The organism is Phenylobacterium sp., from assembly GCF_016124325.1.
In the GTDB taxonomy this organism is placed as follows: domain Bacteria; phylum Pseudomonadota; class Alphaproteobacteria; order Caulobacterales; family Caulobacteraceae; genus Phenylobacterium.
Window position 1 is genome coordinate 1 of the sequence record NZ_WGNY01000046.1, and the last position, 47,827, is coordinate 47,827.

43 protein-coding genes, 1 tRNA gene and 2 pseudogenes are annotated in these 47,827 nt (G+C 69.6%); 26 read left to right on the top strand and 20 right to left on the bottom strand.

The genetic code is table 11. The features are described 5' to 3' along the window. Positions 1-96: 96 nt before the first annotated feature. Positions 97-173, bottom strand: a tRNA-Arg gene (locus GC203_RS22000). Between the two features lie 154 nt (positions 174-327). Here GC203_RS22000 and GC203_RS22005 point away from each other — a divergent pair. After that, the gene (locus GC203_RS22005) at positions 328-2,253 is read left to right on the top strand and encodes a PQQ-binding-like beta-propeller repeat protein (RefSeq protein WP_293458906.1); all 1,926 of its coding nucleotides are present in this window, start codon (positions 328-330) and stop codon (positions 2,251-2,253) included. A gap of 53 nt (positions 2,254-2,306) precedes the next feature. Here the strand turns inward: GC203_RS22005 and dnaJ are convergent, their stop codons facing one another. Both dnaJ and dnaK read right to left on the bottom strand, forming a co-directional pair. Beyond that, positions 2,307-3,464: a molecular chaperone DnaJ gene (gene dnaJ, locus GC203_RS22010; RefSeq protein WP_293458908.1), complete on the bottom strand. Its 1,158-nt coding sequence runs from the start codon at positions 3,462-3,464 to the stop codon at positions 2,307-2,309. A 171-nt stretch (positions 3,465-3,635) separates the two neighbouring features. Beyond that, complete coding sequence (dnaK, locus tag GC203_RS22015; RefSeq protein WP_293458910.1) at positions 3,636-5,546, bottom strand: molecular chaperone DnaK; 1,911 nt, start codon at positions 5,544-5,546, stop codon at positions 3,636-3,638. Positions 5,547-5,840: 294 nt separating this feature from the next. On the opposite strand from dnaK, the gene GC203_RS22020 reads away from it, so the two are divergent. Next, positions 5,841-6,704, top strand: coding sequence for a dienelactone hydrolase family protein (locus GC203_RS22020; protein WP_293458912.1), 864 nt, complete (start codon positions 5,841-5,843; stop codon positions 6,702-6,704). 64 nt (positions 6,705-6,768) lie between these two features. On the opposite strand, the gene GC203_RS22025 is transcribed toward GC203_RS22020, so the two are convergent. Continuing rightward, a complete protein-coding gene (locus GC203_RS22025; protein ID WP_293458913.1) occupies positions 6,769-7,182 on the bottom strand; it encodes a hypothetical protein in 414 nt (137 codons plus the stop codon). Positions 7,183-7,325: 143 nt separating this feature from the next. Between GC203_RS22025 and GC203_RS22030 the strand changes: the two genes are divergently transcribed. Continuing rightward, positions 7,326-9,656 carry a DNA translocase FtsK gene (locus GC203_RS22030; RefSeq protein ID WP_293458915.1) on the top strand — a complete coding sequence of 777 codons (2,331 nt, stop codon included), beginning with the start codon at positions 7,326-7,328 and terminating at the stop codon, positions 9,654-9,656. A 199-nt stretch (positions 9,657-9,855) separates the two neighbouring features. After that, entirely contained in the window at positions 9,856-10,911 is a 1,056-nt protein-coding gene (ada, locus tag GC203_RS22035) for a bifunctional DNA-binding transcriptional regulator/O6-methylguanine-DNA methyltransferase Ada (protein ID WP_293458916.1), read from the top strand. Between the two features lie 2 nt (positions 10,912-10,913). Here the strand turns inward: ada and GC203_RS22040 are convergent, their stop codons facing one another. Beyond that, positions 10,914-11,825 (bottom strand): thioesterase family protein, encoded by a 912-nt coding sequence (locus tag GC203_RS22040; protein ID WP_293458917.1) that lies wholly within the window; start codon positions 11,823-11,825, stop codon positions 10,914-10,916. 267 nt (positions 11,826-12,092) lie between these two features. Here GC203_RS22040 and GC203_RS22045 point away from each other — a divergent pair, with 267 nt between their 5' ends. Then, the gene (locus tag GC203_RS22045; RefSeq protein ID WP_293458919.1) at positions 12,093-12,926 is read left to right on the top strand and encodes a cytochrome b/b6 domain-containing protein; all 834 of its coding nucleotides are present in this window, start codon (positions 12,093-12,095) and stop codon (positions 12,924-12,926) included. Beyond that, complete coding sequence (locus GC203_RS22050) at positions 12,923-13,702, top strand: molybdopterin-binding protein (protein WP_293458921.1); 780 nt, start codon at positions 12,923-12,925, stop codon at positions 13,700-13,702. The genes GC203_RS22045 and GC203_RS22050 overlap by 4 nt, the downstream gene beginning before the upstream one ends. A 7-nt stretch (positions 13,703-13,709) precedes the next feature. On the opposite strand, the gene GC203_RS22055 is transcribed toward GC203_RS22050, so the two are convergent. Further along, positions 13,710-14,474: a phosphatase PAP2 family protein gene (locus tag GC203_RS22055; RefSeq protein ID WP_293458923.1), complete on the bottom strand. Its 765-nt coding sequence runs from the start codon at positions 14,472-14,474 to the stop codon at positions 13,710-13,712. A 123-nt stretch (positions 14,475-14,597) separates the two neighbouring features. On the opposite strand from GC203_RS22055, the gene GC203_RS22060 reads away from it, so the two are divergent. From GC203_RS22060 to GC203_RS22070, 3 genes are read left to right on the top strand one after another with little or no spacing between them, the layout of a single operon-like run. Further along, positions 14,598-14,978, top strand: a complete 381-nt coding sequence (locus GC203_RS22060) for a DUF2089 domain-containing protein (RefSeq protein ID WP_293458925.1) — start codon at positions 14,598-14,600, stop codon at positions 14,976-14,978. Further along, positions 14,975-15,298, top strand: a complete 324-nt coding sequence (locus GC203_RS22065) for a hypothetical protein (RefSeq protein ID WP_293458927.1) — start codon at positions 14,975-14,977, stop codon at positions 15,296-15,298. The genes GC203_RS22060 and GC203_RS22065 overlap by 4 nt, the downstream gene beginning before the upstream one ends. Before the next feature lie 11 nt (positions 15,299-15,309). Beyond that, positions 15,310-15,750, top strand: a complete 441-nt coding sequence (locus tag GC203_RS22070; protein ID WP_293458929.1) for a hypothetical protein — start codon at positions 15,310-15,312, stop codon at positions 15,748-15,750. A 138-nt stretch (positions 15,751-15,888) separates the two neighbouring features. Here GC203_RS22070 and GC203_RS22075 read toward each other — a convergent pair whose 3' ends face one another. Beyond that, positions 15,889-16,656: a crotonase/enoyl-CoA hydratase family protein gene (locus GC203_RS22075; protein WP_293458930.1), complete on the bottom strand. Its 768-nt coding sequence runs from the start codon at positions 16,654-16,656 to the stop codon at positions 15,889-15,891. Positions 16,657-16,753: 97 nt separating this feature from the next. On the opposite strand from GC203_RS22075, the gene GC203_RS22080 reads away from it, so the two are divergent. Next, entirely contained in the window at positions 16,754-17,980 is a 1,227-nt protein-coding gene (locus GC203_RS22080) for a serine hydrolase domain-containing protein (protein ID WP_293458931.1), read from the top strand. A 12-nt stretch (positions 17,981-17,992) separates the two neighbouring features. Here the strand turns inward: GC203_RS22080 and GC203_RS22085 are convergent, their stop codons facing one another. Further along, positions 17,993-19,525, bottom strand: coding sequence for an MATE family efflux transporter (locus tag GC203_RS22085; RefSeq protein WP_293458932.1), 1,533 nt, complete (start codon positions 19,523-19,525; stop codon positions 17,993-17,995). Positions 19,526-19,641: 116 nt separating this feature from the next. Next, positions 19,642-19,824, bottom strand: a complete 183-nt coding sequence (locus GC203_RS22090) for a hypothetical protein (protein WP_293458934.1) — start codon at positions 19,822-19,824, stop codon at positions 19,642-19,644. 99 nt (positions 19,825-19,923) lie between these two features. On the opposite strand from GC203_RS22090, the gene rfbD reads away from it, so the two are divergent. Beyond that, positions 19,924-20,805, top strand: a complete 882-nt coding sequence (rfbD, locus tag GC203_RS22095; protein WP_293458936.1) for a dTDP-4-dehydrorhamnose reductase — start codon at positions 19,924-19,926, stop codon at positions 20,803-20,805. 2 nt (positions 20,806-20,807) lie between these two features. On the opposite strand, the gene GC203_RS22100 is transcribed toward rfbD, so the two are convergent. Further along, positions 20,808-22,193, bottom strand: coding sequence for an amino acid permease (locus GC203_RS22100; RefSeq protein WP_293458938.1), 1,386 nt, complete (start codon positions 22,191-22,193; stop codon positions 20,808-20,810). 112 nt (positions 22,194-22,305) lie between these two features. Here GC203_RS22100 and GC203_RS22105 point away from each other — a divergent pair, with 112 nt between their 5' ends. The 4 genes from GC203_RS22105 (at position 22,306) to GC203_RS22120 (ending at position 28,006) form a co-directional block, all read left to right on the top strand. Then, the gene (locus GC203_RS22105; RefSeq protein WP_293458940.1) at positions 22,306-24,051 is read left to right on the top strand and encodes a DUF885 family protein; all 1,746 of its coding nucleotides are present in this window, start codon (positions 22,306-22,308) and stop codon (positions 24,049-24,051) included. Positions 24,052-24,290: 239 nt separating this feature from the next. Further along, positions 24,291-24,719, top strand: a complete 429-nt coding sequence (locus GC203_RS22110; RefSeq protein WP_293458942.1) for a hypothetical protein — start codon at positions 24,291-24,293, stop codon at positions 24,717-24,719. Positions 24,720-24,858: 139 nt separating this feature from the next. Then, a complete protein-coding gene (locus tag GC203_RS22115) occupies positions 24,859-26,946 on the top strand; it encodes a redoxin family protein (RefSeq protein ID WP_293458944.1) in 2,088 nt (695 codons plus the stop codon). 61 nt (positions 26,947-27,007) lie between these two features. Continuing rightward, a complete protein-coding gene (locus GC203_RS22120; protein ID WP_293458945.1) occupies positions 27,008-28,006 on the top strand; it encodes a D-2-hydroxyacid dehydrogenase in 999 nt (332 codons plus the stop codon). A 26-nt stretch (positions 28,007-28,032) separates the two neighbouring features. On the opposite strand, the gene GC203_RS22125 is transcribed toward GC203_RS22120, so the two are convergent. Continuing rightward, positions 28,033-28,671, bottom strand: coding sequence for a TetR/AcrR family transcriptional regulator (locus GC203_RS22125; protein WP_293458947.1), 639 nt, complete (start codon positions 28,669-28,671; stop codon positions 28,033-28,035). Between the two features lie 221 nt (positions 28,672-28,892). Here GC203_RS22125 and GC203_RS22130 point away from each other — a divergent pair. The 3 genes and pseudogenes from GC203_RS22130 to GC203_RS22140 form a co-directional block, all read left to right on the top strand. Continuing rightward, positions 28,893-29,063: pseudogene (locus tag GC203_RS22130) on the top strand (helix-turn-helix domain-containing protein); the annotation flags it as partial. Between the two features lie 129 nt (positions 29,064-29,192). Then, complete coding sequence (locus GC203_RS22135) at positions 29,193-30,290, top strand: glycosyltransferase family 1 protein (RefSeq protein ID WP_293458979.1); 1,098 nt, start codon at positions 29,193-29,195, stop codon at positions 30,288-30,290. A 127-nt stretch (positions 30,291-30,417) separates the two neighbouring features. Further along, on the top strand, positions 30,418-30,906 hold the full coding sequence (locus GC203_RS22140; RefSeq protein WP_293458949.1) for an NUDIX hydrolase: 489 nt from the start codon (positions 30,418-30,420) through the stop codon (positions 30,904-30,906). 10 nt (positions 30,907-30,916) lie between these two features. Here the strand turns inward: GC203_RS22140 and phnE are convergent, their stop codons facing one another. From phnE to phnC, 3 genes are read right to left on the bottom strand one after another with little or no spacing between them, the layout of a single operon-like run. Continuing rightward, positions 30,917-31,720 carry a phosphonate ABC transporter, permease protein PhnE gene (gene phnE, locus GC203_RS22145; protein ID WP_293458951.1) on the bottom strand — a complete coding sequence of 268 codons (804 nt, stop codon included), beginning with the start codon at positions 31,718-31,720 and terminating at the stop codon, positions 30,917-30,919. Continuing rightward, positions 31,717-32,736, bottom strand: a complete 1,020-nt coding sequence (gene phnD / locus GC203_RS22150; RefSeq protein WP_293458953.1) for a phosphate/phosphite/phosphonate ABC transporter substrate-binding protein — start codon at positions 32,734-32,736, stop codon at positions 31,717-31,719. Before phnD ends, phnE begins: the two co-directional genes overlap by 4 nt. Continuing rightward, entirely contained in the window at positions 32,733-33,527 is a 795-nt protein-coding gene (gene phnC, locus GC203_RS22155; protein ID WP_293458954.1) for a phosphonate ABC transporter ATP-binding protein, read from the bottom strand. Before phnC ends, phnD begins: the two co-directional genes overlap by 4 nt. Positions 33,528-33,733: 206 nt before the next feature. On the opposite strand from phnC, the gene GC203_RS22160 reads away from it, so the two are divergent. Both GC203_RS22160 and GC203_RS22165 read left to right on the top strand, forming a co-directional pair. Further along, positions 33,734-35,002 (top strand): type III PLP-dependent enzyme, encoded by a 1,269-nt coding sequence (locus GC203_RS22160; protein ID WP_293458956.1) that lies wholly within the window; start codon positions 33,734-33,736, stop codon positions 35,000-35,002. A gap of 101 nt (positions 35,003-35,103) precedes the next feature. Continuing rightward, positions 35,104-36,159, top strand: coding sequence for a deoxyhypusine synthase (locus tag GC203_RS22165; RefSeq protein WP_293458958.1), 1,056 nt, complete (start codon positions 35,104-35,106; stop codon positions 36,157-36,159). On the opposite strand, the gene ubiB is transcribed toward GC203_RS22165, so the two are convergent. Continuing rightward, a complete protein-coding gene (gene ubiB / locus GC203_RS22170) occupies positions 36,156-37,652 on the bottom strand; it encodes a 2-polyprenylphenol 6-hydroxylase (protein ID WP_293458959.1) in 1,497 nt (498 codons plus the stop codon). The genes GC203_RS22165 and ubiB overlap by 4 nt on opposite strands. Before the next feature lie 5 nt (positions 37,653-37,657). Further along, positions 37,658-38,416 carry a class I SAM-dependent methyltransferase gene (locus GC203_RS22175; RefSeq protein ID WP_293458961.1) on the bottom strand — a complete coding sequence of 253 codons (759 nt, stop codon included), beginning with the start codon at positions 38,414-38,416 and terminating at the stop codon, positions 37,658-37,660. Positions 38,417-38,463: 47 nt separating this feature from the next. Here GC203_RS22175 and mutM point away from each other — a divergent pair, with 47 nt between their 5' ends. From mutM to dnaA, 5 genes are all read left to right on the top strand, one after another. Then, positions 38,464-39,327: a bifunctional DNA-formamidopyrimidine glycosylase/DNA-(apurinic or apyrimidinic site) lyase gene (gene mutM, locus GC203_RS22180; RefSeq protein WP_293458963.1), complete on the top strand. Its 864-nt coding sequence runs from the start codon at positions 38,464-38,466 to the stop codon at positions 39,325-39,327. Further along, positions 39,324-40,184: a TraB/GumN family protein gene (locus tag GC203_RS22185; RefSeq protein WP_293458965.1), complete on the top strand. Its 861-nt coding sequence runs from the start codon at positions 39,324-39,326 to the stop codon at positions 40,182-40,184. The genes mutM and GC203_RS22185 overlap by 4 nt, the downstream gene beginning before the upstream one ends. 28 nt (positions 40,185-40,212) lie before the next feature. Beyond that, a complete protein-coding gene (locus tag GC203_RS22190) occupies positions 40,213-40,992 on the top strand; it encodes an enoyl-CoA hydratase (RefSeq protein ID WP_293458967.1) in 780 nt (259 codons plus the stop codon). A gap of 108 nt (positions 40,993-41,100) precedes the next feature. Further along, positions 41,101-41,370 (top strand): 30S ribosomal protein S20, encoded by a 270-nt coding sequence (gene rpsT, locus GC203_RS22195; RefSeq protein WP_293458969.1) that lies wholly within the window; start codon positions 41,101-41,103, stop codon positions 41,368-41,370. A 397-nt stretch (positions 41,371-41,767) separates the two neighbouring features. Continuing rightward, entirely contained in the window at positions 41,768-43,225 is a 1,458-nt protein-coding gene (dnaA, locus tag GC203_RS22200; RefSeq protein ID WP_293458971.1) for a chromosomal replication initiator protein DnaA, read from the top strand. A 62-nt stretch (positions 43,226-43,287) separates the two neighbouring features. On the opposite strand, the gene GC203_RS22205 is transcribed toward dnaA, so the two are convergent. Continuing rightward, the gene (locus tag GC203_RS22205) at positions 43,288-43,797 is read right to left on the bottom strand and encodes a hypothetical protein (RefSeq protein WP_293458973.1); all 510 of its coding nucleotides are present in this window, start codon (positions 43,795-43,797) and stop codon (positions 43,288-43,290) included. A gap of 210 nt (positions 43,798-44,007) precedes the next feature. Here GC203_RS22205 and GC203_RS22210 point away from each other — a divergent pair, with 210 nt between their 5' ends. Then, positions 44,008-44,820: an SDR family oxidoreductase gene (locus tag GC203_RS22210; RefSeq protein WP_293458974.1), complete on the top strand. Its 813-nt coding sequence runs from the start codon at positions 44,008-44,010 to the stop codon at positions 44,818-44,820. 66 nt (positions 44,821-44,886) lie between these two features. Here GC203_RS22210 and pnp read toward each other — a convergent pair whose 3' ends face one another. The 3 genes and pseudogenes from pnp to GC203_RS22225 form a co-directional block, all read right to left on the bottom strand. Then, on the bottom strand, positions 44,887-47,031 hold the full coding sequence (gene pnp / locus GC203_RS22215; protein ID WP_293458975.1) for a polyribonucleotide nucleotidyltransferase: 2,145 nt from the start codon (positions 47,029-47,031) through the stop codon (positions 44,887-44,889). Between the two features lie 242 nt (positions 47,032-47,273). Beyond that, positions 47,274-47,543, bottom strand: a complete 270-nt coding sequence (gene rpsO, locus GC203_RS22220) for a 30S ribosomal protein S15 (RefSeq protein WP_293458977.1) — start codon at positions 47,541-47,543, stop codon at positions 47,274-47,276. Between the two features lie 16 nt (positions 47,544-47,559). Next, positions 47,560-47,827, bottom strand: a pseudogene (locus tag GC203_RS22225) (tRNA pseudouridine(55) synthase TruB); the annotation flags it as partial.

The following is a 47,827-nucleotide window of genomic DNA, read 5'->3' on the forward strand; positions in this document are numbered from 1 at the left end:
GTGCGCCGCTCCCCATCGGGCGCAGGTGGTAGCGCGCTTCCGAGCGCCCGACCAGTGGGCGGACGCGCACGGACCTAGCGAGGGGAGGGATCAGCCTGGCGCACCCGACACGATTCGAACGTGTGACCTTTGCCTTCGGAGGGCAACGCTCTATCCAGCTGAGCTACGGGTGCGGGCCGAGCGGAGCGTGTCTCTAGCCGAAAGGGCGCGTCGCCGCAAACCTCGGGCGCGGATTTCAGGCGGGCAATCGTGCGGGAGCGCGCTGGAGCTAGCTTCCGCCGCAACGCGGGCCGTCGAAGGCCCGGTATGATCGGAGCAGGGGGAAGCATGGGCGTCTGGAAGCGGTTCGGTGGTTTCGCCGCCCTGGCCGGGGCGGCCGCGATCGTCGGCGCCGGGCTGGCCGGCGCAGGGATGCGGGCCGAGGCCCAGGCCACCGACGAGGCGCCGCCGCCCGGAAAGCTGGTCTACGATCAGCACTGCGCCGCCTGCCACAACGCGCCGGAGGCCGGCAGCCGGACGCCGCCTGTGGCGGCTCTGCGCAAGATGAGCGCCGAGACGATCTCCACGGCGCTCACCACGGGCGTGATGAAGCCCATCGGCGACGGCCTCGATCGCCGCCAGCTCCGCGACCTCGTCGCCTATCTCGCCGCGCCCGAGGGACCGGCCGGGACCGAGTGGATCGACCAGGCCATGTGCCCGGCCGGCCAGCGCGAGGTCGACCTGTCGGGCAAGGCCGCCCAGGCGGGCTACGGCGTCGACACCGACAATTCCCGCCGCATGAGCGCCGCCCAGGCCGGCCTGACCGGCAAGGCGGCGGCCGATCTGGAAGTGGCCTGGACCTTCGCCTTCCCGCGCACCTCGGGCCTGCGCGGCCAGGGCGTGGTGGTGGGCTCTACCCTGTTCTATCCGGCGGGCCAGGCAGGCTATCTGCTGGCGCTGGACACCCGAAGCGGCTGCGTGAAATGGGCGGTCAAGACGCCGTCCCAGCTGCGCGCCAGCCTGGCCTACGGTCGCCTGGGCCCGAACGGGCCGATGGGGCTCGTCGGCGGCGACATGGCCGGCCAGCTCACCGCCTTCGACGCGAAGACGGGCGCGGTCGCCTGGCGCGCCGACCCGCGCCACGACAAGACCGTGCCGCTGTCGGGCACGCCGATCTTCGCGGGCGACCGGATCGTGGTCCCGATCTCGGCCATCGACGTCGGCAACGCCATGCGCCCGACCTTCGAGTGCTGCAAGGCGCATGGCGCGCTGGCGGCGGTGGACGCGGCGAACGGCAAGGTGCTGTGGACCTGGCACACCATGGCCGACGCAACGCCGCTCGGGCGGAAGAACTCGCAAGGGGTTGAGATGTACGGCCCCTCCGGCGCGCCGATCTGGTCGAGCCCCTCGGTCGATCTGAAGGCAGGCGTCGCCTACACCGCCACAGGCGAGAACACCTCGCCCCCGGCCACGAACACCAGCGATTCCCTGGTCGCGGTCGACCTCGCCACGGGCAAGGAGAAGTGGGTGTTCCAGGCGCTCGCCAACGACGTGTGGAACATGTCGTGCCCGGTGGGCTCGCCCACCGGCGGCCGCAAGCCGGGCCCCAACTGCTTCTTCGCCGATGAAGGCAGCGTGCTGCGCGACCACGACTTCGGCGGCGGCCCGGTGATCTGGCGCGGGAAGGGCCGGACCCTGATCCTCGGTGGGCAGAAGTCGGGCGACGTCTGGGCGCTCGACGCCAGGACGGGCAAGCCGGTCTGGCATCACCAGTTCGGCAAGGGCACGCCGCTGGGCGGGGTGCATTGGGGCGTCGCCACCGACGGCGTGCGGCTGTTCGCACCGATCGCCGATCCCGGCGTGCCGCCGGCCGACAACGCCGCGGGCCTCTACGCCATCGACATCGCCAGCGGCAAGGTCGCCTGGTCGTGGAAGGCCACGCCTGACTGCGAGGGCGACCGCAAGGCCCGCGTTCCCACCTGCGGCGTTCGCTTCGGCCTCTCGGCGCCGCCGCTGGTCGTGGATGGCGCGGTGATCGCCGGCGGGTTGGACGGGCGGCTCTATGTGTTCGACGCCAAGAGCGGCAAGCTGCTCGCCACGCACGACACGGCCATGACCTATGCGCCGCGGAACGGCATCAAGGGCGCGGGCGGCTCGATCGACGCCGCCGGGCCCTTCGCCGGCGACGGCATGGTCTTCGTCAGCTCGGGCTACGGCAGCTTCGGCCAGCAGGCCGGCAATGTGCTGGTGGCGTTCCGGCCGAAGTCAAAATGACCTGTCACCCCGGCCCAGGCCTGCGATAGCAGGCCGCCGAGCCGGGACCGATCCTAGGCCTGGCCGGTCACGTTCTCCCAGAACCGCTTGGCCTTGCCGGTGAAGCCGGCGGCCTTGGGGTGCTGCTGCTCGCCGCAGGTCTCGGCCAGTTCGCGCAGCAGTTCCTTCTGGCGGGCGGTGAGCCCGGTGGGCGTTTCCACGAACAGCTCCACCACCAGATCGCCGCGCTGGCGCGAGCGGAGCGAGGGCATGCCGCGTCCCTTCACGCGCACGGTGCGGCCGGTCTGGGCGCCTTCGGGCACCTGGACGGTGATCTTGCAATTGCCGTCGCAGTTGTCGCCGCCCAGCAGGCAGGGGGCCTCGATCTCGCCGCCCAGGGCCGCGACGCACATGGGCACCGGCACGGTGCAGAGCAGGTCCAGGCCGTCGCGCTCGAACAGGTCGTGCGGCCGCACCGAGACGAAGATGTAGAGATCGCCGCGCGGACCGCTGCGCAGGCCCGCGTCGCCTTCGCCGGCGAGGCGGATGCGCGCGCCGTCGTCCACGCCCGGCGGGATGCGTACGGCCAGCTTGCGATGCTTCCGAACCAGTCCGTGGCCGTGGCATTCGAGGCAGGGGTCCATGACCATCTGGCCCGAGCCGCCGCAGCGGGGGCAGGTGCGCTCGATGGAGAAGAAGCCCTGGCTGGCGCGGACGCGGCCGGCGCCCTGGCAGGTCGTGCAGGTGGTGGGGCTGGTGCCGGGCTTGGCGCCGGTGCCTTCGCAGGCCTCGCAGCTCAGCGTCGCGGGCGCCTCGACCTCGACCTCGGCGCCGGCGTAGGCCTGCTCCAGGGTGATCTCCAGGTCGTAGCGCAGGTCGGCGCCGCGCGCCGGCCCGCTGCGCTGGCGCTGGCCACGGCCGCCGAACATGTCGCCGAAGACATCGCCGAACACCTCGTTGAAGATGTCGTGGACGTCGTGGAACTGGGCGCCTCCGCCCATGCCGCCCTGGCCGTTGACGCCGGCGTGGCCGAAGCGGTCGTAGGCCGCCCGCTTCTGCGGGTCGGACAGGACCGAATAGGCCTCGTTGACTTCCTTGAACCGGCCGGCGGCTTCCTCGCAGCCGCCGTTGCGGTCGGGGTGATGTTCCATGGCGAGCTTGCGGAAGGCCGCTTTGAGCGCGGCCTCGTCGCAACCGCGGTTCACGCCCAGGATCTCGTAATAGTCCCGCATGAAAACGTCAGGTGCTCAGAATCTGGTGGAATGAAAGGTGAGCGGCCCCCCGCCCGGCTGCAAGGCTCGTGGCCGCGCGGGCGGGGGAACCGGTTACCGCGAAGACGGCGGCGACGTCCCCATGGTCCCCTTCATCGCACTGTTGGCGTTGGGGGGCCATGGGACGCCTCGTCACGCCGACTTCTTCTCGTCGCCGTCGACTTCCTCGAACTCCGCGTCGACCACGTCGTCCGAAGAGCCGCCAGGAGCTTCGGCGGCGCCTTCGCCCGCCTCGCCCTGCTGGGCCTTGTACATGGCCTCGCCCAGCTTCATGGACGCCTGGATCAGCGTCTGGGTCTTGGCCGAGATCGCTTCGGCGTCGCCGCCCTCAAGCGAGCCCTTCAGGTCGTCGAGGGCCGTCTGGATCGCGCCGCGCTCGGCTTCGCTCACCTTGTCGCCGTGCTCGGCCAGCGCCTTCTCGGTCGAGTGGATGACCGCGTCGGCCTGGTTCTTGGCCTCGACGGCCGCCTTGCGCTTCTCGTCGTCGGCCTTGTGGCTCTCGGCGTCCTTGACCATGGCGTCGATGTCCGAGTCCGAGAGGCCGCCGTTGGCCTGGATGCGGATCGACTGCTCCTTGCTGGTCGCCTTGTCGCGAGCCGACACGTTGACGATGCCGTTGGCGTCGATGTCGAAGGTGACCTCGACCTGCGGCACGCCGCGCGGCGCCGGCGGGATGCCGACCAGGTCGAACTGGCCCAGCATCTTGTTGTCGGCCGCCATCGGACGTTCGCCCTGGAAGACCCGGATCGTCACGGCCGACTGGTTGTCGTCGGCGGTCGAGAAGGTCTGCGACCGCTTGGTCGGGATCGTCGTGTTGCGCTCGATCAGCGGGGTGAACACGCCGCCCAGGGTCTCGATGCCCAGGGTCAGCGGGGTGACGTCCAGCAGCAGCACGTCCTTGACGTCGCCCTGCAGCACCCCGGCCTGGACCGCGGCGCCCAGCGCCACGACCTCGTCCGGGTTCACGCCCTTGTGCGGTTCGCGCCCGAAGAACTCCTTCACGGTCTCGACGACCTTGGGCATGCGGGTCATGCCGCCGACCAGGATCACCTCGTCGATGTCGGACTTCTTGAGGCCCGCGTCCTTCAGGGCGTTCTCGCACGGGCCGATGGTCTTCTGGATCAGGTCCTCGACCAGGGCCTCCAGCTTGGCGCGCGACAGCTTGATGTTCAGGTGCAGCGGGCCCGACGCGTTCATCGAGATGAAGGGCAGGTTCACCTCGTACTGGGTGACGCTGGAGAGCTCCTTCTTGGCCTTCTCGGCCTCTTCCTTGAGGCGCTGGAGGGCCAGCTTGTCCTTCCGCAGGTCGACGCCCTGCTCCTTCTTGAACTCGTCGGCCAGGTAGTCGACGAGGCGCAGGTCGAAGTCCTCGCCGCCCAGGAAGGTGTCGCCGTTGGTCGACTTCACCTCGAACACGCCGTCCCCGATCTCGAGGATGGAGACGTCGAAGGTGCCGCCGCCCAGGTCGTAGACGGCGATCTTCTTGCCGTCGTTCTTCTCGAGGCCGTAGGCCAGCGCCGCAGCGGTGGGTTCGTTGATGATCCGCAGGACCTCGAGGCCGGCGATCTTGCCGGCGTCCTTGGTCGCCTGACGCTGGGCGTCGTTGAAATAGGCCGGGACGGTGATGACCGCCTTCTCGACCTTCTCGCCGAGGTGCTGCTCAGCGGCTTCCTTCATCTTCTGCAGGATGAAGGCCGAGACCTGCTGGGGTGAATAGTCCTTGTCGTGGGCCTTCACCCACGCGTCGCCGTTCGGACCCTTCACGATCTCATAGGGCACCATGCCCTTGTCCTTCTCGACCATCGGGTCGGAGAAGTTGCGGCCGATCAGGCGCTTGATCGCGAAGAGGGTGTTGGCGGGGTTGGTCACCGCCTGGCGTTTGGCGGGCTGACCGACGAGGCGCTCGCCGTCGTCCATGAAGGCCACCACCGAAGGGGTCGTCCGCGCGCCTTCGGCGTTCTCGATCACTTTCGGGGCCTTCCCGTCCATGATGGCCACACACGAGTTGGTCGTGCCGAGGTCGATGCCGATAATCTTGCTCATAGCCTAGGTCTTGCTCGCTCCTTGTTGGCGGACGTCGCGGGTGGGCCTTCTAATGAAGCGCCCGAGGAAAAGCGACGGCCCCGGTTCGAATAAGTGCTCCACCGCCTCCGCTTTCCCTAAACGGAACCCGGCGTCGACTGCGATATGGGGAACAACGGGGACCCTGCAAGGGCGAATGTCCCTAAACTTTGCATGGATATCGCGCCCTGGCGGCCCGTCTGGACTCGTCGCCTGGCCCCGCGCAGGATCGCGCCGGGTTCAATCGCCGCGTCCCACCGCGGCTTCGAGGCGGACATGGTCACACTCACGCGTCCCGAGGGCAACTGGGCGGGGGATCTCGATCTCACGAGGCGCTCGATCGCGCTGGCGCTGGCCGGCGGCTACGCGGTCGCCGCGTTCTCCGCGGAGGCCGAGCCGATCCATACCGACGAAACGGGTCTCGTGACCGCCACGGTGGAGATCGCCGCCGCCGACCGGGCGATCCCCGGCTACCTCGCCCGGCCTGCGACGGAAGGCCGCTCCCCCGTCGTCTTCGTCTACAGCGAGATCTTCGGCGTCCACGAGTGGGTGAAGGACATCTGCCGCCGCCTGGCCAAGGCGGGCTACGTGGCGCTCGCGCCCGACTTCTTCGTCCGCGCGGGCGATCCGTCGACGCTCACCGACTTCCCGGCGATCATGAAGATCGTGGGCCAGGCGTCCGACGCCCAGGTCACCTCCGACACCGCCGCCGCGCTCAAGTTCCTGAAGGCCCAGCCGTGGGCCGACACGGGCCGCATGGGCGTGACCGGCTTCTGCTGGGGCGGCGGCAAGACGTGGCTGGCGGTCGAGCGCTTCGCCGAGTTCAGGGCCGGCGTCGCCTGGTACGGGCCGCTGAAGCCCAATCCCTACCCGCAGACGCCGCCGATCGAGCTGGCGGCCGACCTGCATGCGCCCGTGCTTGGCCTCTACGGCGGCAAGGACAGGGGCATTCCCGCAGAGGATATCGAGGCGATGCGCGCGGCGCTCAAAGCCGCTGGCAAGACCGACAGCGAGATCGTCGTCTACCCCGACGCCCAGCACGGGTTCCTGGCCGACTATCGCCAGAGCTACGACCCGGCCGCGGCGGCCGACGGCTGGGCGACGATGCTGGCCTTCTTCAAGGCCCACGGGGTCGAATAGGCCCAGAGCCTTCCCGCAGCCCGTCCGGGCGGGTGAGCCGGCGTCGATTTCACCCTGAGGGGCCCTAGAACGGCGGTTCCTCGATCCTCGGCGCAGGCTTGGGCGTCGGCGCCTTGGGCTGGGCCTTTTCGGCGGGCTCCGCGGCCTTCTCCGTTGGGGGCTGGGCGCCGCCAGCCGTCGCGGCCTGCTCGGCCTCGGCCTTGGCGCGCGCCGCTTCCTCCTTCGCCGCCTTCTCGGCCTCGATCCGTTCGCGCTCTTCCTCGGTGAGCGGCGGCGGGGCGGGCGGACCCTCGATCCGCTCCTCAACCAGGGGCTGGGCCTCCTGGGCTTCGATCACCGGCGTCGCCGCGCCCGAAGCCGACGCCTTCTCGCCCGGCAGGCGCGCCGGCGGCTGGGCCGTCACCACGCCCACGGCGAACGACGCCAGGCATGCGCCGCCCAGCGCCAGGGCGACGATCTGCAGAATCGGACGCGGCATCGACCAGTTCATGGGCCGCGACCCTAGTCTGCTCGCCAGCGTCGCGGAAGGCCCGCCGCGCGGGGCGGCGATCACGGTAAACGCGCGATTAACGGTCCGTGCCGCAAACAGGGCGGAATCCTGCTTCTGGAGGCGATTTGGGGATGGCGCGGGCGGCGCGAAGGACCGGCGGGGAGCTGATGCTCCACATCGCGAAGCTCGCCTGGACGCACCCGGCGACAGCGCGCCTGCGCGGCGGAATCACCGCGGCCTTCGGCGTGGCGCTGGCCGCCGCCTTCGCCACCTACGACGCCGCCGACCCGAGCCTCAACGCCGCCAGCGGCCATGCGCCAACGAACGCGCTGGGCGGGTCGGGCGCGGTGCTGGCCGACATCGGCGTCCAGTCGCTGGGCGCGGCCGCCGGCCTGGCCGCGCTCCTGATGGTCACCCTGGGGCTGTCGCGGGTCGCCGATCCGGATCCCGATTCGAGCCGGCTTCGCCTGCGGCTGCGCGCGGCGCTGGGCGGCCTGGGGGTGGCGGGGCTCGCCGGCGCCCTGGCGCTGGCCCCGACGCCTGCGGCATGGCCGCTGGCCAAGGGCCTCGGCGGCTTCTGGGGCGACGCCCTGCTGGACGGCTTCGCCGGCCTCATCGAATACGCGCGCCTGCCGATGGGCGCGCCGATCGCCTGCGCGGTGCTGGCCGTGGCGGGCGTGGTGGCGCTCGGCTACGGCCTCGGCCTCTCGCGGGTCGACGTGGGCCGCCTGGCCGCCGCCCTGGCCCCCAAACCGGGCCTGAAGGCCGCCAAGCCGCCCGAGCGGCCGGCGCGCGTGGCGCGCAAACCTGTTCTGGAGAGCGTGACGCCTGGCGAGGCCCCCGACGCGGCGCCCGAGCCCGCCGTGTCGGACGGGCCGACGCTGAAGGTGAAGGCGCCCAAGGCCGCGCCCAAGGAGAGCGTGCGCGAGCAGAAGGAGGCTCAGGCCACCTTCGCCTTCGCGCAGGACGGCGGCTTCCAGCTTCCCGAGCTCTCCATGCTGGCCAAGGCCAAGCCGCGCGCGGCCCAGTTCGACGAAGGCGCCCTGCGCCAGAACGCCCAGCTCCTGGAGAGCGTGCTCGCCGAGTTCGGCGTGCGGGGCCAGGTGGACCAGATCCGCCCGGGTCCGGTGGTGACGCTCTACGAACTGGTTCCGGCCGCCGGCGTGAAGTCGGCGCGGGTGGTGGCGCTCGCCGACGATATCGCGCGCTCCATGAGCGTCGCCTCGGCCCGCGTCTCGGTGGTGCCGGGCCGCAACGCCATCGGCATCGAGCTGCCCAACCAGCGGCGCGAGACGGTCTATCTGCGCGACCTGCTGGCCGCGCCGGAATACGAGCGGGGCGGCCAGGTGCTGCCCGTGGCCCTCGGCGAGACGATCGGCGGCGAATCCTACATCGCCGACCTGGCCAAGATGCCCCACCTGCTGATCGCAGGCACCACCGGCTCGGGCAAGTCGGTGGGCGTCAACGCCATGATCCTGTCGATCCTGTACCGGCTGCCGCCCGACCAGTGCCGGCTGATCATGATCGACCCCAAGATGCTGGAGCTGTCGGTCTACGACGGCATCCCGCACCTGCTGGCGCCCGTCGTCACCGATCCGAAGAAGGCCATCGTCGCGCTGAAGTGGACCGTGCGCGAGATGGAGGACCGCTACCGCCGCATGTCGAAGATCGGCGTGCGCAACATCGCCTCCTACAACGAGCGCGCCCGCGAGGCCGCCGCCAAGGGTGAGCATTTCGAGCGGACGGTCCAGACCGGCTTCGACGACGCCGGCCGCCCGATCTTCGAGAGCGAGAAGATCCGGCCCGAGCCCATGCCCTATCTCGTCGTCATCATCGATGAGGTCGCCGACCTGATGATGGTCGCCGGCAAGGACATCGAAGGCGCCGTGCAACGCCTGGCCCAGATGGCGCGCGCCGCCGGCATCCACCTGATCATGGCCACCCAGCGCCCGTCGGTCGACGTGATCACCGGCACCATCAAGGCCAACTTCCCGACCCGGATCAGCTTCCAGGTCACCTCCAAGATCGACAGCCGCACCATCCTGGGCGAGCAGGGCGCCGAGCAACTCCTGGGCCAGGGCGACATGCTCTACATGGCCGGCGGCGGGCGCATCACCCGCCTGCACGGCCCGTTCGTGTCGGACGGCGAGGTCGAGGCGGTGGCCAAGTTCCTGCGCGACCAGGGCGTGCCTTCCTATCTGGACGAGGTCACCGCGGGCGGCGACGAGGACGGCGAAGCCGGCGACCTCGGCCTCGGCGGCGAGGAGAGCAACGATCTCTACGACCGCGCCGTCGCGGTCGTCACGCGCGACGGCAAGGCGTCCACCAGCTACATCCAGCGCCGCCTGCAGATCGGCTACAACCGCGCCGCCTCGCTCATCGAGCGGATGGAGCAGGAGGGCGTCGTCGGGCCCGCCAACCACGCCGGCAAGCGCGAGATCCTGGTTTCCGCCGCCCCATAGGCGAAACGGCCGCCGCCCGCAGGCGACGGCCCCGGGTCTGGCGCCTTGCCCGACGCCTGAAACTCCGCCCCTTGCTGTCGAATTTTCTCCCGTGGATTCCGCGCCTCCGCCCCATATTGAATTCGACAGCAAGCGCCGGAGTTTTCGGGATCGGCGCGCGCGCTAGGCCGAGGGTCAGCCTTCGCCAAGGAGCATCGCCATGCTGACCCACACGCCCGCCGACGAGGTCCGCTGGATCGCCGTCGCCGCCAAGGACCGCGCCGCCGACGGCCGGTTCGTCTACGCCGTGCGCACCACCGGGATCTTCTGCCGCCCCTCGTGCCCCTCGCGCCCGCCCAAGCGCGAGAACGTGGCCTTCTACGAGACCGCCGAGGCCGCCGAGGCCGCCGGGTTCCGTCCCTGCCAGCGCTGCCGCCCCACCGGCGCCTCGCAGGACGAGCGCCACGCCGCGATCGTGGCCGCCGCCTGCCGCGCCATCGAGGCGGCCGAGACGCCGCCCAGCCTCGACGATCTGGCCGACGCCTCGGGCCTCAGCCGCTTCCACTTCCATCGGGTGTTCAAGGCGGTGACCGGCGTCACGCCCAAGGCCTACGCCGACGCCCACCGGGGCCGCCGCGTGCGCGAGGAGCTGGCTGGCCCGGGCACGGTCACCCAGGCCATCTACGACGCCGGCTTCAACTCCGGCGGCCGCTTCTACACGCAGGCCGGCGGGGTGCTGGGCATGACGCCCACCCACTATCGCAAGGGCGGCGAGCGGGCGGCCATCCGCTTCGCCGTGGGCCAGACCTCGTTGGGGGCGATCCTCGTGGCCGCCACGAAGAAGGGCGTCTGCGCCATCCTGCTGGGCGACGATCCCGACGCCCTGGTCCGCGACCTGCAGGACCGCTTCCCCCGGGCCGAACTGCTGGGGGCCGACGCCGGGTTCGAGGCCCTGGTCGCCCAGGTGGTCGGCCTCGTCGAGCATCCCGGACTGGGCGCCGACCTGCCGCTCGACATCCGCGGCACGGCGTTCCAGCAGCGGGTCTGGAAGGCGCTGCGCCAGTTGCAGGCCGGCGAGACGGTCAGCTACGCCGAGGTCGCCCGCCGGATCGGCCGGCCCAAGGCCGTGCGCGCCGTGGCCCAGGCCTGCGCCGCCAACAAGCTGGCCGTGGCGATCCCCTGCCACCGCGTCGTGCGCAACGACGGCGCGCTCTCGGGCTACGCCTGGGGCGTCGAGCGCAAGCAGGCGCTGCTCGACCGCGAGGCGGCCGCCTAGAACTAGAGCGTGAGCCCTTCCACCACCTCGGCCCGCGCCCGGGCCGCGTCGTCGTCGCCAAGCGTGATGATCTTGCGGGTCTCCAGGTCGAACGAGACGGCGATGGCCTCGGCGCTGGCCCAGGGGCGGCCGGTGTCGGGATCGAGCATCCAGTGTACGAGCCGGCGGATGCGGGCGTCGGCGCCGGCGGTTCCCGAGCGCAGCTCGACCCGGTCGCCCGCCCGCGGCCAGGCATGGTGGACCAGCCGGTACTCCAGCGCCGCGCCGCCCGGCTGCTTGGCGGCGGCCGCGCCGGGCCGGCCCTTGGCGAAGACGTGCGGGACCGCTTCGGAAAGGCGCTGCATGAACCCCTCGGTGCGCATGCGCCCGAAGGCGTCGCACTGGGCGGCGTCCACCACGCCCAGGCCGGTGCGGACGAGGCCCAGCGCCTCGGCGCGCGCCAGACTCGCCTGGGTCTCGACGGGCTCCAGCCCGATGGAGCGCGGCGCGGCGCGCTCGGGGACTTCGGCGGCCAGCGCCTTCGCGCGTTCGCGCATGCGCTCGGGCCAGGCGAAGGCGCGCCCTTCGCCGGCCGTGGCGTGGGCGACCACGGTCTGGAAACTCGCCGCCAGCTCGCCGTCGGGATGGCGCATGAGAAACAGCAGGCGGGCGTCGGTCTCCGACATGTCGAGCACGCCCGCGCCGATGGCGAGCGGCGCGCCTGGCCGCGCCTCGCGCAGGAAGCGGATGTGCTGCTCGCGCACGATCAGGGTGGCCTCGGACGACGGCGCGAACGCCTGGGCCATGCCCAGTTCGGCCGCCAGCCCGGCCAGGGCCTCCATCGACTTGGCGACGTAGAAGCCGACGTTCAGGTGGCCCATGCCGTCGCATTCCCAGGCCGCGACGCCGCCCCGCCAGACTTCGATCTCAGCCACGCCCTGCTCCCCGTTCGACGCCGGGGAGCTTAGGGACCGGGCGACTGGCGGCAAGGCCCGTGCGCTTAGGTTATGGTCACGATGTAACCTTTGTACTTCGCCGACGAACTAGAGCCCGTCAGGGTGAAGTGGATGTCGGTTCACCCGCCCGGACGGGCTCTACACTCTTGAAGATCGAGCCTTCTTGTCCGGCTCAAGTGGTCCCACTTGATACGGGAGGGCTCTAGAGCGGGGCAGACTGGCGCAGCAGGCGAGGGATGGACGGCTATGGCTGAGAAGAGGCGCCCCGAGAAGGTGCTGGTGCGCCGACATTCGGCGCTGACCCGGATCACGCACTGGCTGAACGTGCTGGCGATCAGCATGCTCCTGATGAGCGGGCTGCAGATCTTCAACGCGCACCCGGCGCTCTACTGGGGGTCGGCCTCCAGTTTCGACCAGCCCTGGATCTCGATGTCCATGAAGGAGGTGGCCGACACGCCGCGCGGCGTGACCACGCTGGGGCCGCTCACCTTCGACACCACCGGGCTGTTCGGCTGGTCGGGCGCGCCCGGCATGCAGGAGAAGCGCGGCTTTCCCGCCTGGGCCACCATCCCCAGCTACCGGTCGCTGGCCGACGGGCGGCGCTGGCACTTCTTCTTCGCCTGGTTCTTCGTGATCAACGGTCTGGTCTACCTCGCCTGGGGCCTGATCGGCGGCCACATCCGCAAGGACCTCTGGCCCACCCGCGACCAGCTCTCGCCGCGCCACCTGCTGCACGAGATCGCCACCCACGCCCGGCTCAAGTTCCCCAAGGGCGAGGAGGCGCGGCGCTACAACGCCCTGCAGAAGCTGGCCTATCTGGCGGTGATCCTGGTGCTGCTGCCGCTCATGCTGCTGACCGGGCTCACCATGTCGCCGGGCTTCGACGCCACGGTCCCGCAGCTGCTCGACCTGTTCGGCGGCCGCCAGTCGGCCCGCTCGATCCACTTCATATCGGCCAGCCTGATCGTGGCCTTCGTGGTCCTGCACCTCGTCATGGTGGTGGTCTCGGGCCTCTGGAACAACATCCGCTCGATGATCACCGGCCGCTACGCGATCGAAGTCGAAGGAGACGAGGCGTGACCAAGACCGCCAACCGCCGCCGCTGGCTCACCGGCGCGGGCGTAAGCCTGGGATCGCTCTGGCTCGCCGCCTGCGACCGCCTGACCGCAAGCCCCGCCTACATGAAGACCTTGGCCTCCGCCGAGGGCCTGACGCGGCGCGCCCAGCGCCTGGTGACCGACCGCAAGGCGCTCGCCCGCGAGTTCAAGCCGGCCGACCTGTCGCCCTGGTTCAAGCCGAACGGCACCATTCGGCCGGCGGACCCGGAGTACGTCGCCCTGCTGGCCGAAAACTTCGCGAACTGGCGTCTGGAGATCGGCGGCCTGGTGGAACGACCCCTGTCGCTCAGCCTCGCCGAACTGCGCGCCCAGCCGTCACGCACCCAGATCACCCGCCACGACTGCGTCGAGGGCTGGTCGGCCATCGGAAAGTGGAAGGGCGCGCGCCTTGGGCCGCTGCTGGACCGGGCAGGCCTGAAGGAGAACGCCCGCTACGTGGTCTTCCATTGCGCCGACCGGCTCGGGGCGGGCGAAGGACCGGAAGGCGGCAAGTACTACGAGAGCATCGACCTGATCGACGCCTACCACCCGCAGACCATCCTGGCCTACGAGATGAACGACGCGACCCTGCCCGTGGCGCACGGGGCGCCCGTGCGGCTGCGGGTCGAGCGCCAGCTCGGCTACAAGCAGGCCAAGTACATCATGCGCATCGAGGTCGTGGACCGTTTCGACCAGATCGGCCGCGGCAATGGCGGCTTCTGGCCCGACCGCGGCTACGAATGGTACGCGGGGATCTGATCGTCCCTCAGTACGGGCTCTTGGCCACGATCGCCGCCTCGGCCGCGCAGGCGGCGGGATCGGGCGCGGGGCCGGCCTTGCGGGCGGCGGCCACCTCCAGGCGGGCGGCGTCCATGTCCTTGCGGAACGCCTCCTGGCCGTGCAGCGCGGCCACCACGATCGAGGCGTTCAGCCGCCCGGCCTCGACCGCCGACAGGTTGTGCACGCCGCAGACGAGGCGGCTTTCGCCGAACGCCCTGGCGCGGGCCAGGATGGGCGTCGCCCGGTCGGGCGCCAGCTCGGCCATGACCAGGCCGATCGTCCAGCCCCAGGTGTTGTGGCCGGAGGGATAGTCGGGGCTGGCCGCGAGGCCGGCGTCCTTGGGCACGCAGATCGGGCCCTCGTCGACCAGGTAGGGCCGCTTGCGCTTGTAGAAGTCCTTGGGCCGGTTGGTCGCCCGGCCGACGTCGAAGGCCAGCTTGGAGATCATCGCCGACGTCTTCGGCGCGTTCTGGGGTGTCAGTTCCACGCCCAGCGAGCAGGCCAGGTCCTTCATGATGGCGCGCGAGTCGACGTCGCCCTGCGCCATCTTCCAGCGGTCGGAGCCCTCCAGGCGCCGGGTGGCGAGATAGACCGTGCGGTCGGCCTCATAGCGCGTCGTCCCGGCCTCGGGCGCGGGCGGCAGGATCGCGATCGTGTCGGGCGCATCGTCGCCGAGATAGCCGTGGGGCGCCGGCGCGGCCGCCAGGAGACCCGCGGCCGCAGCCGCCAAAAGAATCGCCTTTGTCCGCATCGCTGATCGCCTCCTGCCTCAGGGGGTGTCGCAGACGGCGGCGGCGGTTTCAACTCCACAAGGCCTCGGTCGCGGTGATATTAAAAAACTTGACTCAGAGATTGAGTTTTTTAAATTCGAGTCATGACGACGACCAAGAAACAGGATTGGCACGCGCTCACCGAGCTGACCCAGGGCCGGCCCATCGTGGTCGAGCGCGTGCGCCTGGAGGATCGCGGCGTCGCCATCGAAGGGGCTTTCGAGCTGCCGAAACTGGCTCAACTCGCCGCGGAGGATCAGGTGTTCGTAGCCGCTTTCGTTCGCAGCCACGGCTCCATCAAGGAGATGGAGCAGGTGTTCGGCGTGTCCTATCCGACCGTGAAGGCGCGCCTGAACCGTATCGCCGCCATGCTGGAGCTGGTGGAGGTCGATCCCAAGCCCAGCCGCAGCGAAACCCTCGAGCGCCTCAAGCGCGGCGAGATCACGGCGGAGGACGCCATCGCCGAGCTGGAGGGCAAGCGATGAGCCCGCAGGTCGCGCCCATCCGGCGCGGAAGCCTGGCCGCCATCCGCGAGCGCGCGTTGCGCACGAAACGCGCGCGGGGCGAGACGCCGGCCGCGGCCGAGCGCTCGCGCCGCGTGAGCCTGTGGCTGCCGACCAGCATCATCTTCGTCCTGCTCGCCCCGTTCGCGATCCTGCTGACCCCGCTGCTGTTCCTGCTGCCGCGGCCCTACCGCCCCGACCCCTCGGCCGTGGTGATCCTCGGCGAGGCCCTTCTGTCGCTCAGCGGCACGCATGTGGAGGTCGACACCCCGGCCGCCCGCGTCCGCCTCCACCTCTTCTGAGGAGCCGTCCCATGGACGCCGATCGCCGCTCGATCCTCGACATGCTCGCCGCCGGCAAGATCAACGCCGACGAGGCCGAGCGCCTGCTCGGAGCCCTGGATCGCTCCGCCGCGCCCGCCTCGACCGCGCCCGAGCCCGGCGCCCATCCGTCCAACCGGCCCAAGCCCAAGTACCTGCGCGTGGTGGTCGACACCGACGAGCCGGGCGACGGCGGCCCCACGAAGGTGAACGTCCGGGTGCCCATGCAGCTGCTGCGCGCCGGCGTGCGGCTTTCCAGCATCATTCCGCCCAAGGCGCGCGAGGAGGTGAACGCCGCTCTGCGGCGCGAAGGCGTCACCTTCGACGTCAATCAGATCAAGCCCGAGAACCTGGAGGACCTGATCGAACAGCTCGGCGAGCTCACCGTCGACGTCGACCAGGAAAGGACCAAGGTCCGGGTCTTCTGCGAATAGGCCTCCCAAGCCTATGACCTGCGTCGCCTGAGCCGCTCCGGCGCGCCTGGGCCCACGATCCCGTGCTCGAGATATCCCCGCGGCCGCGTGGGTCGTGGACGGCTGGGCCATGCCCGGCCGTGACGCGCTCTTTCTCGCTTAGAAGGCCCCGCCGCGGCCCTGGCCGGCGGCGAAGCGGCTGGCGCCTTCGCGTGACGAGCCCGACCTCAGCGTCTCCATGCCCACCTCGATCTCGAAAGCCTGGGCCTCGTCCCAGTCCAGCGACCACTGCTTCAGGGCCGAGAGGCGGTCGTTGCGCATGCAGAGCTGCGGGAACGCCGAAAGCTGGCGGGCGAGCTCCAGCGCCGCGTCCAAGGCCTGGCCCTTCGGCGCGAGCCGGTTGGCGAGCCCGATCTCATAGGCCTCCCGGGCGTCCACCGGCCGGCCGGTCAGGATCAGGTCCATGGCGCGCGAATGCCCGATCAGGCGGGGCAGGCGCACGGTGCCCAGGTCGATCAGCGGCACGCCGAACCGGCGACAGAAAACGCCAAAGACCGCGCCCTCGGCCGCCACCCGCAGGTCGGCCCAGCACGCGACTTCGAGGCCGCCCGCGACGGCCGGGCCCTCGACGGCGGCGATCACCGGCTTGCCCAGCGCCAGCCGCGTGCAGCCCATCGGCCCGAAATCGCCCGTCGCCTTCACGGGATTGCCGCCGCCCTGGCTGATCGCCTTGAGGTCGGCGCCGGCGCAGAAATGGCCTCCGCGCCCGGTCAGAACGGCCACGTCCAGGCCCTCGTCGGCATCGAAGGCCTTGAAGGCGTCATAGAGCGCCTGGGCGGTCGCCGCATCCACGGCGTTGCGCCGCTCGGGGCGTTCGATGGTGACGATGGCGGTGCGGCCGTCGCGCGCGAAGCTGACCGTGGACATGGGGGTCTCCTTCTCCGGCGCGCATCGTCGTGCTTGCGACCGCGGGGAAGGCAAGGGCAAAACCGTGGGCGAGGACAACGCACGAACGGGGACGGACATGGGCAAGGCCAAATCGCACGGTTTCTCCAAGGCGCGGCTGGAGCGGATCGACCGCTTCCTGCTGGAGAAGTACGTCGGCCCCGGCCGCCTGCCCTGCGCCCAGTTCCTGCTCGCCCGCGACGGCGAGGTGGTCCACCAGACCCTGCTCGGCCAGCAGGACCCGGAGCGCGGCGTCCCCATCGCCGAGGACACGGTCTACCGCATCTATTCCATGACCAAGCCGATCACCTCGGTGGCGCTGATGACCCTGGTGGAGGAGGGCCTGATCGCCCTGGATGATCCGGTGGCCAGGCACATTCCCGAGTGGAAGGATCTGGGCGTGTTCTCGGCCGGGCTGGAACCGGCCTTCCTGACGACGCCCACCAGCCGCCCCATGCAGGTCGTCGACCTGCTGCGCCACACCTCGGGGCTGACCTACGGCTTCCAGAGCCGCACCAACATCGACGCCGCCTACCGCAAGCTCAAGCTCGAGGACATGCACGGCGAACACGACCTGGAGACCATGATCCACAAGCTGGCCAAGCTGCCGCTGGAGTTCTCGCCGGGCGAGGCCTGGAACTATTCGGTCTCCACCGACGTGGTCGGCTATCTCGTCCAGAAAGTGGCCGGCAAGCCGCTGGACCAGGTGTTCGCCGAACGCATCTTCGAACCGCTGAAGATGACCGACACCGGCTTCTTCGTCCGCGACGACCAGAAGGACCGGTTCGCCGCCTGCTACAACGCCGCCCCCGGCGGCAAGATGAAGCTGCAGGACGACCCGAAGAAGAGCCCCTACCTGAAGCCGCCGGCTCTGCTTTCGGGCGGTGGGGGCCTTGTCAGCACCGCCGCCGACTACATGCGCTTCGCCGCCATGCTGGTGAACGGCGGCGAGCTGGACGGGGCGCGCATCCTGGCGCCCAAGACGCTGAAGCTGATGGCGTCGAACCACCTGCCCGGCGGCCAGGACCTGACCCAGCTCTCGCGTTCGCTGTTCTCGGAAAGCACCAACGCCGGGGTGGGCTTCGGCCTGGGCTTCGCGGTGGTGTTCGATCCCGCCCAGACCCTGATCCCGTGCTCGCCGGGCGAGTTCTACTGGGGCGGCGCGGCCTCGACGGCGTTCTGGGTGGATCCGCTGGAGAAGGTCACGGCGGTGTTCATGACCCAGCTCCTGCCGTCGTCCACCTATCCGATCCGCCGGGAACTGCGGACGCTGGCCTATTCGGCGCTGATGGAGTCCAACGGGTAGGGCGGGGAGCGCTCAGCCCGCCTTCTCCGGCTCCTTGGCCTCGCGGGCGGCTTCGGCCAGGGCCTCGGCTTCCTCGATCATCGGCTGGCCGAAGCCCGTGTCGGGCTCGTCGGTGGCCGGCGTCGTCGTGGTCAGCATGCGGGCCTTCCGCCACCCGCCCCACATGAAATAGCCGCCCGCCAGGATCAGGGTGGTGAGACTGCCGATCGGGAAACTGAGCCATAGCCCGTCCACGCCCATGCGCGGCTCCAGGATGTTGGCGAGCGGAATGCGGACCACCCACAGCGACACGATCATCGCCACAAGGGGCGGCCAGACCGCGCCGGTGGCGCGCACCACGCCGGAGAAGATGAAGGCGATGCCGAAGAAGATGAAGCCCCACAGCACGTACGAATTGATGTGCACCGCGATGGCCAGGGCAGGGCTGGAGGCCGGCAGGAACGCGCGCAGCACCCAGGGGTCGGCCAGGTAGATCGTCAGCACCGGGATCCCGGTGAACAGGAAGGCGTAGAGCACGCCGCTGCGAGCGACGCGTTCCACCCGGTCCATCTTGCCCGCGCCCACGTTCTGGGCGGCCATGGAGGAGACCGCCGCGCCGAGCGCCATGGCCGGCATCTGCACGTAGGTCCAGACCTGCGCCGCCGCGCCGTAGGCCGCGGCCGTCTCCACCCCGTGCCGGTTGACGAGGCTCATCATGGTCACCGCCGCCAGCGAGGTGACCATCATCTGGAAGCCCATCGGCAGGCCCTTCATCACCAGGGTGCGGATGAGGCCGAAGTCGGGGATGAGCATGCGGAACTCGCCGGGCCGCAGCATGAGGACCGAGCCCGAGCGGTAGAGATGGACGATCATCGCCGCCAGCGTGACCGTCTGCGAGATCAGGGTGGAGGTGGCCGACCCGGCGATGCCCAGCCGCGGGAACGGCCCGATCCCCATGATCAGCAGCGGGTTGAGCGCGATGTCCATGCCCACGGCCAGGAGCGAGAAGTAGAACGGCGTGCGCGAGTCGCCGGTCCCTCGCTGGGCCATCATCACGTACGAGAAGAAGTACATGAACGGCATGGCCGAGAAGATCACCCGCAGATACGCGATGGCGTCTTCCCGCGCGCCGGCCGGCGTGCGCATGGCGTCCAGAATGTGCGGCGTCAGCGCGGCGCCCAGCACGCCCACGCTCAGCGAAACGAAGATGAAGAAGGCCGTCGACGTGCCGACCACCCGCTTGACCATCTCCGGGTCGCGCGCGCCCATCGCCTGGCCGATCATGATGTTGGAGGCCATCGACAGGCCGAACACCGCGCCCAGCATCAGGAACATGATCTGGTTGGCGTTGGATGTGGCCGTGAGCGCCGCCTCGCCCAGCACGTGGCTGACCCAGACCGCGTTGGCCGAGCCGTTGAGCGATTGGAGGATGTTGGAGCCCAGCACCGGCAGGGCGAAAAGGATCAGCGCGCTGCCGATCGGCCCCGTGGTGAGGTCCGGCCCCTTGCGGCCGGCGAACCCGGGCGGACCGCCCGGTCCCCGCGCCGCTCCTGTCCGCGCCTCCAAATGCCCCACTCCCCACGCGCCGCGCGGCCGGACGTCACCGGCCGCTCAGCCTCCCATACCGTTCTTTGGGGATTTGGGACCACCGGTTCAAGGCGGCGCGATCGCCGCGGGCCCGATCAGGCCGCCAGGGTGAGGAGGTGTTCTCCGGCTTCCCAGATCTCAACCGCCGCCGCCGCCTTCTGCTCGAGCACCTCGCGGGCGCGTCGGATCAGGTCGGCGCGCTGGCAGGTCAACGCCTCGAAGGTCCGCTGGCCGGCGTCGTCGCAGACATAGAGCTCGAATGTGCGCGCCAAGGTCATCACCCGCCATTCTCCCGCGTCTGCGGAGGCGACATTGATCAATCTCAAATCCGGCGCGCCGGGCGCTTGAGACGCCGAGGTTTCGGGCTATGAGGACACATGCCCGTAAAGATCCTGCAGTTCGGAACCACCGGTCAGCTTGGCGTCGAGCTTCTACGCCAGGCCCCGGCTCACGACGTCGCGGTGACGGCGCTGTCCCGCGCGGATTGCGACCTGGCCGATCCGGCCTCGGCCGCCGCGAAGGTGATGGAAGCGCGGCCCGACCTCGTGGTGATCGCCGCCGCCCATACGGCCGTGGACCTGGCCGAGAGCGAGCCGGAACGGGCGCGCGCGATCAATGCGCTTACGCCCGGCGCGATCGCCGCGGCCGCCCAGGCCGTTGGCGCGGCGGTGGTCAACGTCTCGACCGACTACGTCTTCGACGGCGCGGGCGGCGCGCCCTACGCCGAGGACGCGGCGACCAATCCGCTCAACGTCTATGGCGCGAGCAAGCTGGAAGGCGAGAAGGCGGTGGCGGCGGCGAACCCCCGCAGCCTCAACATCCGCACCTCGTGGGTGGTCTCGTCCCACGGCAAGAACTTCATCAAGACCATGCTGCGGGTGGCCGCGGCCGGAAACCCGCTGAAGGTGGTCGACGACCAGAGCGGTCGGCCCACCTCGGCGGCGGACCTGGCGGGCTTCATCCTGGATCAGGCGCCGCGCCTGGCGGCGGCCAAGGCCGGCGATCCCGTCTTCGGGACCGTGCATTTCGCCAACTCGGGCGAAGTCACCTGGCGCGGCTTCGCCGTCGCCATCTTCGAGGAGGCCCTGGGCGACAAGGCGCCCGAGGTCGGCGCGACCACGACCGCTGAATATGTCACGCCTGCCCGCCGGCCGCTGCGCGCGACCATGGACCTGGGCAAGCTGCAACGCGTGTTCGGCGTCACGCCCCGGCCTTGGCGCGAGGCGCTGAAGGAGATCGTCGCCGAACTGGCGGCCTGACCTCAGGCCGCCGCCAGCAGGCTCCGGGTGCGGCCGTAGACGAGATAGGCGACCACGCCGATCGCGTTCCAGATGAAGAAGAAGGTGATCGTCTTCGCCGACAGGCTGGTGAAGAGGTAGGCGCAGCCGAGCACGGCGCCCGGGGCCACCACCCAGACCAGAGGCGTCACGAACGGGCGCTCAAGGTCGGGGGCGCGGCGGCGGAGCGCCATCACGGCCACGGCGGTGGCGATGAAGGCCGCCAGCGTGCCGGCATTGGCGAGCGAGGCGATCTCCGACAGGGGCATGACGCCTGAGACGATCGCGGCGATGACCCCGGTCATCAGGGTGACGGCCCACGGCACGCCGCGGGTGTTCACGGTCGAGAGCCACCGCGGCAGCAGCCCGTCGCGGGCCATGGCGAAGAACACCCGGGTCTGGCCGAACATCATCACCATGATCACCGTCGGCATCGCCACCACGGCGGCCCCCGCGATCACCGCCGCCGCGCCCGGCTTGTCGAGCTGCTTGAGCACGAAGGCCAGCGGCTCGGAGCTCTTGGCGAAGGCCTCGAACGGCTGGGCGCCCAGGGCGCAGGCGGCCACGGCCATATAGGTCAGCGTGCAGAGCGCCATGGAGCCCACAATCCCGATCGCCAGGTCGCGCTTGGGGTTCTTCACTTCCTCGGCGGCCGTGGAGATGGCGTCGAACCCATAGAAGGCGAAGAAGATGATCGCGGCGGCGCCCATCACACCGTACTTGGTCCCGTCGATCTCGTGCGCGCCGAAGCCGAACGGCGCGAACGGGGAAAAGTGGCTGGCGTCGAAGTGGGGCAGGGTGAAGGCCACGAAGGCGGCGAGCGCGGCGATCTTCACGCAGACCAGGATGAAGTTCAGCGTCGCGCTCTCTCGCGTGCCCACGAGCAGCATGCCGGTGACCGCCAGGGCGATGAAGATCGCGGGCAGGTCGATCGTCCCGCCGGCCAGGAGGGCGTCCGGGACAATGCCGCGCAGGAAGCCCGAGGCGTAGCCCGACCAGCCCACAGACACCGCCCCGCAGACCAGGGTGTATTCGAGGATCAGGCTCCAGCCGACCACCCAGGCGAGCAGCTCGCCGAGGCCGACGTAGGAATAGGTGTAGGCGCTGCCCGCCTGGGGCATCAGCGCCGCCATCTCCGAATAGCAGAGCGCCGCGGCGGCGCAGACCGCGCCGGCCACCGCGAACGACAGGATCACCGCCGGCCCCGCCAGCCCCGCGGCCACGCCGATCAGGGTGTAGATGCCGGTGCCGACAATCGCGCCCACGCCCAGGGCGATCAGGTGCGGCCAGCTCAGCGTCTTCTTCAGGTGGCCGTCGCCCTCGGCCGGCGGCGGGCCCGCGATGGGCTTCATGCGGGTGACGAAACTCATGGGCGGCGATCCTTCAGCACGCGGCGACCATGGCCTGCTCCGGCCGCGACTGCCAAGCCTTGGCGCCGGCGCCAAGACAGGCCAGCCTGCCGACGCTCAATCGGAGTTCCCTATGCGCAGCCTGCTGTTCGCCGTCGCCGCCCTTCTCGCCGCCGGTCCGGCGTTCGCCCAGGCGTCGGGCGGCGGCCCGCTGGACCGGCTGGTGGCCGATTTCGACGACTATGCGCTGAGCCAGAACCCGATCCTGGCGGGGCGGGAGGGCGACCGGGAGGCGCTCGCCAAGCTGCCCGACGTCTCGCCCGGCGCCGACGTGCTGCGCCGCTCCACCTACGAGGAGATGAAGGCGCGGCTGGAGGCCATCGACCCCAAGGCTCTGTCGCCGGACGGCCGGCTCAACCGCGACTTCCTGGCCTGGACCCTGGACCGGCGGTTGAAGAGCCTCGACTTCGACCAGGCCCGCATCCCCTTCAACAGCGACGAGGGCTTCGACGCCGAGCTGGGCTACCTCGCCTCCACCATCCACCTCGACACCGAGGCCGACGCGCAGGCGTGGCTCAAACGGCTGAAGGCGGCGCCGACCTACTATGCGCGCAACGTCGAGAACGCCCGGCGCGGCGTCAAGACCGGCTTCACCCAGCCGCGGGTCATCTCCGAGATCGTCGCCGCGCGCGCCAAGGCCGCCGCGGAGGTCCCGCCGGAGACCGATCCGCTGCTCAAGCCGTTCGAGGGCGCGAGCCTTCCCGCCGACCGGCTGGCGGCGCTGAAGGCCGAGGCCGTCGCCGTCATCCGCGACCAGGTCCGCCCGGCCCAGCGCAGCTTCGCGACCTTCATGGCCAAGGAGTACCTGCCGGCCAGCCGCAAGACCCTCAGCATCCGCTCCGTTCCCGGCGGAGAGGCCTACTATCGCTGGCTCGTGGCCGACCACACGACCACCGACCTGACGCCCGAACAGATCCACGAGATCGGCCTGAAGGAGGTCGCGCGCATCCGCGCCGAGATGGAGCAGGCCAAGGCCGAGGCCGGCTTCGACGGCGACCTCGCCGCCTTCATCGCCATGCTGCGCAAGGACCCGCGGTTCTACGTGACCACCCGCGAGGACCTGCTGGAGAAGGCCGCGCTGATCAACAAGCGCACCGACGACCTTCTGCCGCGCTGGTTCGGAACCTTGCCGCGCCTGACCTTCGGCGTGCGCCCGGTGCCGGCCGAGATCGAGGAGGGCTACACCTCCGGCCGCTATTTCGAAGGCGCGCCCAAGCAGGGGATCGCCGGCGGCTTCATGGTCAACACCAGCCACCTCGACCAGCGGCCGCTCTACGAGCTGCCCGCGCTGGCGGCGCACGAGTCGATCCCCGGCCACCACCTGCAGATCGCGCTCGGCCAGGAGCTGGAGGGCGTGCCGGCCTTCCGCCGCAACGCCGACGTCACCGCCTTCGTCGAGGGCTGGGCGCTCTACGCCGAGCGGCTGGCCGGCGAGATGGGCATGTACCACGACCCCTACGAACGGTTCGGCATGCTCTCCATGGAGATGTGGCGCGCCTGCCGGCTGGTGGCCGACACCGGCATCCACTGGATGGGCTGGAGCCTGGACCAGGCCCGCGAGTGTTTCGCCGACAATACCGCCCTGGCGCCCCACAACATCGACGTCGAGCTGGTCCGCTACGTGGCCTGGCCCGGCCAGGCGCTGGCCTACAAGATCGGCCAGCTCAAGATCCTGGAGCTGCGCGAGAAGGCCCGGGCGAAGCTGGGCGACCGGTTCGACATCCGCCGCTTCCACGACACCGTGCTGCTGGCGGGGCCCCTGCCGCTCAACCTGCTGGAGGGGCGGGTCGACGCGTGGATCGCGGAGGGCGCGAGGTAGCTAGCGGAGGTCATGAATGTTCTTGCTGCGTTCTCGACTCAGCGCCCTGCGCAAGATAGGCTTCCAATTCGCGTGTGACAGCAGGGGGGCGGCTCGAGATGACACCGGCGGACGAGAGCATTGCGGACTGGATGGATCGGCGGCGGCGAGAGGTCGAAGGATTCTCGGAAGCAGAAGCGAAGGGGTTGCCCGCGAGCGGGGTCTATTCCAACACCTACGACGACTAGAACGAGGTCCGCATGATCGGCGCAATGCTCGCAGTGATGTTGGCGAGTGCGACTCCCGCGGCCCAACAGGCGCCGCCTTGGGACCTCGACTACTACCGTATCCACGTTCGTTCGGCGGCCCAATGCATGTACGCTGACGGCAGCCGGTCGGTGCTGCTGCGCACGGAAAACCCGCGCATGGCCGGCTTTCTGTTTGTCCCGAGCGACGATAGCAGCGGGATCATGATCCCAGTCGAATTGAAGCGCGGAAAACTGTCCAGCTTCGAAGCGAACGGGGGCGTCACAATGTATCACATGATTATCATGGCGGTTTCGCACCTGCTGAAGATACACAGCGAGCCGTTGGCGGGGCGCGATCTCGACGCCTTCCTCGCTCGGCCGCACCCCCCGGCGTGCTCGCGCAAGAGCTTCGAGGCCGACCTGTACGACAACAACGAATAGGCGCCCCTCCCCATCTGAACATTGATTAGAAATAATGATGCAATGGGCATGTGCTTCGCTATGATCTGGCGTAACGCACAAATCTGAAGTTCGACCTCAGGGCCGCTCTCCGCCCCAGGGTCCAGGGGAGGTTATCGGGATGAGCACGCTTCGCGTTTCCGCACTCGCGACCACGGCCGCATCGGCGCTGCTGTTCGGCTGCACGAGCGATGGACAGGCCCCGAGCGCCCTGGCGTCCGGCACGCCGACGGCGGCGGTGGAAGCGGCCCCGGCCGTCGCGACGCCCACGATGGTCGACAACTTCATGCTCGCCGACACCAACTACATGGGTCACGAGCTCTATCGGATGACCGACGCCAAGGCGATCGTGATCGTCACCTCGATGAACGGCTGCCCGATCGTCCGCAACCTGGGCCCGCAGCTGAAGGCGCTGCAGGCCAAGTACGGACCCCAGGGCGTGAAGTTCTTCATGCTGGACTCGGCCCTGCAGGACAACCGCGACTCCGTCGCCAAGGAAGCCGCGGAGTTCGGCTACGACATTCCGATCCTGATGGACGTCAACCAGCTGGTCGGCGAGCAGCTCGGCGTCACGCGGACGGCCGAGTTCTTCGTGATCGATCCGAAGACCTGGAAGATCGCCTATCGCGGCCCGCTGGACGACAAGCTGGACTACGGCTCGCAGAAGGGCGCGGCCGATCATCCCTGGGCGTCCAACGCCATCGAGGCGGTGCTGGAGGGCAAGCCCGCCGTGGCCGCCACCAAGCTGAGCCCGGGCTGCCTCGTCGACTTCCCCAACCGCGGCAAGGGCGCCCAGCTCACCTATGTGAAGGACGTCGCCCCGATCCTCGACAAGCACTGCGTGGCCTGCCACTCGGAAGGTGGGATCGGCCCGTTCGCCATGTCGAGCTACGAGATGGTCAAGGGCTTCTCGCCGATGATCCGCGAGGTGATCCGCACCGACCGGATGCCGCCGTGGAACATCGATTCCCACGTGGGCAAGTGGGCCGACGACAAGAGCCTGACGAAGGACGAGATCCAGACCATCGTCCACTGGGTGGACCACGGCGCGCCGCGCGGCGAAGGGGCCGATCCGCTGGCCGCCGAGCACCACGTCGCCCAGGAGTGGCCGCTGGGCAAGCCCGACCTCATCCTGAAGATCCCGACCTACACCATCCCCGCCTCGGGCGTGGTCGACTACCAGCACCCGGCGATCGCCAACCCGCTGAAGGAAGGCCGCTGGATCAAGGCCTCGACCTTCAAGGTCGACCAGCGCCAGGCGGTGCACCACTTCCTGACCGGCTACATGACCGAGATGCCCGCCGACGGCCAGGGCACCGAGGACAAGTGGGGCTCGTCGGTCGGCGGCTATGCGGTGGGCTCGGAGTCCACCATGTGGCCGAGCAATGTGGGCACCTACCTGCCGGCGGGCGGCGCCATCGGCGTGCAGGCCCACTACACGCCGTTCGGCAAGGAAGTGACCGACCACTCCGAGCTGGGCCTCTACTTCTACAAGGAAGGCGAGAAGCCCGGCCTGGTGATGCGCAGCTCGGTGATCGTGGACAACTCGATCGTCATCCCGGCGGGCGAGGCGCGGCACGAGGAGACGGCCTACATCAATGTGCCGAAGGACATGCTGCTCTATTCGGCGTTCCCGCACGCGCACTACCGCGGCTACGCGTCGGACATGTGGATCGAGTATCCGGACGGCACCAAGAAGATGCTGCTGGCCATGCCGCGATACGACTTCAACTGGCAGCGCGAGTACACCTTCGCCCAGCCGCTGAAGGTGCCGGCGGGCTCGAAGCTGATCGCCCACTACTGGTACGACAACTCCAAGCAGAACCCGGCCAATCCCGACCCCAAGAAGGAGATCCGTTGGGGCCTGCAGTCGTGGGATGAGATGCTCTACACCGCCATCCGCTACCGCTGGGTGGACGAGACCTCCACGCACCTCGTCGAGTACGACAAGCTGATGGACCAGACCCGCCTGCTCGGCATGTGGGACGACAACATGGACGGCAAGATCGAGCAGGCCGAGTTCAAGGGCGACTTCGGCGACAAGCTGCGGCCCTACTTCGCCATGATGGATCAGGACAAGTCGGGCGGGGTGGAGAACTCCGAGCTGATGGCGGCCCTGAAGGTCATGCGCGAACGCAGCCGCAGCGCCCAGGCGCAGAAGCCGCCGGCGCCGGCCAAGCCGACCAGCTCGGGCGGCGGCGGGCGCTGATCTCGCCGCTCGCGCTGGCCAAGACGGCCCCTCCCTGGCAAGACCGCCGGGGAGGGACCTCATGCGCCTGCTGATCCACGAGAAGGCCTACGGCCGTGTCGCCGACGCCATCGCCGAGCACGGCGCGGTCGTCGAACCCCTGATCGTCTCCGACGACGGGACCATCGCGCTGCACGGCGCCCCGGTGAGCGTCGACGACGCCGCGCCCGAGGTGGTGTGGGCCAACGCCGACGCCTTCTTCGGCGGCGCGTCGCGCGCCTTCATGACCGCGGCCCTGAAGTCGCCGGGCCTCAAGTGGGTGCAGAGCGGCGCGGCGGGCTTCGACCACGCCGTCTTCGGCCAGTTCGTCCAGAAGGGCGCGCGCCTGACCACCAGCCATGGCCAGGCCGTGGGCATGGCCGACTATGTGCTCTGGGGCGTGCTGGATGCGCTGCAGGGCGGGCCGGGCCGCCGCGCGGCCCAGGCGGCGCGCGAATGGGCCCGGCTGCCGTTCCGGGAGATCGACGGCTCGCACTGGGTGGTCCTGGGCTTCGGCGCCATCGGCAAGGGCGTCGCCGCCCGCGCCCGGGCCTTCGGCGCCCAGGTGACGGGCGTGCGGCGCAATCCGGCGCCCGATCCCGCCGCCGACCGGATCGCGGCGCCGGGGGACCTGCCCGCGCTGCTGCCGCAGGCCGATGTGGTGGTGCTGTGCGCGCCGGCGACGCCGGAGACGCACCACATCGCCGACGCGGCCTTCTTCGGCCGGATGAAGGCGGGCGCGATCTTCGTGAACGTGGGCCGCGGCGCGCTGGTGGACGAGCCGGCCCTGCTGGCGGCGCTGGATCGCGGCGTCCCGGAGCACGCCGTGCTCGACGTGTTCGAGACCGAGCCCCTGCCGACCGAGAGCGCGTTCTGGGGTCATCCGCGGGTGACGCTCACCGGCCACGCCTCGGGCTTCAGCGGCGGCAACGCGCCGCGCAACGACGCGCTGTTCGTGAAGAACCTGGGCCGCTACCTGGCCGGCGAAGCGCTGCTGAACGAAGCCGATCCCAAGGACGTGCTGGCCGGTATGGCCGGGTAGGGCCGGCGGGATCGTCCCGGCGGCTTCTAGTCCACCCAGAGCGCCGACATGTCGCCCTTGCGGTTGAGGATGCGCACGGCGCGCTTGACCACGGCCAGGAGGCGTTCGCGCCGCTCGTCGGCGTCGTAGGTCATCGACCCCTTGGCCAGCCCCTCGAGCAGGAAGCGCCCCAGGTCGCGGCTGGTCTGGAACCGGGGGTCCTGGCCGGCCTGCACCATCGCGCCGAAACGGTCGCCGCCCCACTGGGCGTGGTCGAACGCGCCGCGGGAGCTGGCGAGCTTGTCGCTGACCATCGGATCGGTCCGCGCGGCGGCCTCCAGTTCGGCGAACGCCACGAACGGGGTCTCGTGCAGCAGCCGCCAGTAGACGTCGATGGCGTGTTCGGCGGCGTCGACGCCCGGCGCGGCCGGTGCGGCCGCGGCCTGCTCGGACAGCCGCGCGCGATTGAGGTCGATGTGCGCGATCGCCGCTTCCACCAGCTCCTCGCGGGTGGCGAAGTGGTAGAGCATCGCGCCACGGGTCAGGTCGGCCGCTTCGGCGATCACCGCGTTGGTCGCCGCGTGATAGCCGATCTCGGCGAACAGGCGCATGGCGGCGTCGAGGATGCGAGCGCGCGTGCGTTGCGACTTCGGAGTCGCCTTCAGCGGGTAGGCGTGCGCGTCCATGGAACCCAAATGGGGCGACCTTGCGAGGCCTGCTATGAGCGATCCTCCTATCTTCGGCCTTCGCACCTGCACAATCGGCATTATTTGAAACGCGCGTTTTCGACGCGGGCTGGCGGCCGTTTGGGCGCCCCGCGACCGCCTCTATGGCAATTTCGTGTAACGACGCGATCTGTTGACAGTCGCCATGCACTCATGACAGGTCGACTGCCATGAAACCGCCCATGCCCAATCTGAGAGACCGGCAGCGGGAGGAGACGCGCGCCCAGATCCTGCGCGCCGTGGGCCGCCAGCTCGAGACCCGGTCGCTGGAGGACCTGAGCTTCGCCGAGATCGCCCGCGACGCGGGCGTGGGCGAGCGCACGGTGTACCGCCATTTCCCCACCAAGGAAGCCCTGCTCGGCGCCTTCTGGGCCTATATGCAGAGCCAGGCGTTCGGCCAGGCCGAGCGGTCCAAGCCGATGCGGTCGGACCGCCGCGTGCGCGAGGCGATCATCTCGGCCACCCGCGACGTCCAGCGGCCGATGCGCATCCTGATCGCCACCGACGCCTGGGAGCCGCAGGTCAACGGTGTCGTCCGCACTCTGACGCGGGTGGTGAGCGAGCTGCAGGCGATCGGCCACACGGTGGAAGTGATCCACCCCGGCCAGTTCAAGACCTTCCCCCTGCCCACCTATTCCGAGATCAAGGTGGCGATCGGCGTCTACGAGCCGGTGCAGGAGCTCTTCAAGGCCTTTGAGCCCGAGGCCATCCACATCGCCACCGAAGGGCCCATCGGCCTGGCGGCGCGGCGAATCTGCGTGGAATGGAAGCTGCCTTTCACCACCAGCTACCACACCCGCTTCCCGGAATACGTCTCGGCCCGCCTGCCGCTGCCGTTGGCGGCCGGCTACGCCTACATGAAGTGGTTCCACAAGCCGTCGGGGCGGATGATGGTGGCGACGCCCACCATGCAGAAGGAGCTGACCGCGCACGGCTTCCGCAACATCTCGGCCTGGTCGCGTGGCGTGGACACCGAGGTCTTCCACCCCCGGCGCGACGACGAGCCCGACATCTTCGCCGATCTGCCGAAGCCGGTGTTCCTCTACGTGGGCCGGGTCGCGGTCGAGAAGAACATCGAGGCCTTCGTCGCCCTCGATCTCCCGGGCAGCAAGGTGGTGGTGGGGCCGGGTCCCCAGCTCGAGGAGCTCAAGGAGAAGTACCCGGACGTGATCTTCAAGGGCCCGAAGTCGGGCGCCGAACTGGCCGCCCACTACGCCTGCGCCGACGTCTTCGTTTTCCCCTCGCTCACCGACACCTTCGGCCTGGTGATCCTGGAGGCCATGGCGGCGGGCACGCCGGTGGCGGCCTATCCGGCGCCGGGGCCGATCGACCTGATCCCGGGGTCCGGCGCGGGCGTGCTGGCCCTGACGGCGACCGAGGGCCTGCGCGAAGCCTGCCTGCAGTGCCTCCAGCTCGACCGAGGGAAGGTGCGCGCCTTCGCCGAGGGCTTCTCGTGGCGCGCCTGCGCCGAGGACTTCGTGAAGAACCTCCAGCCCTATCCCGAGCCCGAGAAGACCCGGTTCTGGCGGCGGCTGCGGCGGCTGGCCCGCGTGCGGCGGCGGCGGGAAGAGGCGGCCTGAGCGTTCACGGGGTCGCGGCGAACCTTTCGGCGCGGCCGAATGGCGCCGCTCGATATGACACTTTTATGACAAACCGCTTGGCGTAGATCGGAACCATGCGTAAACCGCGCGGCTCTACGGCCGCGCGATGGCCGAATCAGCGAAGGGCCGCGACGCCGCGCCGATGGGAAAGAAGAGTAACAACAGGCTGCGCCGCGAACCCGACCGCGAGCCGCGCACCCAGTACGCCGCGCTGCCGTGGCGCCGGCGCGCCGACGGATCGGTGGAGGCCCTGCTCATCACGTCGCGGGAAAGTCGCCGCTGGGTGATCCCCAAGGGCTGGCCGATGCGCGACACCAAGCCTGCGCCCTGCGCCGCACAGGAGGCCTTCGAGGAGGCCGGCGTCAGCGGCCAGACCGGCCGCAAGAAGCTGGGCGTTTACCACTACGACAAGCGCCTGCGCAGCGGCCGCCTGCAGCACGTCCGCGTGCAGGTCTATCCGCTGGAGGTGGCCCAGGAACACGCCGACTGGCCCGAGGCCGCCCAGCGCGAGAAACTCTGGACGACGCCGAAAGAGGCGTCCGAACTGGTCGACGAGCCCGAGCTGAAGGCCCTGCTGGCCAAGTTCAAGGGCTAGGTTCCGGGGTCTACATCAGCCGGCTGCGGATCGCCTGGCTCAGCATGTCGATCAGGCTGACCGCCACGATGATCACCACCACGATCGCGGAGGTGCGGGTGTAGGCGAAGGCGTTGAGGGAATCGAACAGCAACTGGCCGATGCCGCCAGCGCCGATCAAGCCCAGCACCGTGGCGCTGCGGCTGTTGGATTCGAAGCGGTAGAGCGCATACGAGGTCCACAGCGGCGCCACCTGCGGGATCACGCCCCAGATGATCTCATGGAGCTGCGCCGCGCCCGTGGCGCGGACGCCTTCCACAGGCCCCCGGTCGATCGCCTCGACGGCCTCCGAGAACAGCTTGGCCAGCACGCCCGAGGTGTTGACCGCCAGGGCCAGCACGCCGGCGAACGGGCCCAGACCCACGGCCACGATGAACACCGTGCCGATCACGAGGTCGGGCGCGGATCGCACCACGTCGAGCACCCTGCGGATCGGCAGCTGGATCCAGGGCGGCGTCATGTTGCGCGAGGCTAGCAGGCCCAGCGGGATCGCCAGCACGATCGCCAGGAAGGTGCCCCACATGGCGATCTCGATCGTCAGCCACATCTTGTCGACGTAGAGCTTCCAGTCCGAGAAGTCGGGATGCAGGAAGTCGCGCCCGAACTGGCGCATGTTGTCGGAGTTGCTCCAGAGCAACGGCAGCTTGTGGATCTCGGCCGGGCCGAACGCGATCAGCAGCAGGGCGATCACCCCGCCCCAGAGCAGCATGTCGGGCGCCCGCTGGATCAGGCTGCGCGAAGGCGGCGGCGGAATGGCGCCGGGTTGGACGCTCATTGGGCGGCGGACGGGTCGGCGGCGCGGGCCTTGGCGGCGGCGGCCTGCACCTTGTCGAAGGCGGCCTGGGCCGCGGCGATCTTGGCCTTGTCGCCCGAGCGGCGGGCCGCGGCGAGGTCTTCGGCCGCCTCCATCTCGCGCACGGGATCGAGGTAGCTGTTGTCGGCGGGGCGGAAGCCGCCATAGGCGAGGCCCTTGAGCACCTCGCGCTGCTTCTCGGCCTTCTCGTCGGTTCCGGTGCCGTAGGTGAGGAAGAACTGGCGGATCTTCTCCTTCAGCGCCGGATCCAGGTCCTTGCGCACGACGATCGAGGACTCCGGCAGGGGCGGGGACTCCCAGATCACCTCGATCTTGCTGGCGACCTCGGGGTTCTCGCGCCCGGCGAAGAGGAGGCCCACCGAATTGTTCGTGGCCGCGTCGACCACCCCGTTGGCGACGGCGAAGGTGTTGGCCTGGTGGCTGGCCGAGCGCACCGTCTTGAAGCACTTCGTCGGGTCGATGCCGCGTGGCGTGAAGACGTAGGCCATGGGGGCCAGCGTGCCCGACGTCGACTGGGCGTCGCCGAGCCCGAAGTTTAGCGTGCCGTCGCACTTGAGCAGCTTGTCGAGGGTGATCCCGCTGCCCTTCTTCACGATGATCACCGACTTGTAGGTGGCGTCGCCGCCGGCATCCACCACGCGGCCCAGCACCTCGCCGTCGGCGCGGTTGATCGCCTGGAGCGCGGGCGCGGCGGAGAACCAGCCCATCTGCACCTGCTTGAAGCGCATGGCCTCGACGAGGCTGGTGTAGTTGGTGGCGAAGAACGGCTTCACCGGCACGCCGATCTGGGCCGAAAGCTCGTCGAGCAGGGGCTGCCAGAGGGGCTGCATCGAGGTCTGGTTCTCGGCCGACAGGATCGAGAAGGTCAGCGTCTCGGGCTGGGCGCCGGCGGCGGGCTTGTCGTCGGGCTTGCCGCACGACGAGAGGCCGAGGGCGGCGGCGGCCAGGGCGGCGCAGAGCAGGCTGCGGCGGATCATTGCGGCGCTCCTTCCCAGAATACGTCCTCGAATTCCGGGCCATAGATGTCGATCAGTCTGTCGCGGGTCAGGCCCTCGGCGGAGCCGTCGTAGACCATGCGGCCGGCCTTCAGGGCCACCACGCGCCTGCAGTAGCGAAGGGCGTAGTCGACCTGGTGCAGGGTGACGATCACGGTCAGGCCGTCCTGCTGATTGAGCTCCCGCAGGATCTCCATCACCCGGCGGGCCGAGACCGGATCGAGCGAGGCGACGGGCTCGTCGGCCAGGATGATCTTGGCCTTCTGCACCAGGGCGCGGGCGATGGCGCCCCGCTGCTGCTGGCCGCCCGACAGCGTGTTGGCCCGCTGGGTGGCGTATTCGGCGACGCCGAAGCGATGCAGCGCCGCCATGGCCGCCTGCTTGGTCTCGGCCGGCCACAGGCCGAAGGCGGCGCGCCAGAAGCCGATGCGGCCCAGCGAGCCCAGGGCGACGTTGGTGAACAGCGAAAGCCGGCCCACCAGGTTGAACTGCTGGAAGATCATCCCGATGCGCGTGCGCGTCCGGCGCACGTTCGGCGAGATCTTTCCGTTCTCCTGAACCGGCCCGTCGAAGGCGACGATCACGCCCGGGCCGGCGTCGATCGTCTGCAGCGCGCTGATCGAGCGCAGCAGGGTGGACTTGCCGGATCCCGACGGGCCGATGAGCGCGATCATCTCGCCCTTGCGGACCTCGAGGGATACGTCGTCGAGCGCTCGGCGCTGTCCGAAGGTCTTGGTGGCGTTCCGTATGGACAGAACGGCGGCGTCTGACATGGGGCGGCGGCGCTTTCCCGAATAAGGCCCGGGGCTACATGGCACGCCGGAACGGCGCGGGTCTAGCGCGCGAGCGTGACGCACAGCCAGGACTTTACATTCGCCGTCAAAAACCCTATTTGCGCGCCTTCCGGCGGACCCCGTTGTCCTAACGAAGCGCTGCTAACGCCGGTCTGGGTTCAACAATCCGTTGGGGGTTGCGTGAGGTGCACACGTACCATACGCCCCTGGACCTGGTCCGTGAGCGGTCTCCGGAGCGTCCTGTCGCCCTTGTGCGACCGGATGCGGTGGCCGTAGCGGCGCGCTGGTTCCAGGACAAGTTTCAAGGCGACGTCTTCTACGCCGTTAAGGCGAACCCTTCGCCATGGGTGATCCGCACCCTGGCGGAGAACGGCGTCAATTCGTTCGACGTGGCGTCGATCCGCGAGGTCGAGCTGGTCGCCGAGCATGCGCCCGGCGGCCGGATGGCCTTCATGCATCCGGTGAAGAGCCGGCGTGCGATCGAGCGCGCCTACTACGACTTCGGGGTGAAGACCTTCTCGTTCGACACCCACGAGGAGCTCGCGAAGATCCTCGAGGCCACCGGCGGCGCCGACGACCTGTCGCTGATCGTGCGTCTGGCGGTCGCGACCGACGGGGCGTCGTACTCGCTGGCCGGCAAGTTCGGCGCCGAGACGCATGAGGCGCCCTCGCTGCTGCTGGCCGCCCGGCGCGCCACGCAGGACCGCATGGGCGTCTCGTTCCATGTGGGCAGCCAGTGCATGCGCCCCACCGCCTTCCAGGCCGCCATGGCCCAGGCCAGCCGCGCCATCGTGCGCGCTGGCGTGGTGGTGGACGTGGTCGACGTGGGCGGCGGTTTCCCGTCGGTCTACCCAGGCATGATCCCGCCGGACATGAGCGACTACCTCGACTCCGTTCAGCGCGGCTTCTCCGAGATGATGGTGACCGAGGGCGCGGAGCTGTGGTGCGAGCCTGGCCGCGCGCTGGTGGCCGAAGGCACCTCCATGCTCACCAAGGTCGAGCTGAAGAAGGGCGACGCGCTCTATCTGAACGACGGCAGCTACGGCAGCCTGTTCGACGCCGCCCACGTGAAGTGGCCGTTCCCGGTGAAGCTCTACCGGGGCGCCGCCGATGCGCACGAGGTGGCCGGCCCGCTGAAGCCCTTCCGCTTCTACGGCCCCACCTGCGATTCCCTCGACCACATGCCGGGCCCGTTCTGGCTGCCGGAGGACGTGCGCGAAGGCGACTACGTCGAGATCGGCATGCTGGGCGCCTACGGCGTGGCCATGTCGACCGGCTTCAACGGGTTCGGCGACGCCGAGACCGTCGAGGTGCGGGACGCCCCGATGGCCTCGATGTTCGGCCTGGCCGGCCGTTCGATCCGCACGCCCCGCGACGAGCAGGCCGACGACCGCAAGGTCGTCCGTCTCTCGCGGCCCAAGGGCGCGGCCGGAAAGAAGCGCCGCAAGCGCTAAGAACGGTCACGAAAGTGCTATAGGCGCGGCCGGTCGCTCCGTCCCGGTCGCGCCTTTCTGTTTCTGGACGGGCGATCACCCTCGGAAGGGAACTTCAGAAGATGAACGCTCCGGCGAACACCAACCGCAAGGCCGAGCTCCTGGCCAACACCGTCGAGCACGTGGCGATCGACCAGTACGACGCCCGGCCGGTGATCGACGCCATGCGCGGCATGAGCTTCACCAGCCGCGACACCGCGCGCGCCGCCGACATCTGGTCGATGAGCCTCGAAGATCCCGAGTGCTCCACCTGGCTGACCCTGGCCGGGTCCACCAGCGCCGGCGGCTGCATGCACATCTACCGGGACATGGTGAAGCACGGGATGATCGACGCGATCGTGTCGACCGGCGCCTCGATCATCGACATGGACTTCTTCGAGGCCCTGGGCTTCCGCCACTACCAGGCCCAGTCGAACGTGGACGACCGCGACCTGCGCGGGCTCTACATCGACCGCATCTACGACACCTACATCGACGAGGAAGAGCTCCAGAACTGCGACGGCACGATCTACGAGATCGCCGAGAGCCTGGAGCCGCGCCCCTATTCCAGCCGCGAGTTCATCCATGAGATGGGCAAGTGGCTGGCGGCGGGGAACGCCAAGAAGAAGGACAGCCTGATCGAGACGGCCTATCGCGAGGGCGTGCCGATCTTCTGCCCGGCGTTCACCGACTCATCGGCCGGCTTCGGCCTGGTGAAGCACCAGGTGGAGCGGATGAAGGCGGGCAAGCCCTACCTGACCATCGACTCCGTCGCCGATTTCCGCGAGCTCACCGAGATCAAGCTGAAGGCCGGGGCGACCGGCCTCTTCATGGTGGGCGGCGGCGTGCCGAAGAACTTCGCCCAGGACACCGTCGTCTGCGCCGAGATTCTCGGCCACGAGGTCGACATGCACAAGTACGCGGTCCAGATCACCGTGGCCGACGTGCGCGACGGCGCCTGCTCGTCCTCGACGCTCCAGGAGGCCTGCTCGTGGGGCAAAGTCGACGTGACCTGGGAGCAGATGGTGTTCGCCGAGGCCACCACCGTGGTCCCGCTGATCGCCTCCGACGCCTTCCACCGCGGCTCGCACAAGGCGCGCAGGAAGCCGCGTTGGGCCGACCTGTTCGCGAAGGGCTAACCCAGCCAGGTCCCCGCGAGGAACGCGGCGCCCGACGCCAGCGCCCCCAGGGCGAACCATAGCAGCGCCCCGCCCGTCGGCCTCTCAGGCGCCGGCGGGGCGGGCGTATGCGTCTGGGCCTGCAGCAGGCGGCCGATGTTGCGCAGGGCGTCCTCGGCCTCGTGGGCGAAGACCCGCACGCGGCTGACGGGCGACAGCTCGCGGGCGATCCAGCGGCGCACCACGGGCTCGGCCGCCGCCCAGATGTTGTGCGCCGGGTCGATCCGGCGGGCCACGCCCTCGACCGTCATCATCGTCTTCTGCAACAGCACCAGTTCGGGCCGCAGCCGCATCTCGAAGAGGGCGGTGATCTCGAAGAGCTGGGTCAGCACCCGGCTCATGGCCACCGCATTGGCCGTGCGGCCGAACACCGGCTCGCCCACCGCCCGCAGCGCCTGGGCGAAGGCCGAAACGCTGTGACGTGCCGGTACGTACCCGGCGTCGAAGTGCACCTTGGCCACCCGCTCGTAGTCGCGTTGCAGGAAGCCCCAGAGGATTTCGGCCAGGTAGCGCCGCTCGGTGGGGCCCAGCCGGCCGATGATGCCGAAGTCGACCGCGTAGAGCTTGTCGGGCGCGGCGGCGAACAGGTTGCCCTCGTGCAGGTCGGCATGGAACACGCCGTGGTCCAGCGCCTGGGCCAGGAAGGCGCGGGTGAGGTTGTCGGCCAGACCCTTGCGGTCCAATCCCGGCTGTTCCAGGGCCGCGTCGTCCGAGAGCGGAATTCCCGGCGCCCACTCCATGGTCAGGACGCGCTTGCCGACGCCTTCCCACACCACCTTCGGCGTGGCCATGTAGCCGTCCTTGGCCATCACCTCGCTGAGCTCGTCCGCGCCGGCGGCCTCCAGCCGCAGGTCCAGTTCCAGCTCGGTGGCGCGCACCACGGTGGCGGCGAACTTGACCGGCTCCAGCCTGCGGGCCGGGGCGATCCAGCGCTCCACCAGCCGGGCCGCCAGGTTCAGCGCCGCGGAGTCGGCCGCCACCCGGCGCTCGATGCCCGGGCGCAGCACCTTGACCGCCACCCGGCGCCCGTCGGCCATCGTCGCTTCATGCGCCTGGGCGAGGGAGGCGGCGGCCACCGGCTCGCCGAAGGTCGCGAACACCTCGTCGACCGGCCGGCCCAGCTCATCGCGGATTTGCGCCCGCGCCTGGAGGGTCGGAAAGGGCGGCAGCTTGTCTTTCAGGTGGCCGAGGTCCTCGGCGAAGGTGCGGCCGAAGATGTCGGCGCGGGTCGAGAGCAACTGGCCCAGCTTGATCGCCACCGGCCCCAGGGCCTCGAACGCACGCGCCAGCCGCTCGCCCGGCCGTCCGTACCGCCGCGTCGCGAACAGCCGCAGCGCGTCGGCCAGCATGCGCACCGGCGGCGGGTAGAAGCCGTCCAGCTCGCGCGGCAGCAGGGCGTCGTTGCGGACCAGGGTCCACCCCGCCCCGATCATCCGCAGGAAGGCGCCGGCCATCCGGCTCAGATCGCCCGGCCGGTGTGCAGGGCCGCCACCCCGCCGGAAAAGTTGGTCCAGCCCACCTGGCTGAAGCCGGCCTCGCCGATCATCGCGCCGAACCGGCGCTGGTCGGGGAAGCGGCGGATGCTCTCCACCAGGTACTGGTAGCTCTCGCGGTCGTTGGCCACGCGGGCGCCGATCTCGGGGATCACCTTGAACGAGTAGGCGTCGTAGGCGGCCCTCAGGGCCTCGCTGACGGGCCTGGAGAACTCCAGGCACAGGAACCGTCCGCCGGGCTTCAGGACGCGCCTGGCCTCGCGCAGGGCCCCGGCGATATCGGTCACGTTGCGGATGCCGAAGCTGATGACATAGGCGTCGGCCGCCGCGTCGGGCAGCGGCAGCCGCTGGGCGTCGCCCACCGCCCAGCAGATCTCGGGCATGCCGCCGCGCTCGCGGCCGGCGGCGATCATCTCGGCGTTGTAGTCGATCACGAAGACGGTGGCGTCGTCGCCGCCCCGGCGTTCCTGGACGCGGCGGGCCATGCGGGCGAAGCGGCGGGCCATGTCGCCGGTGCCGCCCGCGCAATCGACGATCGTCTCGCCCGGCTGCGGGTTCAGCCGCGCGGCCACGGCGTCCTTCCAGAGCCGGTGCACGCCCGCGCTCATCAGGTCGTTCATCAGGTCGTAGCGGCGGGCCACGCGGTCGAAGACGCCCCGTACGAGGCCGGGCTTCTCCGCCGCGTCGACGTCTCGGAAGCCGAAGGTGGCGGAAGGTCCGGTCATGGCGCTGCTCATAGACGCGAAGCCCGCGGCGTGCAAAGCGGTGGCGCATGCCCGAGCTTCCCGAAGTCGAGACGGTGCGCGGCGGATTGGCGCCGGTGCTGGAAGGCCGCCGGCTGGCGCGCGTGGAGGCGCGAAGGCCCGACCTGCGGTTTCCGCTGCCGCCGGATTTCGTCCAGATCCTCACCGGCGCCGAGGTTGAACGGCTGGAGCGGCGGGCGAAATATCTTCTGGCGCGGCTCGACCGCGAGGACACCCTGGTCATGCACCTGGGCATGAGCGGCCGCTTCGAGATCGCGCGGCCCGAGGGGGAGGAGCGGCCCGGGCATTTCCACTACGCGCCCGATCCCGACCCAAAACATGCCCACATCGTGTTCGAAACCGACGCCGGCGTGCGGGTGACCTACTACGACCCCCGCCGGTTCGGATACATGGCGCTGATCAACACCGCGACCCTCGACCTGCATCCCTGGTTCGCCGGCCTCGGCCCCGAGCCGCTCTCCGACGCGTTCGACGCCGCGCACCTGGCCGCCGCCTTCGCCGGCCGCAAACAGGGACCCAAGACCCTGCTGCTCGACCAGCGGATCGTCGCGGGCCTGGGCAACATCTACGTCTGCGAGGCGCTCAACCGGGCCCGCATCTCGCCCTTCAAGCCGGCGGGCCGGGTCGCGGCGTCGCGGCTGCCCGGGCTCGTCGAGGCGATCAAGGACGTCCTGCGCGAGGCGATCGCCGCCGGCGGCTCCACCCTGCGCGACTTCGCCCAGGCCGACGGGGCGCTGGGCTACTTCCAGCATCGCTTCCGCACCTACGACCGCGAGGGCCAGCCCTGCCGAAACGACGGCTGCGCGGGCGTCATCCATCGCGAGGTCCAGGCGGGCCGCTCCACCTTCTACTGCCCGAAGTGCCAGAAATGACGCGTCTCCTCGCCGGTCTCCTCGCCGCCCTGACCCTCGCCGCTCCGGCGTGGGCCCAGCCGCCCGTCTGGGTCGTCCGCGACGCCGATTCCGAGATGGTGCTGTTCGGCTCGGTGCACGTGCTGCCCCCGGGCCTCGACTGGCGGCCGCAGGCGCTGAACCAGGCGCTGGCCCAGGCGGACGACGTCTGGTTCGAGCTGCCGGTCGGGCCTGAGTCGGAGCAGGAGGTGGCCCGCCTGGCGGCGTCCCTGGGCGTGCTGCCGCCGGGCAAGTCGCTGTTCGCCATGCTGCCGCCGGCCGACGCCCGGCGCCTGGTCAAGGTCGCGGAGGCCTATGGGGTCGACAAGTCCACACTCGACCGGCTCGAGCCCTGGCTGGCCGAGGTGGCGCTGGGCGGCGCGGTCTATCGCAAGGCCCAGGCCGACACCGCCAACGGCGTCGAGCAGGCCATCGCCGCCGCCGCCCCGCCCGGCGCGCAGCGGCGCGCCCTGGAGACCCCGGCCCAGCAGATCGCCTTCTTCGACGGCGCTCCCCTGGCCGACCAGCTCACCTCCCTGCGCCAGACCATCGCCGAGATCGACGACGACCCCGAGGGTTACAAGGAACTGGTCGCCGCCTGGATGGCCGGCGACGTGAAGGCGCTCGACAAGGAGGCGCTGGCCCCCATGCGCAAGACCACGCCGGGCGTGTTCCGCCGGCTGGTCACCGAACGCAACGCCGCCTGGGTCCGCGAGCTCGACGCACGGCTGAAGGGCCGGGGCCGCACGGTGGTGGTGGTGGGCGTCGGCCACCTGATCGGCAAGGGCGGGCTGCCCGCCCAGCTCCGCGCGCTTGGCTATTCCGTCTCGGGGCCTTAAGGCGCGGGGGCCAACCGCGGAGCGCCCCATGACCTGCGAGACCCTGATCGTCGAGCAGCCCCAGCCGGGGGTCACCCTGATCCGGCTCAACCGGCCCCAGGCGCTGAACGCGCTCAATTCCCAACTGCTCGACGAGCTTTGCGCGGCGCTCGACGCCATCGAGGCCGACGAGGCCGCGCGCTGCGTGGTGCTGACCGGTTCCGACCGCGCCTTCGCCGCCGGCGCCGACATCAAGGAGATGTCCGACAAGTCCTACGCCCAGATGTTCGCGAGCGACTTCTTCGGCCCGGCCGCGCGCCGCATCGAACGGTTCCGCAAGCCGATCATCGCCGCGGTGGCGGGCTACGCGCTGGGCGGCGGCTGCGAACTGGCCATGCTGTGCGACTTCATCATCGCCGCCGAGACCGCCAAGTTCGGCCAGCCCGAGATCAACCTGGGCGTTATGCCCGGCATCGGCGGCACCCAGCGCCTGCCGCGCGCCGTGGCCAAGGCCAAGGCCATGGACATGGTGCTGACCGCGCGGATGATGGACGCCGCCGAGGCCGAGCGCGGCGGCCTCGTCAGCCGGGTCGTCCCCGCCGACAAGATGCTGGAGGAGGCGCTGGCCGCCGCCGGCAAGATCGCGGCCCAGTCGCCGCTGGCCGTGGCCATGAACAAGGAGCTGGTGAACGCCGCCTTCGAGACCACGCTGTCCACCGGCGTGGCCATGGAGCGCCGGCTCTTCCACTCGCTCTTCGCCTTCGAGGACCAGAAGGAAGGCATGGCGGCCTTCGTCGAGAAGCGTCCTGCGGACTTCAAGGGCCGGTGAGGCCTTCGGGGCCATTGACCGGCGGGGACCATTTCAGTATATCCGCGCCTCCGATTTCGCCCGCCGTCGCTCGGCCGGGCGCAATGCCCGTTTCGAGAGCTTAGACGAATGGCCAACACGCCCGGCGCCAAGAAGGCGGTCCGCAAGATCGCCCGCCGCACTGAAGTCAACACCGCCCGCCGGTCGCGCGTGCGCACCTTCCTGCGCAAGTTCGAGGAAGCTGTGACGTCCGGTGACGCCGCGGCCGCCAAGGACGCCTTCGTGAAGGCCGAGTCGGAGCTGATGCGCGCCGTGACCAAGGGCGTCGTTCACAAGAACACCGGCTCGCGGAAGGTGTCGCGCCTGGCCGCCCGTCTGAAGAAGATGTCGGCCGCCTGAGGTCGTCACGGCAGAGGTTGTAATCCCTCTTCGCCTCTAGGAATTCTGATCGGCGACGCCCCTGCGGCGTCGCCGATTTTTTGTGTGCGCCGCACCCTGTTTCGGGCCTGTCGTGCGACATTTTGTTCAGGCTCGGAGGGAGGTTTCTGAGCTTCCCCTTGAACTGAAAAGGCTCCTTGCTGAGTCAACAAAAATATGAGCCGCCGGGGCGAAGAATCACCGTTGACCCCCCTCTGAGCCCGATTAGTGTCGGGGGTCTTACAGGCGGTTTGGCTTGATCCCGGTCTCAACCGGGACGCCGGCGGATCACAAGTGTTCGCCGAATAACCCTCTGTTTTTGTAGCGTAACTGAGCTGGTTGGGGGGTTCGGGGCCCTGGCCTGAGCGGCGGATGTTCGATGGGGTTTCCAGGAATGACGAGTGGGGGGGTTGCGGGAGCTATGGCGAGCGCGCCGGCGACAGCCGTGTGGAGCAAGACATGCCAGGTTCTGAAGCGCGAACTCGGGGACGCCACTTTCGGTTCGTGGCTGGGCCACGCGGCCCTGCGCGAAACGGCGGAGGAAGTGTGCGTGGTCGCCGCCACGGGCGTCGCGCGCGACTGGATCCGCAACAATGCGTGGCGGCGTATAGGAGAACTATGGGCCCAGCATGATCCGTTGGGCCGTCGCCTCGACTTGAAGAGCCGCATGGAGGTGGAGTCCGGTCAGGCGTTCGCCGCGCCCGTGAACGCCCCCGTCGCCGCCAACGCGCCCGTCCCGGCGCAGGTCTATGAAGTGGAGGTCGAGGCCATGGCCCCCGTCGCCGTCCGGCAGGGCCGCCTGCAAGGCCTGCAGGAACGCTATTCGTTCGACACCTTCGTCTCGGGTCCGGCCAACGAGTTCGCCTTCGCGGTGGCGCGCCGCGTGGCGAGCTGGGCCGACGGACACTTCAACCCGGTTGTCTTCCACGGCCCCTACGGCTTCGGCAAGACGCACCTGCTGAACGCGCTCGCCTGGGAGGCGCTGCGCGCCTGCCCGAACAAGCGGGTCGTCTATCTTTCGGCCGAGCGGTTCACCTCGGCCTTCGTGCGCGCCGTGCAGGACCGCCAGACCGCGGCCTTCAAGGACGAGCTGCGCAACGCCGACCTGCTGCTGATCGACGACGTCCACTTCGTCGCCGGCAAGACCCAGACCCAGGAAGAGCTGTTCCACACCCTGATCGCCCTCGTCGAGGACGGCCGCCGGGTGGTGCTCACGGCCGCCCGCTCGCCCACCGAGCTCAGCGACCTGGAGCCGCGGCTGCGCAGCCACCTGCAGGCGGGCCTGGTCTGCGGCATCGAGCCGGCCGACCGGAACCTTCGCCTGGGCATCCTGGAGCGCAAGCTGCAGACGCTGGCGCAGCAGGGCGGCTTCCATCCGGCCGCGCGGCCCGAGGTCCTGCAGTTCCTGGCCGACCGCTTCACCGACAGCGTCCGCGAGCTGGAAGGCGCGCTGAACACGTTGGTGGCCCGGGTGGGCGGCGACATCGCCCGCCTCACGCTGGACGAAGCCCAGGCGATCGTCCGGCCGCACCTGTCGGTCTCGGAACGCCGGGTGACGGTGGACATGATCCAGAAGACCGTGGCCGAGCACTACGGGATGAAGCAGGCCGACCTCACGTCCGAGCGCCGCGCCCGCGCCGTGGCCCGTCCGCGCCAAGTGGCCATGTGGCTGGCCAAGCAGATCACCACCCGCTCGCTGCCCGACATCGGCCGCCGCTTCGGCGGGCGTGACCACACCACGGTGCTGCACGCCGTGCGTCGTATCGAGCAGCTCAAGCAGGAAGACGCCGCCATCGCCCGCGACGTCGATGTGCTCCTGCGCAAGCTCCGGGGGTAGGGGGCACTGGGAGAGCGCTGACCGAGGGCCCGCTGCGAGGCGGGCCCTTTGTCGTTTCCGGGTCAGGCCTTCGCCCCGCCGATCAGCCCCGCGCCGCCAAGGGCGAAGCCGGTGCAGAAGAGAGCGCTGGCGGCCGTGAAGCCCATGGGCCAGTGCAGAGCCACTCCGGCCAGTCCCACGACGAAGCTGGCGATCCAGCCGACGCCCACCCAACGACCGACGCCACCACCCGGGACCAGGCCCGCTCCGGCCACCGCCAGCGCCAGGCCCAGGACCGCCGACGCGGTCTGATAGGCGTCGCCCGGCAGCGGAAGGCGCGCGCCGGTGCGGATCAGGGCGAAGCCCAGGATGGCCCCGACGAACCCCGCCGCTCCGAGCCAACCCCGAAACTTCGGCAGGCCGGCGAACAGGCCGATCAGGCCCAGCATCAGCAGCACGTCGATGGTCAGGTACAGCGTCTCTCCCGATAGCCGCGGGATCGTCACGGTCGGGAAGGCCGCGTTGAGCCTCAGCAGCGCGCCCAGGAGCGCACAGGCGCCGGCGAGCCGCAGGAGCAGGGTGTCTTGGCGCATGGGCGTCCTCAATGAGCAGCGGGCCCAACGAACAGCGGGCCAAGTCGCCTGATTCCGCGCGGCGCGGAAGACGTCGCGTCCTTCAAGGAAACGGCGTGGCCGCCCGAGAAAATATGATGTTCATCATATAATGACGCCGCGCGAGACCCTTCCCACCTTATCCCGACGGCCGGCGGATGGACCCCGACCGCTGTCTGCAAAGGAATAGCCATGAGCCAAGGGAATAAGGGCGCCGCCCTGGTGACCGGGGCCTCCAGCGGGATCGGCGCGGTCTATGCCGAACGACTGGCGCGCCGGGGCCACGACCTCGTCCTCGCCGCGCGCGATGCGGCGCGGCTGGAGGCGCTTGCGGCCCGCCTGCGCGCCGAGGCCGGCGTCACCGTCGAAGTCATACGCGCCGATCTCACGGTGCGCGACGACCTCGCCGTACTGGAATCGCGCCTGCGGGACGATCCCGCGATCGAGCTTCTGATCAACAACGCCGGCGCTGCCTACTTCACGCCCTTCGCCGCCTCCGATCCGGATCAACTGGAGAACCTGATCCAGCTCAATGTCGTGGCCGTGACGCGCCTGGCCGCGGCCGCCGCGGCCGGCTTCGTCGCTCGAGGGCGCGGCGCGATCGTCAATATCGGTTCGATCGTCGGCCTGTCGCCAGAGTTCAAGAGCACGGTCTACGGCGCCACGAAGGCGTTCGTGCTCTATCTCACCCAGTCGCTCAACGAAGAACTCGCAGGGTCGGGCGTGCGCCTTCAGGCCGTCCTGCCGGGCGCGACACGCACCGAGATCTGGGACCGCTCGGGCCGCGGGATCGAGACTGTGCCGTCCGAGATCCTGATGGACGTGAACGATCTGGTGGACGCCGCGATCGCCGGGTTCGATCAGGGCGAGCTGGTCACGATCCCTTCGTTGCCCGACGCGGCGGATTGGCAGGCGCTGGAGGCCGCACGGCTCAGGCTCGGCCCGAACCTGTCGCGGAGCCACCCCGCGGCGCGCTACGGCGTCGCCGTCCGCGAGCCTGCTTGAGGCTGTAATGGAAAGGGCGGCCGGATCGCTCCGGCCGCCCTTCAAGTCCATGGAAGTTGAAGGCGTTTACGCCTCTTCCTTCTCCTCGGCCTTTTCCTTGGCCGACAGGTCTTCGCCCGTCTGCTGGTCGACGATCTTCATCGACAGACGCGTCTTGCCGCGATCGTCGAAGCCCAGGAGCTTGACCTTCACTTCCTGGCCCTCGGTTAGCACGTCCGAGACCTTGTTCACGCGCTCGTTGGCGATCTGGCTCACGTGGACCAGGCCGTCCTTGGCGCCGAAGAAGTTCACGAAGGCGCCGAAGTCGACGATCTTCACGACCTTGCCGGTGTAGATCTGGCCGACTTCCGGCTCGGACGCGATCGACTTGATCCAGTCCTTGGCCGCGTCGATCTTGGTCTGCTCGGCGGCCGCGATCTTGATCGTGCCGTCCTCGCCGATGTCGATCTTGGCGCCGGTCTTCTCCACGATCTCGCGGATCACCTTGCCGCCCGAACCGATCACTTCGCGGATCTTGTCGACCGGAATCTTGATGGTCTCGATCTTGGGCGCGAATTCGCCGAGTTGGCCGCGCGGGGCGTCCATGGCCTTGCCCATCTCGCCGAGGATGTGCTCGCGGCCGCCCTTCGCCTGGGCGAGCGCCTGCTTCATGATCTCCTCGGTGATGCCGGCGATCTTGATGTCCATCTGCAGCGACGTGATGCCGTCGGACGTGCCGGCGACCTTGAAGTCCATGTCGCCCAGGTGGTCCTCGTCGCCGAGGATGTCGGACAGCACCGCGAACCCGTCCTTCTCGAGGATCAAGCCCATGGCGATGCCGCTCACCGGCTTCTTCAGCGGGACGCCGGCGTCCATCAGCGCCAGCGAAGAGCCGCAGACCGAGGCCATCGACGAGCTGCCGTTGGACTCGAAGATCTCCGAGACCAGGCGGATCGTGTAGGGGAATTCCTCGTAGGCCGGCAGCATCGGGCGGATCGCCCGCCAGGCCAGCTTCCCGTGCCCCACTTCACGACGCCCAGGGGCGCCCATGCGGCCCGTCTCCCCGACCGAGAAAGGCGGGAAGTTGTAGTGCAGCATGAACTTCTCATAGTACTTGCCCTCGAGGGCGTCGATGAGCTGTTCGTCGTCGCCGGTGCCGAGCGTGGCCACGACCAGCGCCTGGGTCTCGCCGCGGGTGAACAGCGCCGAGCCGTGGGCCCGGGGCAGCACGCCCACTTCCGAGACGATCTGGCGAACCTGGTCGACCTTGCGGCCGTCGATGCGCACCCCGGTGTCGAGGATGTTGCGGCGCACGACGTCGGCTTCCAGCTCCTTGAACACGGCGCCCAGCTTGTCGGGCGCGATGCCGTCCGGATTGGCGTCGGACTTGCCGAACTTCTCGGTGGCCTTGGCCTTGGCCGCGGCGACCGCGTCCTGGCGTTCCAGCTTGGCCACGATCTTGTAGGCGGCGGCCAGGTCCTTGCCGATCAGCTTCTTCACGTCGGCCTTGAGCGCCTCGGTGTCTTCCGGCTGGAAGTCGAAGGGCTCCTTGGCGGCGTGCTCGGCCAGCTCGATGATCGCCTCGATCACCGGCTGCATGCCGGCGTGGGCGAACATCACGCCCTTCAGCACCTCGTCCTCCGAGAGTTCCTTGATCTCGGACTCGACCATCATGACGGCGTCTTCGGTGCCGGCGACCACCAGGTCCATCCGGCTTTCCTTCATCTCGTCGAGGGTCGGGTTCAGGATGTACTGGCCATCGACGAAGCCCACGCGGGCGCCGGCGATCGGGCCCATGAACGGGGCGCCCGAAAGCACCAGGGCGGCCGAGGCGGCCACCATGGCCACGATGTCGGGATCGTTCTCGAGGTCATGCGCCAGCACGGTGGTGACGACCTGGACCTCGTTCTTGAAGCCCTTCACGAACAGCGGACGGATCGGACGGTCGATCAGGCGGCTGGTGAGGGTTTCCTTCTGCGAGGGGGCGCCCTCGCGGCGGGGGAAGCTGCCGGGGATCTTGCCCGCGGCGTAGAACTTCTCCTGGTAGTTCACCGTCAGCGGGAAGAAGTCCTGACCGGGCTTCGCGCTCTTCGCATAGACGGCGGTGGCCAGCACCATGGTCTCGCCGTAGGTCGCGAGCACCGCGCCGTCGGCCTGACGGGCCATGCGGCCGGTTTCGAGCGTGAGGGTCTTGCCCCCCCACTCGATGGTCTTTTTCTTGATGTCGAACATTTCGTCTTCTTTCTCATCCCGCGGGCGTATTCCCGGCGGGGACGGACAGGGGATCGGTCTTCCGAAATCCTCTCCAATGGCGCAGGCGGTGAGGATCTCGTTTGACCCTCGGCGTGTGTGGGGCCTCCTACGGGAGGATATCGCCCCGGTCGCCGCATCCATCCCCCGGCCTGCGACGGAGGAGCAGCCTCAAATACGAAACGGACCCGATCCCCTTGCGGGACGCGGGTCCGGTCGGAAACCTAGCGGCGCAGGCCGAGCTTCTCGATGAGCGCCTGATAGCGAGCCGCGTCGGACTTCTTCAGGTGGTCGAGGAGCGAACGGCGGGCGGAGACCAGCTTCAGCAGGCCCCGGCGCGAGTGGTTGTCCTTCTTGTGCGTCTTGAAGTGTTCGGTGAGGTTCGCGATCCGTTCGGACATGATCGCCACCTGGACTTCGGCGCTGCCCGTGTCCGCTTCTGCGCGGGCATGGGTCTTGATGACTTCGGCTTTACGTTCGGCCGTGATCGACATCGGGGTTCTCCGCTCTTCAAAGGTTGAAGACGCGCGAGGGTTCGAGCCGTCCCGCACGCATCTCGCAGAGCGCCACCATCGTCCCGCCAGACATCGCGGAAACGGTGCGCGAGCCCGGCTTCAGCCCGGCCTTCACCGCTTCAACCTGTCGGGGAACGAGAACGATCGATCGTCCCTGCTTCAATCGGAAGGCGTCTTCGTCGGTCACGGCCAGCGCCGGGATGTCGTCCAGCGCGGTCTCGACCGGAAGCAGGGCCTCCGATTGGCGGGCCTCATAGCCCAAA

Excerpts from the sequence above, each read along its gene's own strand:
- GC203_RS22125 (WP_293458947.1), bottom strand. The coding sequence starts at position 28,671 with ATGGACGCGCACGCCTACCCGCTGAAGGCGACTCCGAAGTCGCAACGC.
- GC203_RS22045 (WP_293458919.1), top strand. The coding sequence starts at position 12,093 with ATGGCTGAGAAGAGGCGCCCCGAGAAGGTGCTGGTGCGCCGACATTCG.
- GC203_RS22075 (WP_293458930.1), bottom strand. The coding sequence starts at position 16,656 with ATGTCCACGGTCAGCTTCGCGCGCGACGGCCGCACCGCCATCGTCACC.
- GC203_RS22080 (WP_293458931.1), top strand. The coding sequence starts at position 16,754 with ATGGGCAAGGCCAAATCGCACGGTTTCTCCAAGGCGCGGCTGGAGCGG.
- GC203_RS22190 (WP_293458967.1), top strand. The coding sequence starts at position 40,213 with ATGACCTGCGAGACCCTGATCGTCGAGCAGCCCCAGCCGGGGGTCACC.
- rpsT (WP_293458969.1), top strand. The coding sequence starts at position 41,101 with ATGGCCAACACGCCCGGCGCCAAGAAGGCGGTCCGCAAGATCGCCCGC.
- GC203_RS22100 (WP_293458938.1), bottom strand. The coding sequence starts at position 22,193 with ATGAGTTTCGTCACCCGCATGAAGCCCATCGCGGGCCCGCCGCCGGCC.
- dnaA (WP_293458971.1), top strand. The coding sequence starts at position 41,768 with ATGGGGTTTCCAGGAATGACGAGTGGGGGGGTTGCGGGAGCTATGGCG.
- GC203_RS22135 (WP_293458979.1), top strand. The coding sequence starts at position 29,193 with ATGCGCATCCTGATCGCCACCGACGCCTGGGAGCCGCAGGTCAACGGT.
- GC203_RS22025 (WP_293458913.1), bottom strand. The coding sequence starts at position 7,182 with ATGCCGCGTCCGATTCTGCAGATCGTCGCCCTGGCGCTGGGCGGCGCA.
- GC203_RS22090 (WP_293458934.1), bottom strand. The coding sequence starts at position 19,824 with ATGACCTTGGCGCGCACATTCGAGCTCTATGTCTGCGACGACGCCGGC.
- ubiB (WP_293458959.1), bottom strand. The coding sequence starts at position 37,652 with ATGGCCGGCGCCTTCCTGCGGATGATCGGGGCGGGGTGGACCCTGGTC.
- GC203_RS22140 (WP_293458949.1), top strand. The coding sequence starts at position 30,418 with ATGGCCGAATCAGCGAAGGGCCGCGACGCCGCGCCGATGGGAAAGAAG.
- GC203_RS22005 (WP_293458906.1), top strand. The coding sequence starts at position 328 with ATGGGCGTCTGGAAGCGGTTCGGTGGTTTCGCCGCCCTGGCCGGGGCG.
- GC203_RS22060 (WP_293458925.1), top strand. The coding sequence starts at position 14,598 with ATGACGACGACCAAGAAACAGGATTGGCACGCGCTCACCGAGCTGACC.
- GC203_RS22110 (WP_293458942.1), top strand. The coding sequence starts at position 24,291 with ATGATCGGCGCAATGCTCGCAGTGATGTTGGCGAGTGCGACTCCCGCG.
- GC203_RS22165 (WP_293458958.1), top strand. The coding sequence starts at position 35,104 with ATGAACGCTCCGGCGAACACCAACCGCAAGGCCGAGCTCCTGGCCAAC.
- phnD (WP_293458953.1), bottom strand. The coding sequence starts at position 32,736 with ATGATCCGCCGCAGCCTGCTCTGCGCCGCCCTGGCCGCCGCCGCCCTC.
- GC203_RS22205 (WP_293458973.1), bottom strand. The coding sequence starts at position 43,797 with ATGCGCCAAGACACCCTGCTCCTGCGGCTCGCCGGCGCCTGTGCGCTC.
- mutM (WP_293458963.1), top strand. The coding sequence starts at position 38,464 with ATGCCCGAGCTTCCCGAAGTCGAGACGGTGCGCGGCGGATTGGCGCCG.
- ada (WP_293458916.1), top strand. The coding sequence starts at position 9,856 with ATGCTGACCCACACGCCCGCCGACGAGGTCCGCTGGATCGCCGTCGCC.
- GC203_RS22175 (WP_293458961.1), bottom strand. The coding sequence starts at position 38,416 with ATGACCGGACCTTCCGCCACCTTCGGCTTCCGAGACGTCGACGCGGCG.
- phnE (WP_293458951.1), bottom strand. The coding sequence starts at position 31,720 with ATGAGCGTCCAACCCGGCGCCATTCCGCCGCCGCCTTCGCGCAGCCTG.
- dnaJ (WP_293458908.1), bottom strand. The coding sequence starts at position 3,464 with ATGCGGGACTATTACGAGATCCTGGGCGTGAACCGCGGTTGCGACGAG.
- phnC (WP_293458954.1), bottom strand. The coding sequence starts at position 33,527 with ATGTCAGACGCCGCCGTTCTGTCCATACGGAACGCCACCAAGACCTTC.
- rpsO (WP_293458977.1), bottom strand. The coding sequence starts at position 47,543 with ATGTCGATCACGGCCGAACGTAAAGCCGAAGTCATCAAGACCCATGCC.
- GC203_RS22030 (WP_293458915.1), top strand. The coding sequence starts at position 7,326 with ATGGCGCGGGCGGCGCGAAGGACCGGCGGGGAGCTGATGCTCCACATC.
- GC203_RS22065 (WP_293458927.1), top strand. The coding sequence starts at position 14,975 with ATGAGCCCGCAGGTCGCGCCCATCCGGCGCGGAAGCCTGGCCGCCATC.
- GC203_RS22115 (WP_293458944.1), top strand. The coding sequence starts at position 24,859 with ATGAGCACGCTTCGCGTTTCCGCACTCGCGACCACGGCCGCATCGGCG.
- GC203_RS22070 (WP_293458929.1), top strand. The coding sequence starts at position 15,310 with ATGGACGCCGATCGCCGCTCGATCCTCGACATGCTCGCCGCCGGCAAG.
- GC203_RS22120 (WP_293458945.1), top strand. The coding sequence starts at position 27,008 with ATGCGCCTGCTGATCCACGAGAAGGCCTACGGCCGTGTCGCCGACGCC.
- GC203_RS22020 (WP_293458912.1), top strand. The coding sequence starts at position 5,841 with ATGGTCACACTCACGCGTCCCGAGGGCAACTGGGCGGGGGATCTCGAT.
- GC203_RS22185 (WP_293458965.1), top strand. The coding sequence starts at position 39,324 with ATGACGCGTCTCCTCGCCGGTCTCCTCGCCGCCCTGACCCTCGCCGCT.
- rfbD (WP_293458936.1), top strand. The coding sequence starts at position 19,924 with ATGCCCGTAAAGATCCTGCAGTTCGGAACCACCGGTCAGCTTGGCGTC.
- GC203_RS22105 (WP_293458940.1), top strand. The coding sequence starts at position 22,306 with ATGCGCAGCCTGCTGTTCGCCGTCGCCGCCCTTCTCGCCGCCGGTCCG.
- GC203_RS22210 (WP_293458974.1), top strand. The coding sequence starts at position 44,008 with ATGAGCCAAGGGAATAAGGGCGCCGCCCTGGTGACCGGGGCCTCCAGC.
- GC203_RS22055 (WP_293458923.1), bottom strand. The coding sequence starts at position 14,474 with ATGCGGACAAAGGCGATTCTTTTGGCGGCTGCGGCCGCGGGTCTCCTG.
- pnp (WP_293458975.1), bottom strand. The coding sequence starts at position 47,031 with ATGTTCGACATCAAGAAAAAGACCATCGAGTGGGGGGGCAAGACCCTC.
- dnaK (WP_293458910.1), bottom strand. The coding sequence starts at position 5,546 with ATGAGCAAGATTATCGGCATCGACCTCGGCACGACCAACTCGTGTGTG.